General features: G+C 30.0%; 58 protein-coding genes (2 of these 58 cut by a window edge). 27 read left to right on the top strand and 31 right to left on the bottom strand.

Annotation, left to right across the window (positions count from 1 at the left end; genetic code table 11):
- The 14 genes from BM072_RS11575 to BM072_RS11510 all read right to left on the bottom strand — a co-directional run.
- A protein-coding gene (locus BM072_RS11575; protein ID WP_092908832.1) for a nucleotide sugar dehydrogenase crosses the window boundary here: on the bottom strand, nucleotides 1–81 show its start. Its footprint begins 1,209 nt before the window's first position; 81 of the gene's 1,290 nt are visible here — the first part of the coding sequence; the start codon lies at nucleotides 79–81; the stop codon falls past the left edge of the window.
- 29 nt (nucleotides 82–110) lie between these two features.
- Nucleotides 111–1,079 carry an SDR family oxidoreductase gene (locus BM072_RS11570; RefSeq protein ID WP_092908831.1) on the bottom strand — a complete coding sequence of 323 codons (969 nt, stop codon included), beginning with the start codon at nucleotides 1,077–1,079 and terminating at the stop codon, nucleotides 111–113.
- Between the two features lie 11 nt (nucleotides 1,080–1,090).
- Nucleotides 1,091–1,951 carry a glucose-1-phosphate thymidylyltransferase RfbA gene (gene rfbA, locus BM072_RS11565; RefSeq protein WP_092908830.1) on the bottom strand — a complete coding sequence of 287 codons (861 nt, stop codon included), beginning with the start codon at nucleotides 1,949–1,951 and terminating at the stop codon, nucleotides 1,091–1,093.
- Between the two features lie 21 nt (nucleotides 1,952–1,972).
- Nucleotides 1,973–2,521, bottom strand: a complete 549-nt coding sequence (gene rfbC / locus BM072_RS11560; protein ID WP_092908829.1) for a dTDP-4-dehydrorhamnose 3,5-epimerase — start codon at nucleotides 2,519–2,521, stop codon at nucleotides 1,973–1,975.
- A gap of 2 nt (nucleotides 2,522–2,523) precedes the next feature.
- Nucleotides 2,524–3,573, bottom strand: coding sequence for a dTDP-glucose 4,6-dehydratase (gene rfbB / locus BM072_RS11555; RefSeq protein WP_092908828.1), 1,050 nt, complete (start codon nucleotides 3,571–3,573; stop codon nucleotides 2,524–2,526).
- 18 nt (nucleotides 3,574–3,591) lie between these two features.
- Nucleotides 3,592–4,887: a nucleotide sugar dehydrogenase gene (locus tag BM072_RS11550; RefSeq protein ID WP_092908827.1), complete on the bottom strand. Its 1,296-nt coding sequence runs from the start codon at nucleotides 4,885–4,887 to the stop codon at nucleotides 3,592–3,594.
- Entirely contained in the window at nucleotides 4,884–5,918 is a 1,035-nt protein-coding gene (locus BM072_RS11545; protein WP_245752156.1) for an NAD-dependent epimerase/dehydratase family protein, read from the bottom strand. Before BM072_RS11545 ends, BM072_RS11550 begins: the two co-directional genes overlap by 4 nt.
- Nucleotides 5,919–5,921: 3 nt before the next feature.
- Entirely contained in the window at nucleotides 5,922–6,341 is a 420-nt protein-coding gene (locus BM072_RS11540) for an adenylyltransferase/cytidyltransferase family protein (protein WP_092908826.1), read from the bottom strand.
- Nucleotides 6,342–6,441: 100 nt separating this feature from the next.
- The gene (locus BM072_RS11535) at nucleotides 6,442–7,434 is read right to left on the bottom strand and encodes a mannose-1-phosphate guanylyltransferase (RefSeq protein WP_092908825.1); all 993 of its coding nucleotides are present in this window, start codon (nucleotides 7,432–7,434) and stop codon (nucleotides 6,442–6,444) included.
- A gap of 134 nt (nucleotides 7,435–7,568) precedes the next feature.
- On the bottom strand, nucleotides 7,569–9,011 hold the full coding sequence (pyk, locus tag BM072_RS11530) for a pyruvate kinase (protein WP_092908824.1): 1,443 nt from the start codon (nucleotides 9,009–9,011) through the stop codon (nucleotides 7,569–7,571).
- A 34-nt stretch (nucleotides 9,012–9,045) separates the two neighbouring features.
- Nucleotides 9,046–9,504, bottom strand: a complete 459-nt coding sequence (locus BM072_RS11525; protein WP_092908823.1) for an IPExxxVDY family protein — start codon at nucleotides 9,502–9,504, stop codon at nucleotides 9,046–9,048.
- Nucleotides 9,505–9,508: 4 nt separating this feature from the next.
- Nucleotides 9,509–10,261 (bottom strand): ribonuclease III, encoded by a 753-nt coding sequence (gene rnc / locus BM072_RS11520; RefSeq protein ID WP_092908822.1) that lies wholly within the window; start codon nucleotides 10,259–10,261, stop codon nucleotides 9,509–9,511.
- A complete protein-coding gene (fabF, locus tag BM072_RS11515; RefSeq protein ID WP_092908821.1) occupies nucleotides 10,261–11,514 on the bottom strand; it encodes a beta-ketoacyl-ACP synthase II in 1,254 nt (417 codons plus the stop codon). The genes rnc and fabF overlap by 1 nt, the downstream gene beginning before the upstream one ends.
- Before the next feature lie 18 nt (nucleotides 11,515–11,532).
- A complete protein-coding gene (locus tag BM072_RS11510) occupies nucleotides 11,533–11,769 on the bottom strand; it encodes an acyl carrier protein (protein ID WP_019975541.1) in 237 nt (78 codons plus the stop codon).
- A 228-nt stretch (nucleotides 11,770–11,997) separates the two neighbouring features.
- Between BM072_RS11510 and pckA the strand changes: the two genes are divergently transcribed.
- On the top strand, nucleotides 11,998–13,569 hold the full coding sequence (gene pckA / locus BM072_RS11505; RefSeq protein WP_092908820.1) for a phosphoenolpyruvate carboxykinase (ATP): 1,572 nt from the start codon (nucleotides 11,998–12,000) through the stop codon (nucleotides 13,567–13,569).
- Nucleotides 13,570–13,621: 52 nt separating this feature from the next.
- Here the strand turns inward: pckA and BM072_RS11500 are convergent, their stop codons facing one another.
- The 7 genes from BM072_RS11500 to BM072_RS11470 form a co-directional block, all read right to left on the bottom strand.
- Nucleotides 13,622–14,626, bottom strand: coding sequence for a class I SAM-dependent methyltransferase (locus tag BM072_RS11500; protein ID WP_092908819.1), 1,005 nt, complete (start codon nucleotides 14,624–14,626; stop codon nucleotides 13,622–13,624).
- On the bottom strand, nucleotides 14,626–15,333 hold the full coding sequence (locus tag BM072_RS11495) for a tRNA1(Val) (adenine(37)-N6)-methyltransferase (protein WP_092908818.1): 708 nt from the start codon (nucleotides 15,331–15,333) through the stop codon (nucleotides 14,626–14,628). The genes BM072_RS11500 and BM072_RS11495 overlap by 1 nt, the downstream gene beginning before the upstream one ends.
- The gene (locus BM072_RS11490) at nucleotides 15,326–16,774 is read right to left on the bottom strand and encodes a sensor histidine kinase (RefSeq protein WP_245752154.1); all 1,449 of its coding nucleotides are present in this window, start codon (nucleotides 16,772–16,774) and stop codon (nucleotides 15,326–15,328) included. Before BM072_RS11490 ends, BM072_RS11495 begins: the two co-directional genes overlap by 8 nt.
- Nucleotides 16,774–17,361 (bottom strand): riboflavin synthase, encoded by a 588-nt coding sequence (locus BM072_RS11485; protein ID WP_092908817.1) that lies wholly within the window; start codon nucleotides 17,359–17,361, stop codon nucleotides 16,774–16,776. The genes BM072_RS11490 and BM072_RS11485 overlap by 1 nt, the downstream gene beginning before the upstream one ends.
- Nucleotides 17,362–17,463: 102 nt before the next feature.
- A complete protein-coding gene (gene glmS, locus BM072_RS11480; protein ID WP_092908816.1) occupies nucleotides 17,464–19,311 on the bottom strand; it encodes a glutamine--fructose-6-phosphate transaminase (isomerizing) in 1,848 nt (615 codons plus the stop codon).
- A 24-nt stretch (nucleotides 19,312–19,335) separates the two neighbouring features.
- Nucleotides 19,336–20,955 (bottom strand): DUF4270 family protein, encoded by a 1,620-nt coding sequence (locus tag BM072_RS11475; protein WP_092908815.1) that lies wholly within the window; start codon nucleotides 20,953–20,955, stop codon nucleotides 19,336–19,338.
- Between the two features lie 15 nt (nucleotides 20,956–20,970).
- Nucleotides 20,971–21,783, bottom strand: coding sequence for a glycogen/starch synthase (locus BM072_RS11470; RefSeq protein ID WP_092908814.1), 813 nt, complete (start codon nucleotides 21,781–21,783; stop codon nucleotides 20,971–20,973).
- Between the two features lie 119 nt (nucleotides 21,784–21,902).
- On the opposite strand from BM072_RS11470, the gene panC reads away from it, so the two are divergent.
- From panC to BM072_RS11450, 4 genes are all read left to right on the top strand, one after another.
- Nucleotides 21,903–22,745 carry a pantoate--beta-alanine ligase gene (panC, locus tag BM072_RS11465; protein WP_092908813.1) on the top strand — a complete coding sequence of 281 codons (843 nt, stop codon included), beginning with the start codon at nucleotides 21,903–21,905 and terminating at the stop codon, nucleotides 22,743–22,745.
- Between the two features lie 89 nt (nucleotides 22,746–22,834).
- Entirely contained in the window at nucleotides 22,835–23,182 is a 348-nt protein-coding gene (gene panD / locus BM072_RS11460) for an aspartate 1-decarboxylase (RefSeq protein ID WP_092908812.1), read from the top strand.
- A gap of 30 nt (nucleotides 23,183–23,212) precedes the next feature.
- Entirely contained in the window at nucleotides 23,213–23,863 is a 651-nt protein-coding gene (locus tag BM072_RS11455) for a hypothetical protein (RefSeq protein ID WP_092908811.1), read from the top strand.
- A complete protein-coding gene (locus tag BM072_RS11450) occupies nucleotides 23,860–24,888 on the top strand; it encodes a lysylphosphatidylglycerol synthase transmembrane domain-containing protein (protein WP_092908810.1) in 1,029 nt (342 codons plus the stop codon). Before BM072_RS11455 ends, BM072_RS11450 begins: the two co-directional genes overlap by 4 nt.
- Here the strand turns inward: BM072_RS11450 and BM072_RS11445 are convergent.
- From BM072_RS11445 to BM072_RS11430, 4 genes are read right to left on the bottom strand one after another with little or no spacing between them, the layout of a single operon-like run.
- Nucleotides 24,881–25,657, bottom strand: coding sequence for a hypothetical protein (locus BM072_RS11445; RefSeq protein WP_092908809.1), 777 nt, complete (start codon nucleotides 25,655–25,657; stop codon nucleotides 24,881–24,883). The genes BM072_RS11450 and BM072_RS11445 overlap by 8 nt on opposite strands.
- A complete protein-coding gene (locus BM072_RS11440) occupies nucleotides 25,650–26,432 on the bottom strand; it encodes a hypothetical protein (protein WP_092908808.1) in 783 nt (260 codons plus the stop codon). Before BM072_RS11440 ends, BM072_RS11445 begins: the two co-directional genes overlap by 8 nt.
- Nucleotides 26,425–27,225 (bottom strand): hypothetical protein, encoded by an 801-nt coding sequence (locus tag BM072_RS11435; RefSeq protein ID WP_092908807.1) that lies wholly within the window; start codon nucleotides 27,223–27,225, stop codon nucleotides 26,425–26,427. Before BM072_RS11435 ends, BM072_RS11440 begins: the two co-directional genes overlap by 8 nt.
- A complete protein-coding gene (locus tag BM072_RS11430) occupies nucleotides 27,218–28,018 on the bottom strand; it encodes a hypothetical protein (RefSeq protein ID WP_143080488.1) in 801 nt (266 codons plus the stop codon). Before BM072_RS11430 ends, BM072_RS11435 begins: the two co-directional genes overlap by 8 nt.
- A gap of 199 nt (nucleotides 28,019–28,217) precedes the next feature.
- Between BM072_RS11430 and radA the strand changes: the two genes are divergently transcribed.
- The 3 genes from radA to BM072_RS11415 all read left to right on the top strand — a co-directional run bounded on the left by radA (nucleotide 28,218) and on the right by BM072_RS11415 (nucleotide 30,476).
- A complete protein-coding gene (gene radA, locus BM072_RS11425) occupies nucleotides 28,218–29,582 on the top strand; it encodes a DNA repair protein RadA (RefSeq protein WP_092908805.1) in 1,365 nt (454 codons plus the stop codon).
- Nucleotides 29,583–29,674: 92 nt separating this feature from the next.
- The gene (locus BM072_RS11420; RefSeq protein ID WP_092908804.1) at nucleotides 29,675–30,058 is read left to right on the top strand and encodes a CD225/dispanin family protein; all 384 of its coding nucleotides are present in this window, start codon (nucleotides 29,675–29,677) and stop codon (nucleotides 30,056–30,058) included.
- Nucleotide 30,059: 1 nt separating this feature from the next.
- Nucleotides 30,060–30,476: a DUF2752 domain-containing protein gene (locus BM072_RS11415; RefSeq protein WP_177190314.1), complete on the top strand. Its 417-nt coding sequence runs from the start codon at nucleotides 30,060–30,062 to the stop codon at nucleotides 30,474–30,476.
- Nucleotides 30,477–30,494: 18 nt separating this feature from the next.
- Here the strand turns inward: BM072_RS11415 and BM072_RS11410 are convergent, their stop codons facing one another.
- Together BM072_RS11410 and BM072_RS11405 are read right to left on the bottom strand one after the other, a co-directional pair.
- Nucleotides 30,495–32,255, bottom strand: coding sequence for an Ig-like domain-containing domain (locus tag BM072_RS11410; RefSeq protein WP_092908802.1), 1,761 nt, complete (start codon nucleotides 32,253–32,255; stop codon nucleotides 30,495–30,497).
- Between the two features lie 27 nt (nucleotides 32,256–32,282).
- On the bottom strand, nucleotides 32,283–32,948 hold the full coding sequence (locus BM072_RS11405) for a ComF family protein (protein ID WP_092908801.1): 666 nt from the start codon (nucleotides 32,946–32,948) through the stop codon (nucleotides 32,283–32,285).
- Between the two features lie 40 nt (nucleotides 32,949–32,988).
- Between BM072_RS11405 and queD the strand changes: the two genes are divergently transcribed.
- Both queD and BM072_RS11395 read left to right on the top strand, forming a co-directional pair.
- Nucleotides 32,989–33,435, top strand: coding sequence for a 6-carboxytetrahydropterin synthase QueD (queD, locus tag BM072_RS11400; RefSeq protein ID WP_092908863.1), 447 nt, complete (start codon nucleotides 32,989–32,991; stop codon nucleotides 33,433–33,435).
- On the top strand, nucleotides 33,411–34,238 hold the full coding sequence (locus BM072_RS11395) for a UDP-2,3-diacylglucosamine diphosphatase (protein ID WP_092908800.1): 828 nt from the start codon (nucleotides 33,411–33,413) through the stop codon (nucleotides 34,236–34,238). The genes queD and BM072_RS11395 overlap by 25 nt, the downstream gene beginning before the upstream one ends.
- Here the strand turns inward: BM072_RS11395 and BM072_RS11390 are convergent.
- Nucleotides 34,173–35,117, bottom strand: coding sequence for a DUF6427 family protein (locus tag BM072_RS11390; protein WP_092908799.1), 945 nt, complete (start codon nucleotides 35,115–35,117; stop codon nucleotides 34,173–34,175). The genes BM072_RS11395 and BM072_RS11390 overlap by 66 nt on opposite strands.
- 39 nt (nucleotides 35,118–35,156) lie before the next feature.
- Here BM072_RS11390 and BM072_RS11385 point away from each other — a divergent pair, with 39 nt between their 5' ends.
- The 8 genes from BM072_RS11385 to BM072_RS11350 all read left to right on the top strand — a co-directional run bounded on the left by BM072_RS11385 (nucleotide 35,157) and on the right by BM072_RS11350 (nucleotide 42,729).
- A complete protein-coding gene (locus tag BM072_RS11385; protein ID WP_092908798.1) occupies nucleotides 35,157–35,348 on the top strand; it encodes a hypothetical protein in 192 nt (63 codons plus the stop codon).
- 153 nt (nucleotides 35,349–35,501) lie between these two features.
- Nucleotides 35,502–36,401, top strand: coding sequence for a hypothetical protein (locus BM072_RS11380; protein WP_092908797.1), 900 nt, complete (start codon nucleotides 35,502–35,504; stop codon nucleotides 36,399–36,401).
- Nucleotides 36,398–36,970 (top strand): hypothetical protein, encoded by a 573-nt coding sequence (locus tag BM072_RS11375; RefSeq protein WP_092908796.1) that lies wholly within the window; start codon nucleotides 36,398–36,400, stop codon nucleotides 36,968–36,970. The genes BM072_RS11380 and BM072_RS11375 overlap by 4 nt, the downstream gene beginning before the upstream one ends.
- Nucleotides 36,971–37,015: 45 nt before the next feature.
- The gene (locus BM072_RS11370) at nucleotides 37,016–38,281 is read left to right on the top strand and encodes an oligosaccharide flippase family protein (protein WP_092908795.1); all 1,266 of its coding nucleotides are present in this window, start codon (nucleotides 37,016–37,018) and stop codon (nucleotides 38,279–38,281) included.
- Nucleotides 38,268–39,368: a glycosyltransferase family 2 protein gene (locus BM072_RS11365; protein WP_177190313.1), complete on the top strand. Its 1,101-nt coding sequence runs from the start codon at nucleotides 38,268–38,270 to the stop codon at nucleotides 39,366–39,368. The genes BM072_RS11370 and BM072_RS11365 overlap by 14 nt, the downstream gene beginning before the upstream one ends.
- Nucleotides 39,358–40,755 carry an O-antigen ligase family protein gene (locus BM072_RS11360; protein ID WP_092908793.1) on the top strand — a complete coding sequence of 466 codons (1,398 nt, stop codon included), beginning with the start codon at nucleotides 39,358–39,360 and terminating at the stop codon, nucleotides 40,753–40,755. Before BM072_RS11365 ends, BM072_RS11360 begins: the two co-directional genes overlap by 11 nt.
- Complete coding sequence (locus tag BM072_RS11355) at nucleotides 40,748–41,545, top strand: glycosyltransferase (RefSeq protein ID WP_092908792.1); 798 nt, start codon at nucleotides 40,748–40,750, stop codon at nucleotides 41,543–41,545. Before BM072_RS11360 ends, BM072_RS11355 begins: the two co-directional genes overlap by 8 nt.
- Nucleotides 41,542–42,729 (top strand): O-antigen ligase family protein, encoded by a 1,188-nt coding sequence (locus tag BM072_RS11350; protein ID WP_092908791.1) that lies wholly within the window; start codon nucleotides 41,542–41,544, stop codon nucleotides 42,727–42,729. The genes BM072_RS11355 and BM072_RS11350 overlap by 4 nt, the downstream gene beginning before the upstream one ends.
- Here BM072_RS11350 and BM072_RS11345 read toward each other — a convergent pair.
- Nucleotides 42,726–43,718 (bottom strand): NAD-dependent epimerase/dehydratase family protein, encoded by a 993-nt coding sequence (locus BM072_RS11345; protein ID WP_092908790.1) that lies wholly within the window; start codon nucleotides 43,716–43,718, stop codon nucleotides 42,726–42,728. The two genes, BM072_RS11350 and BM072_RS11345, sit on opposite strands and share 4 nt — an antisense overlap.
- 39 nt (nucleotides 43,719–43,757) lie before the next feature.
- On the opposite strand from BM072_RS11345, the gene BM072_RS11340 reads away from it, so the two are divergent.
- A complete protein-coding gene (locus BM072_RS11340; protein WP_092908789.1) occupies nucleotides 43,758–44,834 on the top strand; it encodes a glycosyltransferase in 1,077 nt (358 codons plus the stop codon).
- On the opposite strand, the gene BM072_RS11335 is transcribed toward BM072_RS11340, so the two are convergent.
- Nucleotides 44,831–46,255 (bottom strand): exopolysaccharide biosynthesis polyprenyl glycosylphosphotransferase, encoded by a 1,425-nt coding sequence (locus tag BM072_RS11335; protein WP_092908788.1) that lies wholly within the window; start codon nucleotides 46,253–46,255, stop codon nucleotides 44,831–44,833. The two genes, BM072_RS11340 and BM072_RS11335, sit on opposite strands and share 4 nt — an antisense overlap.
- A gap of 239 nt (nucleotides 46,256–46,494) precedes the next feature.
- Here BM072_RS11335 and BM072_RS11330 point away from each other — a divergent pair, with 239 nt between their 5' ends.
- From BM072_RS11330 to BM072_RS11295, 8 genes are all read left to right on the top strand, one after another.
- Nucleotides 46,495–47,091 carry a thymidine kinase gene (locus BM072_RS11330; RefSeq protein WP_092908787.1) on the top strand — a complete coding sequence of 199 codons (597 nt, stop codon included), beginning with the start codon at nucleotides 46,495–46,497 and terminating at the stop codon, nucleotides 47,089–47,091.
- Entirely contained in the window at nucleotides 47,078–49,543 is a 2,466-nt protein-coding gene (locus tag BM072_RS11325) for a bifunctional UDP-N-acetylmuramoyl-tripeptide:D-alanyl-D-alanine ligase/alanine racemase (protein ID WP_092908786.1), read from the top strand. Before BM072_RS11330 ends, BM072_RS11325 begins: the two co-directional genes overlap by 14 nt.
- Nucleotides 49,544–49,849: 306 nt before the next feature.
- Nucleotides 49,850–52,057 (top strand): patatin-like phospholipase family protein, encoded by a 2,208-nt coding sequence (locus tag BM072_RS11320; protein WP_092908785.1) that lies wholly within the window; start codon nucleotides 49,850–49,852, stop codon nucleotides 52,055–52,057.
- Nucleotides 52,058–52,061: 4 nt separating this feature from the next.
- Nucleotides 52,062–52,484 carry an rRNA maturation RNase YbeY gene (ybeY, locus tag BM072_RS11315; RefSeq protein ID WP_092908784.1) on the top strand — a complete coding sequence of 141 codons (423 nt, stop codon included), beginning with the start codon at nucleotides 52,062–52,064 and terminating at the stop codon, nucleotides 52,482–52,484.
- Between the two features lie 55 nt (nucleotides 52,485–52,539).
- Nucleotides 52,540–54,408 (top strand): tRNA uridine-5-carboxymethylaminomethyl(34) synthesis enzyme MnmG, encoded by a 1,869-nt coding sequence (gene mnmG, locus BM072_RS11310; protein WP_092908862.1) that lies wholly within the window; start codon nucleotides 52,540–52,542, stop codon nucleotides 54,406–54,408.
- A gap of 1 nt (nucleotide 54,409) precedes the next feature.
- Nucleotides 54,410–55,303 carry a class I SAM-dependent methyltransferase gene (locus BM072_RS11305; RefSeq protein ID WP_092908783.1) on the top strand — a complete coding sequence of 298 codons (894 nt, stop codon included), beginning with the start codon at nucleotides 54,410–54,412 and terminating at the stop codon, nucleotides 55,301–55,303.
- Nucleotides 55,304–55,433: 130 nt separating this feature from the next.
- Entirely contained in the window at nucleotides 55,434–55,949 is a 516-nt protein-coding gene (locus BM072_RS11300; protein WP_092908782.1) for a hypothetical protein, read from the top strand.
- A 27-nt stretch (nucleotides 55,950–55,976) separates the two neighbouring features.
- Entirely contained in the window at nucleotides 55,977–56,675 is a 699-nt protein-coding gene (locus BM072_RS11295) for a YiaD family glycine zipper/OmpA-like lipoprotein (RefSeq protein ID WP_092908781.1), read from the top strand.
- 75 nt (nucleotides 56,676–56,750) lie between these two features.
- Here BM072_RS11295 and BM072_RS11290 read toward each other — a convergent pair whose 3' ends face one another.
- On the bottom strand, nucleotides 56,751–57,671 hold the 3' portion of the coding sequence (locus BM072_RS11290) for a DUF6694 family lipoprotein (protein WP_092908780.1). The gene runs 174 nt beyond the window's last position; the window shows 921 of its 1,095 coding nt (coding positions 175–1,095); its start codon lies beyond the right edge, outside the window — the gene reads right to left on this strand; it ends in the stop codon at nucleotides 56,751–56,753.

Here is a 57,671-nt window from a genome sequence, read left to right as displayed (position 1 = left end):
ATATTTAGTTGCAAATAACCGTGCTAAAGGCAATCCTACATACCCTAAGCCTATAATTGCTATTTTATGCGATGTACTCATTGAGTTTTATTTGTTAGTTTATTTTTTAATTATTTTAAGTTTTCCCAATACCATTTTACCGCTTCTTTCAACCCTTTATCAATCGTATGAGTAGGTTCATAACCTAATAATGTTTTTGCTTTTTCTATAGATGCTAGCGAGTGTGGAATGTCTCCTACACGATTTGGTCCATGAATTGCTTCTACATTTGCAATTTCAGGATCATATTCGCTTAAATATTCACGTAAATAGTTTACTAAATCATTTAAAGTTGTACGATCTCCAACAGCTGTATTATAAACTGTATTAACCGCATTTTCATCTTCTGTGAGCATCGCGCGTTCGTTCATCTGAATCACATTATCAATGTAGGTAAAATCACGTGAGTAATCTCCTGTTCCGTTAATCTTTGGAGATTCGTGATTCATAAATTGTTTTACAAACAATGGAATAACTGCTGCGTACGCTCCATTTGGATCTTGACGACGACCGAACACATTAAAATAACGTAAGCCTATACAAGACAAACCATATGTTTTACTGAAAATATCTGCATATAATTCATTCACATATTTTGTAATTGCATAAGGAGAAAGTGGTTTCCCGATAATATCTTCTACTTTCGGTAAGTTTTCTGAATCTCCATACGTTGATGAAGAGGCTGCATAAACAAAGCGTTTAACACCTGTATCACGAGCAGCAACTAACATATTCAAAAAACCTGAAACGTTCACTTCATTAGAAGTAATTGGATCATTAATAGAACGAGGTACTGATCCTAAAGCTGCCTGATGCAACACATAATCTACATCTTTTACTGCCTTGTGGCAAGTTTCTAAATCACGTATATCACCTTCTATTAATTTATAATTCTGATTTGCAAAAAAAGGTTCTACATTATGACGATGCCCAGTTGCAAAGTTATCTAAACAAGTCACTTTATAGTCTTTACCTAAAAAGTATTCAGTTAAATTAGATCCGATGAACCCTGCACCTCCTGTGATTAATATGTGCTTCATTATGATTTTTTTTATTTTATAATTTTCATCAAATATTCGCCATAGCCACTTTTTTTCAAGGGTTCTGCAATTTTGATTAGTTGTTCTTTATTAATATAGCCCATGCGGTAAGCAACTTCTTCAATTGCTCCAATTTTCATTCCTTGGCGTTCTTCAATTACCTGTACAAACTGACCTGCTTGCATCAACGAATTAATAGTTCCTGTATCTAACCAAGCTGTTCCACGGTTAAAAACACCTACTTTTAATTTACCTTTTTTTAGGTATTCAGCATTAATATCTGTAATTTCTAATTCTCCTCGTGGTGATGGTTTTATATTTTTTGCAATTTCTACCACATCATTATCATAGAAATAAAGACCTGGAACTGCAAAATTTGATTTTGGATTAGTTGGTTTTTCTTCGATAGAAACCACTTCGTTCTTCTCATTAAATTCAACCACACCGTATCGTTCTGGATCATTCACTTGGTAAGCAAAAACTATGCCACCATTTGGATCTGAAGAATCTTGCAACAATTTAGACATACCACTTGCGTAGAAAATATTATCTCCTAAAATTAAGGCAACTTTATCATTACCAATAAATTCTTCCCCTAAAATAAATGCTTGCGCTAAACCGTCTGGGCTTGGTTGTTCTTTATAAGAAAATTTACATCCAATAGTTGAACCATCTCCTAATAATTTTTCGAAATGAGGCAAATCATGTGGAGTAGATATAATCAAAATTTCATTAATCCCTGCTAACATCAATGTCGACAATGGATAATAAATCATTGGTTTATCATACACTGGCATTAACTGTTTGCTAACGGCTAAAGTCAATGGATGCAATCTAGTTCCTGATCCTCCTGCTAATATTATTCCTTTCATTTTTATAGTTTATAGGTGAGATTATTTATTTTTAAATATTTCAAATGATTGTGCTTCTTGATCTTTCTCTGAGATAATCATTTTATCTACAGGAATTCCCCAATCAATATTTAATTCTTTATCCAATGGATTTATACCATCTTCTGAAGCTTTGTTATAGCCATTATCACACTTATAAAAAAACGTTGCTTTTTCTGAAATAACAGAAAATCCATGTAAAAATCCACGAGGAATAAACAATTGTCTTTTATTATCAGCTGATAATTCTACCGCTACAGATTGTCCAAAAGTAGGCGAATCTACACGTGCATCAACAGCAACATCTATAACAGCACCTTCTACAACACGAACTAATTTGGCTTGTGAATGTTCACCAGCTTGCATGTGCAAACCTCTAATTACACCATAAGATGAATTAGATTGATTGTCCTGAACAAAGTTTGGTTTGTATCCTAAAATACCTTCCATTTTGTTTTCGTTATAAGATTCGAAAAAGTAACCTCTTTCATCTTCAAAAACAGTTGGTTCAAGAATAAAACATCCTTTTAATTTTGTTTCTATTGCTTTCATTTTTAGTCGTTATATTGTGTATTGTAGTATTTTTGATAATCACCAGACGTTACATTATCCAACCATTCTTGGTTTTCTAAAAACCAATCGATGGTTTTTGATAAACCTTGTTCAAAAGTTACAGATGGTTTCCAACCTAATTCGTGGTTAATTTTTGTTGCATCAATGGCGTAACGTAAATCATGACCTGGACGATCTTTTACAAAAGTGATTAATTGCTCAGAAGTTCCTACTTCTTTACCCAATTTTTCGTCCATTTGTTTGCATAATTCTTTAACCAAATCAATATTTTTCCATTCGTTGAAGCCTCCTACATTGTAAGATTCTCCATTTTTACCTTCATGAAAAACTAAATCAATCGCTTTCGCATGATCAATTACAAACAACCAATCGCGCGTATATTTTCCATCTCCATAAATCGGAAGTGGATTATTGTTTAAGATATTATGAATACATAACGGAATCAATTTCTCTGGAAAATGATTTGGTCCATAATTATTTGAACAGTTTGTCAAAACAATCGGTAAGCCGTATGTATCGTGGTATGCGCGCACAAAATGATCCGAAGATGCTTTGGATGCCGAATAAGGTGAATGTGGATCGTAAGAAGTTTCTTCAGTAAAAAACCCTTCGTCGCCTAATGCACCAAAAACCTCATCTGTAGAAACATGATGAAAACGTTTTCCTTCGAAATTATCTTTCCAGATTTCTTTCGCAGCATTCAAAAGATTAACCGTTCCGATTACATTTGTCATTACAAATTCTAATGGATTTGTAATCGATCGATCCACGTGAGATTCGGCTGCTAAATGAATAACACCATCTGGTTGATGCTTCTCAAAAACATCAAGTATATGTTTTGCATCAGTAATATCTGCTTTTACAAACTCGTAATTAGAATGACCTTCGATATCTTTTAGGTTTTCTAAATTACCAGCATACGTTAAGGCATCTAAATTGATGATTTTTATTGCAGGGTAGTTGAGCACAAATTCTCTTACAACGTGCGAACCAATAAAACCGGCTCCTCCAGTAATTAAGATTGTTTTCATATTTTTTTAAGTCTCTTTTTATAATCTTTTATTCACAATTTCTTTAGGCAAAACACCTTTTACATCATAAATAACGCCATTCTCTTTCAAAAATTTAGAAAAATTTAAATCTAAAAATTCAGTATGAGAAACGGTTAATACAATAGCATCATATTTTTCGTTCGGAATTTCATTTACAATTGATATATTATACTCATGTTGTACTTCTGATAAATTAGCCCAAGGATCATAAGTTGTCACCTCTAAACCATATTCTTCTAAACCTAGAATAACATCAATCGTTTTTGAGTTTCTTATATCTGGACAATTTTCTTTGAAAGTGATACCCAAATTAAGAACTTTTGCTCCTTTTATTTTGATGTCTTTTTTTATCATCAATTTAATGACTTGTGAAGCAACAAATGCGCCCATCGAGTCATTTAAACGTCTTGCAGCTAAAATCAATTCAGAATAATAACCAATTTCTTGTGCTTTTTGGGCCAAATAAAAAGGATTTACTCCTATGCAATGTCCACCAACTAAACCTGGTTTGAAAGGTAAGAAATTCCACTTTGTACCTGCAGCTTCTAAAACATCATTTGTATCAATATCCATCAGCGAAAAAATCTTTGACAACTCATTAATAAAAGCAATATTAATATCACGTTGAGAATTTTCAATCACTTTAGATGCTTCAGCTACTTTTATACTTGGCGCTAAATGCGTTCCTGCCGTAATTACAGATTTATATAAATCATTAACCAACTCTCCAATTTCTGGCGTAGAACCCGAAGTTACCTTTAATATTTTTTCTACTGTATGCTCCTTATCTCCTGGATTAATACGCTCTGGCGAATATCCTGCAAAAAAATCTACATTAAATTTTAACCCAGATACTTTTTCTAAAACAGGAATACATTCCTCTTCTGTTACTCCTGGATATACTGTAGATTCGTAAATTACAATATCTCCTTTAGACAAAACTTTACCTACCGTTTCTGAAGATTTTCTCAAAGGAGTTAAATCTGGTCTATTATTTTTATCAACCGGCGTTGGTACAGTAACTATATAAATATTAGCTTCTTTTAAATCTTCTAAATTAGATGAACAAAAAAGCGCATTTTCAGAAGTTAAAAGTGGATTTGTGTTAGTTAATACTTCTTTCAAAACCTCATCTTCTACTTCCAAAGTACTATCATTACCTTGATTTAATTCATCAATTCTTATTTGATTGATATCAAAACCAAGTACGGGATATTTTGTTGCAAATAATCGGGCTAAAGGCAAACCTACGTAACCTAATCCTATTATTGTTATTTTTAATTGTTGATTCATTTTTGATAATATTCTTTATACCATTTTACAAAATTAGCAACACCTATTTCTACCGGATAATTTGGTTGATAATCAAATTTATCTTTCAAATCATCAACATTTGCCCAAGTTTGGTTTACATCGCCAGCTTGCATCGGCATCATTTCTAATTGTGCAGTTAAACCAGTCGATTTTTCAATTTCATTGATAAATTTCATCAGTTGTACAGGTTCACTATTTCCTATATTGTATAATTGGTATATTCCTTTTTGGTTTTGATTTTCTATGATTCGCTCTATTCCTTGAATTATATCGTCAATGTACGTAAAATCGCGCGACAAATCGCCGTTATTAAACACTTTTAATGGTTGATTATTCAAGATTGCATCTGTAAACAAAAACATTGCCATATCTGGTCTTCCCCAAGGTCCGTAAACTGTAAAAAAGCGTAAACCGATGGTTTGTATTTGATACAAATGACTGTAAGCATGCGCCATTAATTCGTTTGCTTTTTTGGTTGCTGCATACAAACTAATTGGATTATCTACATTTTGAATTGTTGAAAATGGAACATCAGACGAATTTCCGTAAACACTAGAGCTACTCGCGTATAATAAACGATTAACTTTGGTGTGACGGCAACATTCAAGCAAATTAAGGAATCCCATTAAATTACTTTGTCCGTAAGCCATCGGATTTTCGATACTATAACGCACACCAGCTTGCGCAGCTAAATTAACAACTGTCGAAAATGAATATTGATTGAATAATTGAGGCAATTGTTCTTGATCTTCTAAATTCATGCGATAAAAAATCATTTTATCTTGATGAATCTTCGAGTCTACTTTTTGATTAAACTGTTCGGCATCTTCACGATTAATTCCTAACTCATTTAATCGACCATATTTTAGATCAACCGCATAATAATCATTGATATTGTCTATTCCAACTACACAATATCCTTTTTTTATTAAGCTTTCTGCGAGATGATAACCTATAAAACCCGCTACACCAGTTATAAGTATCTTTTCTATTTGATTAGATTGTGGCAATTTCTATTTATCGTTTTCAGAAGTTGCAACTACTTTTCTTAATCCAGAACTCGAAAAACGATGTGTTCGCTTATTGTAGTAAATCTGGATGTTATTATCCAGACAATATTGCTTCCCATTAAAGTTTTTGTCGCGGTATTCTTCTCCAATTATCCTTACATTAACGGGTAATGCACTCAACAAATCAAACAAATCTTGTTCTGTTTCGTACGGAATAATTTCGTCTACATAACGACAACCTTCTAGTTGTATATAACGCTCGACGATGGATTGAGTTGGATGATTTTTACTTGGATCGACCAATGTAGGGTCGGTATTTAGACCTACGATTAAGTAATCGCATTGTCTTTTTGCTTCTTCAAGCATCATAATATGACCTGCATGCAGCAAATCAAATATACCAAAAGTAATACCTGTAGTCATTTTTATAATTGTAGTTGGAATTGCAAATTTAAGGAATAATATCTTATCAACTCGTGAATATCAAATAAAAAAAGCACTCAAAATATTTGAGTGCTTTTCGTTATATTAATTCTGAGTTTCTTTTTTCTAAATGAGTATAAACGTTTTTTACCTCTTGCGAATATTCTTTTTGCAAAATTAAATTTGCTGTTGGCGTATTTACAAAAATGGTATTTTGTAAACCGACAAAAGATGTATAAATATCTGTCCCAATTACCATGTTTCCATTTCTATCCACATAATGTCCATTCATTACGAAATAATCATACAAAGACTCGAAAGAACCCAAATCATTCCAAACAAATTTTGCAGGAACAACTTTTATCTTTTTACTACGCTCCATTACCGCATAATCAATACTGTTTGAAGGAATTTCTAATGAAAGTGCTTCATCTAATTCTCCATTATTTGAAACTTCCCAAGCAATTTTTGATTGCTCATAAATCTCTTTCTCAAACTTCTTCAACTCTTTCAGTAAAACCTTTGCTTTAAAACAAAACATTCCACTATTCCATAAAAAATTTCCTTGTTCGATAAAGTCTTGAGCAGTGATATGATTAGGTTTTTCGCGAAACGAAAGTACTTTATCTCCTTTATGTTCGATGTATCCATAACCCGTTTCTGGGCGCGTTGGATGAATACCAAATGTTACAATAAAATCATTCTGAGCCAAATCAATTGCATTTTTCATTGCAATTTGATAAGCTTCCATATCTTCAATCAAATGATCTGATGGTGTAACAATTAAAATATCATCATCATCAACAGCTAAGGCAGCAAATGCAATTGCAGCAGCGGTATTTCTTGGTACTGCCTCTACAATTTTCAGATATTCTACATCCAATTTATCTAAAACCTCTTGACTTAAATGATCGTTATCTCTATTTCCAATCACCATTAATTTATCAGCAATTGGGCGATTACGTTGAATTGTTAATTCAAATAAAGATTTATTATCAAACAATGGTAGATATTGTTTTGGATGACTTTTGCGTGACAAAGGCCATAAACGACTTCCTACTCCTCCTGATAATATCACGTTATATATACTCATAAATACTGTAATTCGAACTTGTAAAGTTATTAATTCTATTTTTAATAGCTAACGCTAAAGTTATATTTTTATTTAAGCATAAAAAAATCCCTTCAATTACTTGAAGGGATTTGATTTATTTTATTTTTATGATCTTAAATCATCGAAATACGTAATGTATTTGTAATACCTTTTTCAAAAGCTGGCATTGCATTTAAATTGATGATATAATCACCATAATCTACATAACCTGCATTCTTAGCTAAAATATTAACCTCTGTAACAGTTTGATCTGTAGACGTATCGCGAGGATCATAATTAATCGCTTTTACTCCCCATAATAAATTCACCATACGGTTAATTCGTTTGCTTGGATTGAAAACCAAAATAAATGAATTTGGACGATGAGATGAAATTTGGAACGCTGTATAACCAGAATATGTAAGTGTAGCAATTGCTTGTGCACCTGTGTCTTCTGCCATTTTAGCTGCATTATAACAAACCATATCTGTAACAAAACGTTCGTTTTTTACTTGTGGTTTGTGTTCTGGTACATGTACGTGCTCGTCATCTTCTACAGTTTGAAGAATTTTAGTCATTTTCTCAATAACCTGAATTGGGTACATACCTACAGAAGTTTCTCCAGATAACATTACCGCATCAGCACCATCAAAAACTGCATTCGCAACATCAGAAACCTCTGCACGAGTTGGTGTTAAACTCGAAATCATTGTTTCCATCATTTGTGTTGCAACAATAACTGGTTTACGTGCTAATTTAGCTTTATCAATTAATTGTTTTTGAGCTTTTGGTACGATTTCAAACGGAACCTCAACTCCTAAATCTCCACGAGCAACCATTAATCCGTCAGAAAATTCTAAAATATCATCAATATTTTCTAATGCTTCTGGTTTCTCTATTTTAGAAATAATTGGAATTTTTAATGTTCCATGTTCTTTAATAAATTCTGCTAAATCTCTCACATCTTGTCCAGAACGTACAAAAGATAAAGCAAACCAATCTACTCTATTTTCGATTGCAAAAATTGCATCTTCTTTGTCTTTTTCTGTTAATGCTGGTAAAGAAATATTTGTATTTGGTAAGTTTACTCCTTTTTTAGAACGCAATGGTCCACCTTGTATTGTTTCTGCTTTTACAGTATCAGTACCATTTGTTTCGATAACTTTGAAAATTAATTTTCCGTCATCAATCAAAATGTTTTCGCCAACTTGCACATCTTGCGCAAATCTTTTGTACGTCATAAATACTTTTTCTTTTGTACCTACAACGTCTTCGTTTGTAAAAGTTAAAATATCGCCTTGGTTAATCACGAAATCTTCGTGCTCCATTTTACCAATACGCAATTTTGGTCCTTGTAAATCTGCTAAAATCGCAGTATTGTAACCGTGATCGTTATTTAATTGATGAATTGTATCAATCTTACGTTTCACATCCGGATAATCGGCGTGCGAAAAGTTGATACGGAACACATCGGTTCCTTTTTGCATCATTTCTAATAAAATCTCAGGACTATCAGTTGCAGGTCCTAATGTCGCTACAATCTTTGTCTTTTTAAGATATTGTTTATCGTAAATCATAATTTTTTCCCTTTTTTTTATGCACAATATTTTGTTAGAATACTAATCTATCAGCGGTACTGATTAGGTCAATATCTATTTTTTTTATCACTTTTATAAATTCATTTTCAACAAATGGAAGTTGAAGATTGTGAATATCATCTTCCCAACCTGCTACTTTTACAATGTAATTGCAGTCTTTGTAATTAGGCACAAGTAGTATACTTTCCTTGAAAAGATTTGATAAATCTACTTCATTTTTTTCAGAATCAGATTGATTTGGAGTATTTTTAATGATATGATAATCTAATTTATTCGCTTCATCTATCCATTCGTAAGTTTCGAAATAGTAGGTATGATCGTCTAACCAGATATCCAAATCTTTGATTCGTGTAAAATGAGTAGCATTGGTAGAATTGAGGTGGAAAACAAATTGTGTAGAAGTATCAAAGCTAGAATTTACGCCTATTAGATGAAAATCTATCCAATCTTCGAATAATAGTAATTCTGCCATGTAATTATACTTTTTCTATTTTCTTTTGTAAGGAATAATAAGCGCGTTTAGCGGCGCTTTCTTCTGCTTTCTTTTTAGAAGTTCCTCTTCCTTTGGAAATTACTTTGTCGTTAAGACGAATAACGGATACAAAAACTTGTAAATCTTCAGCATTCTGCTCTTCAAAAGTATTGAATCTTATCGTATTTCTCGATTTTTGACTCCATTCTAATATCAACGATTTGTGACTAGTAATGGTGTGCTCCAAACGATCTAAATCCGCGTAAGGGTCAATAATTTTATCTTGAATAAATTTTTCTACCGCTTTTATTCCTCCATCTACATAAATAGCTCCAACCAAAGCTTCTAACATATCACCATTTACATCTTCGCCCAGATTAGCGTGATTGTTTAATGGCTCTAAATAATCTAAAAGACCAAGTTGTTTTGACACAGCATTTAGCTGCTTGCGTGAGACGATTTTTGATCGCATTTTAGTTAAATAACCTTCTTGCTGATCTGGTGCTTTATAATACAAATGCGTTGCAGCAGAAGCACCAAGTAATGCATCTCCTAAAAACTCTAATCTTTCAAAATTGATACTATTTCCGTTTTCATCTTTTTTTTGGGCCGATCGATGGGTAAATGCTTCTTTAAACACCTCAATATTTCGAGGGTTATAACCCAAAATCGGCTTTAAAAATTTTAAAAACGGATCAGACGATTTTGAATCATCGTTTTGATTTTTAAAAGAAAATAATTTTTTTAAGAAAGACATTACTTATACTTCTTAAATATCACACAAGCATTGTGACCACCAAAACCAAATGTGTTGCTTAATGCATATTCTACATTACGCTCTTTTGGTTTATTAAATGTATAATCAATTTTTGGATCTAGATTTTCATCATCCGTGAAATGATTAATTGTTGGCGGAACAATACTGTTATTCATCGCTCCAATAGTCGAAATTGCTTCAATAATACCCGCAGATCCTAATAAATGACCTGTCATAGATTTTGTTGAATTAATTTGAATATTGTAGGCGTGTTCTCCAAATAATTTTTGAATCGCTTTTGATTCTGCAATATCTCCTAATCCTGTCGAAGTACCGTGCATATTAATATGATCGATATCTTTGATAGTGATATTTGCATCTTCTAAAGCATTTCTCATCACATTAAATGCGCCTAATCCTTCTGGATGTGGTGCCGTTAAATGATGTGCGTCTGCGGACATACCAGTACCTACAAGCTCTCCATAAATGTTAGCTCCTCTTGCAATTGCATGTTCGTATTCTTCAAGAATCATACATCCTCCACCTTCTCCCATTACAAAACCGTCGCGGTCTTTGTCAAATGGTCGAGATGCTGTTTTTGGATCATCGTTTCTTGTAGAAAGTGCATGCATTGAATTGAAACCTCCAATACTTGAAGCTGTAACTGCGGCTTCTGAACCTCCAGCAACAATTGCATCTGCTTTGCCAAGTCTTAACAACATATACGCGTCAATTAACGCATTAGTTGATGAAGCACATGCCGAAACAGTTGTATAATTAGGTCCCATAAGACCAAATTCCATCGAAATATGACCAGGTGTGATATCTGCTATCATCTTAGGGATAAAGAATGGATTGAAACGTGGTATTCCATTTCCTGTAGCAAAATTAGAAACTTCTTCTTCAAAAGTTTTAATTCCACCAATACCAGATCCCCATATAACACCGATACGCTCCTTGTTTACATTTGCATCTTCTAAGATTCCACTGTGTTTAATTGCTTCTCTTGCAGCAATAATTCCCAATTGGGCACAACGGTCAATTTTTCTTGCTTCTTTACGATCAAAGTGGTCTTCAATATTGAAGTTCTTAATCTCACAAGCAAATTGTGTCTTAAAAAGAGTTGCGTCAAAAAGCGTAATAGGCGCAGCGCCACTTACACCATTCATTAATCCGTCCCAAAATTCTTGGTAAGTATTTCCGATTGGTGTTAGCGCGCCTAAACCTGTTACTACTACTCTTTTTAATTCCATATTAATTATAAGGAACTATTACTTGTTTAAGTCTTCGATGTATTTAACAGCTTGACCTACTGTAGAAATTTTCTCAGCTTGATCGTCTGGAATTTGAATATCAAATTCTTTTTCGAATTCCATGATTAATTCTACTGTGTCTAATGAATCAGCTCCTAAATCGTTAGTGAAGCTTGCTTCTAGAGTTACTTCACTCTCATCAACTCCTAATTTATCTACGATAATTGCTTTCACTCTTGATGTAATGTCAGACATAATTTTCTAATTTTAATTGTTGTAAACTAGTGCAAAAATATAAAACTTATATGAAATACAAGCTTTTTTTTATATGCTTGCATAGCAATGGCTAAATATGAGGGTGTTATTTGTTCACGAAAACGTTTAAGTTAATGATATAAGTCAAATTTTTAGCAAATGTTTTTATTGTAATTTTGTGCAAAATTTTTACCTTTAATATTTCATATTTACTATAAAATCACAAAAATGAGTATAGAATTGGCATCTTACGGAATAAAAAATTCCAAAATTAACTATCAATTATCTTCGGAAGAGTTAACCCAAAAGATGGTTGAACTTGGACAAGGAGAAATTACTTCTTCGGGCGCAGTTAACATGTTAACTGGAGAGTTTACAGGTCGTTCGCCTCAAGATCGTTTCATTGTTATGGACGAAATCACTGAAAACAACGTTTGGTGGGACGGAAAAACGAATATTCCTTTCGATTCTGACAAATTTGACGCTTTATACGATAAAGTAGTAGAGCATTTAAGCAACCGCGAAATTTATGTTCGTGATGCTTTTGCTTGTGCTGATGAAGCATACAAAACAAAAATTAGAGCAATTACAGAAACACCTGCTGCTAATTTATTTATTTACAATATGTTTATTCGTCCAACAGAAGAAGAAATTAAAAACTTCGGAGATTCTGAATGGACAATTATAAATGCACCAACTTTTACTGCCGATGCAGATTTAGATGGTACAAGACAACATAATTTCTCAATCTTAAACTTTAAACGTAAAATCGTTTTAAACGGAGGAACTGGTTATACAGGAGAAATGAAAAAAGGTATTTTTTCGGCATTAAACTTTATTATGCCAGTCTTTAAAAATACTTTACCAATGCATTGTTCTGCAAATTCTGGAGAAAACGGAGATACAGCAATGTTTTTCGGATTATCTGGAACAGGTAAAACAACATTATCTGCTGATAAAAACAGACGTTTAATTGGTGATGATGAGCATGGTTGGACTGCAGATGATACTGTTTTTAATTTTGAAGGTGGTTGTTATGCAAAAGTAATTAACTTATCTGCAGAAGGAGAACCAGAAATTTTCGCAGCAATCAAAGATGGTGCGTTATTAGAAAACTGTACTTTAAAACCAGGTACAAACGAAGTTGATTACACTGACGGATCTATAACAGAAAACACACGTGTTTCTTATCCGATTGATTATATCGAAAATATCGCTGTGCCATCTGTAGGAAAAAATCCTAAAAACATTTTCTTCTTATCATTTGATGCGTATGGTGTTTTTCCTCCAATCGCAAAATTAAACCCAGACCAAGCTGCGTATTTATTTATTTCTGGATATACATCAAAAGTTGCTGGTACAGAAGCTGGTGTTACAGAACCACAAACAACATTTTCTACATGTTTCGGTGCGCCATTTATGCCGTTACATCCAACAAAATATGCTGAAATGTTAAGCGAAAAAGTTGAAAAAACTGGTGTTAACGTTTGGTTGATTAATACAGGATGGAATGGTCAGAAAAAACGTATGTCTTTAAAAGATACTCGTGCCGTTATTAATGCTGCATTAAACGGAGATTTAAATAATGTAGAATTCAGAAAAGACCCATTTTTTGGATTCGAAGTTCCGGTTGCAATCGAAAGTGTTGAAACAGACAAATTAAATCCTGCAACTTCTTTTGCTTCACAAGAAGCTTACGAAGAAAATGCAAATGTATTGGCTATAAAATTTAAAGAAAACTTTAAAAAATTCGAAGAATTTGCAACTGCTGATTTATTAGCTGGAGGACCAACTATCTAATTTTTATTAGATTTATAGATACAAAAAACGTCGAACATTGTTCGACGTTTTTTTATTTTGAATATTTTAAAGTAATAAATGGTGCTAAATAAATTCCGAAAGTTTTATTACATACCATAAAATTATTTATCTGTTCAACAAGTATTTTTTTTACAGATTTCTTATCCAAGGAATTAAAAAATCCATTTTTAATTTCTAAGTTATAATCATATTTTTTTCCTAAATCTATATAATCTTCTAAAGGTAGAATTCTTTCCATCCATGACCCAAATTCGGGTTCACAACAGTTATAGGCATCAATTTCTATTTTTTTGAAAGATCTATTTTCTTCATAAAATTTCACATATTCAGGAAGGTCAACATATCTTAATCCTCTCGAATTATTTGCTAAATCATTTAACTCTTCGTCTGTTAAATCATGGTATATTTCAGCTAAATATTTTCTTCTATTTGGTATATTTTCTTCAATTTCATCTTTATTCATCAATTTTCGCAACTGTTTTGCTTTGATAAAATTTTTAGGATTTGATGCTGTTGTAAAAAGCATATTCAAAGAAGAATTTATTAAATGAAAATTGTAAAACATTTCTTCCAGATCAAAAATATGTTCTATTGTATCTGTAGAAATTAGATAATCTATATTCAGATCTTTTTCTTTTATAAATGCTAAAACATCACTAGACGAGCCATGTACATAATAATCAGGTCCAAAACCAATATGTTCTGCAATTTTTTTAATTGTTTGAACTGAATTAATATTGAAATCACAATAAATAACTCGAAATCCTTTCAATTTCAAAAATAAACTTAAAAAACCATGTCCACCTCCAAAATCAATAATCCATTTATTATCAATATCATCATCTTTGATTAAAGTATTGATAGCATAATCAAACATTTGGATATAATAAAAAAAGTTAGGCTTCATCTTCTCGATATAATCTAAATTATGCTCTTCCAAATTCAATGATTTAAAATCTATCGAATCTAGTATTCCAACTAATTGATGAGAAGTTTCTGATGTAAATGTTTGTTTATAAAAAGTGTGCGAATTCATTACATTTTTAGATAAAAATCTTTTGTCAAATTGACATAATCATTTGTATAACGATGACGTTCGATTTCTATTGTAAGTGTATTTTCTTCGATTTCTTTTTGCTCGAGGCTAAATTCTAGCAAAACTCTTTTGATTGGCGAAGTTTCATTCCCCTTAATTAATGTTGTTTTTGATACTTTTAAAGCGTTTTCAGCTGCTATTGCACAAAACTCTAACATTCGATCGTGCGGAATAATAAAACTCGCTAAACCGTCTTTGTTCAATAATTGAGCAGTTTTCTCTAATAAATCAGAAAATGTAAGTGTTTCTTCTTGTCTTGCTTGCTTACGCGCGTCAAATTCATTCAAATCATTTACCGTAAAAAATGGTGGATTACTTACAATCAAATCATATTTTTTATCGGTTTTATAGTCTTGTAAAGAAGTTAAATAAATGGATAAACGATTGTAAAATGGTGTATTTTCGAAATTTTCTTTGGCTTGATAATATGCATTTTCATCAATTTCGATTGCATCGATTTGTGATTCAGGAAATCGTTGCGCCAACATCATTGATATTAATCCAGTTCCAGTTCCAATATCTAAAATCGTATTACCCGAATTGTTAGTTGTCCAAGCGCCAAGTAGAACACCGTCGGTACCAACTTTCATGGCTGTTTTATCTTGAAAAATGGAGAATTGTTTAAACTTAAAAGGTTTTCTATTCATGATATGGAATCAAGATATAAAATGTTGTTCCTACACCAACCTTAGATTCAAAGCGGATTGTACCGTCATAATCATCAATAATTTTTTTGACCATTGGTAAGCCAATTCCCATTCCGCTATTTTTGGTTGTAAATTTTGGAACAAAAATAGAATCTTGCGCCTCTACTGGAATTCCAGAACCGTTATCATTTATTGTGATATGTAGAAAACCATCTGTCAAAACAACATCTACTTTAACTTTTGCAGCATGATCTTTTGGAATAGATTGAAATGCATTTTTGGTAATATTTGTGATAACTCTGTTTAGATATTGTTTATCAAAATGCATTAAAATTACTTCGGGCGAATAATTAAATTCGATATATTCCATCGGGAAAACGTAAAGTGCATTTTTAACAACTTCTATAATATCTACTTTTTCATCATTACGAGTAGGCATTTTTGCAAAGTCAGAAAAAGCCTCGGCAATTGCAGCAATCGTTTCAATTTGTTGCAACAAAATATTTCCGGTACGCATTGTTTTTTCCGTTAAATGCTCGTCATTTGGATCAAACTTTCGCATGTAATTCTGAATCATTAACTTCATTGGTGTTAATGGATTTTTTACTTCGTGCGCTACTTGTCTAGCAAAATCTCGCCAAGCTTCTTCTCTTTCTTGCTTCACAATTAACTCAGATTGTTTTTTTAATTTGAAAAGCATATCGTTATAAGAATCAACTAAAACCTTAATTTCATCGTTTCCATCATAACGAATAGGCATATTGTTTACGATAACTTCGGTTTCGCGAATGCGATCTGCAAACGACCAAATCTGGTTAAGCGTTCGCTTTGTTACAAAATAAACAGCCAACGTTCCAAACAATAAAATAACGCCAAATGCAAGTCCGTAACTACCGATAAGCGTAAACATATCTTCTTGCATAAAATCATCATTAGATTGATATGGAAGGCAGATTACAGCTACGTTTTCGTTATAATAATTTTTGATATAACTGTACGAAGAATACATGGTTCCTTGGTCGCCATTTTCTTTGTGCGTGATGACCAATTCATTAGATGTTCGCAATTTATTTAGAATATCTTGCGGCAAAACATTAAACGTTGATGTTTTAGCTTCGGTTGTTAAAATTTTATTTCCACGCAAATCGTACACCACAATATTAAGCTTGTTGATGTCTGCAATTTGCATTATTTTATCTTCTAATATTATGTGTATATTATCCTTTGTTGCAATACCAGGATAATTATCCATTTCATAATCAATTGCGCTAAGAACAGATTTTTCTTTGCGACGAAGAATATCTTCGTGGTATCGTTTTGTTTGATTATTGAAATGACTTGCAGTAATAACCAATATCGAACCTACCGTAAACAGAAGAATCGTTACCATATAAATGATAATACGAACTGGAAGCGATAAGTTATTTTTTCTTCTAATCATTATTTTTGAAATAATCTTTTGACGTATTTCCCGATTATATCAAATTCAAGGTTCATGGTATCGCCAACTTTTACGCGACTAAGATTTGTAAATTCCCATGTATACGGAATAATTGCGACAGAAAATTGTCCTACTTTACTGTCTACAACTGTTAAACTAATTCCATTTAAACAAATAGAACCTTTTTCTACAGTTACATTTCCTGTCGAAGCTTCGTCATAAGCAACTGTTACTAAAAAACTACCATCTTGGTTATCTATAGAAACTACTTTTCCGGTTTGATCCACGTGTCCTTGAACGATATGACCGTCAATACGACCATTCATAATCAAACATCGTTCTAAATTGATTAAATCATCTTCTTTTAAAGTGTTAAAGTTTGTTTTCAACAAGGTTTCGTCTATTGCAGTAACTTTGTAAAGATCATCTTTAAAATCGACCACAGTTAAGCAAACACCATTGTGCGCCACGCTTTGATCTACTCTTAATTCGTTTACAAAATCAGCTTCAATCCATAAATTTAAGTTAGATTGATCTTTCTCTAACTTAATAATTTTTCCTACCCCTTCTACTATTCCTGTAAACATGATGATATTTTTTGTGAAATTAATGATAAAATTATTTTTATAAAAACGAAAAAGGGATGATTTTGAAATCATCCCTTAAAAAACTCGTTTATAGAGCAAATATTATTCTACTGTAACCGACTTAGCCAAGTTACGTGGTTGATCTACATTTTTATTTAATTTAACAGCCACCCAATACGAGAATAATTGTAATGGAATTGCCGCTAAAATTGGAGAAAATTCTTCTGCCGTTTCTGGAATTACAACAAAATCATCTGCCAAAGCAGTAACTTGCTCATCACCTTCGTTTACAATTGCAATAACTTTGGCACTACGCGATTTAATTTCTTGTACATTAGAAACTACTTTTTCGTAATAACCTTTTTTAGTTGCAATAACGATAACTGGCATATTTTCGTCTAACAATGCAATTGGTCCGTGCTTCATTTCTGCTGCTGGATACCCTTCTGCATGGATATAAGAAATTTCTTTCAATTTTAATGCGCCTTCTAAAGCAGATGGATAATTGTATCCACGTCCTAAATAAATTGCATTTTTATTGTCTTTATATTTTTCTGCAATACGATCAATTACACCTTCACAGTTTTGTAAGATTTTCTCTACTAATTCTGGAATATGGTCTAATTCTCTTGTTAAGTAATGGAATTTTTCTGTTGATAATTCTCCATTATGTTTTCCTAACTTCATTGCAATTAAAGCCAAAATTGTTAATTGAGCTGTAAAAGCTTTAGTTGAAGCAACACCAATTTCTGGACCTGCGTGTGTATAAGCACCAGCATCAGTCATACGTGCGATAGACGAACCTACAACGTTATTAATTCCGAAAATAAATGCTCCTTTTTCTTTTGCTAATTTAAGCGCTGCTAAAGTATCTGCTGTTTCTCCTGATTGAGAAATTGCAATTACAACATCACCTTTTTTGATAATTGGATTACGGTAACGGAACTCAGATGCATACTCAACTTCAACAGGAATACGTGCAAAATCCTCAATCATATATTCTCCAACTAAACCTGCATGGTAAGATGTACCACACGCAACGATAATGATACGTTTAGCGTTTAAGAATTTTTCTTGATGATCCCAAATACCAGCCATTTTGATAACGCCTTCTTCTACTAAAAGACGACCACGCATAGTATCACGAATTGATCTTGGTTGTTCGTTGATTTCTTTTAACATGAAATGCTCGTAACCACCTTTTTCAATCGCTTCGATATTTAATTGTAACTCTTGAATGTCTGGAATTACAGATACATTATCTTGAATTTTACGAACATCAACTTCTTTTCCTAAAGAAATAGTTGCCATTTCGCCATCATCTAAATAAACTGCATCTTTTGTAAACTCAATGAATGGTGAAGCATCAGAAGCAATAAAAAATTCGTTATCACCGATACCAATTGCTAATGGGCTACCTAAGCGACCTACAACAATATGATCTGGATCTTTTTTATCTAAAACTGCGATTGCATAAGCACCGATAACTTCGTTTAAAGCAACACGAACAGCATCCGTTAAGCTTAAATTATTTTCAGATTGAATATACTGTATAAAATTTACTAAAACTTCTGTATCTGTATCACTATAAAATACAAATCCTTTTCCGATTAATAATTGTTTGATAGATTCATAATTTTCGATAATTCCATTATGAACTAAAACAATTTCGTTATTGTTTGACATATGTGGATGCGAATTTACATCGTTTGGCACACCATGTGTTGCCCAACGCGTATGTCCAATTCCAATATGTGGTGTTTTATCTAATGATGCAGATTTTTCTTCTAAATCTGAAACTTTTCCTTTTGTTTTTACTAATTCAAATTCAGAACCAGTTGATAGGACTAAACCAGCACTATCATATCCACGATATTCTAGTCTTTTAAGTCCATTTATAATAATTGGATACGCTTCGCGTGGCCCAATATATCCTACAATTCCACACATATATTTATAGTAATTAAGTTTATTTTATTTTACAGAGTAATATACTAAAAGTTTTAATTTTTTAGCATCAACTTCCGATTTATTTCCGTGTAAAACAATTCGGTAAGGATTATATGCTCTATTATTTTGATATGGATTTGTGCTATTAATTGTTGTAGCGTCAGAAACAGATGTAATAAAATTACCCATTGTAATAATCATCGATTGATTTTCGAATGTATTTCCTTTTTCTACCATACTTTTTAAATGCTTTGTAACATCAATTGTATAAAAATCTGTATCGCCTTTTACCATTGGATTAAAGTGAACAGAATTTGGATAAGCATTATAAAATTCTAATACATCAGAGTATAATTCATTAATAACTTTATTATCTTTCGTATAATTATTCCAAGCAACTATATAAGGTGGTTTCGGAAATTTATGAACATCATTATCAAGGAAAAACTTCAGTTTAGCTCCAATAATAACCATTCCTTTATTTTTTACATCGTTTTTAATTGAATCTAATTGGGCCTGATTAAATTTTAAATTAACCTGACTTCCACTCATTCCGTTTAGGTATAAACGAGCATCACCTTCTATTTTATTAGGACTAGCAACAGCATTACCAAAAGGAGTACCAGCAAAATCATTTTTGATTTGATTAACCAAAGTATTTGAACTATTCACAGCTCCCGTACTCCATTGATTTGTAAAATCAAAGCCATAAGTTGCACTTAAACGTTCTTTATAATCTTTTTCTCCATCTTTTTTATCAGTCGGATTCTTATATGAATAATACATATTAAGACTGATATTACTTGGTTTAAAGTTTACGATAAATCCATTATCTTCATCAACAGAAAATTCAAAACCTTTGATGTTTTCACGAATAAAAGTTGCATAATCTCCTAATAAGCCTGTTTTAGCATTCTTGATTATCTTCTCATTAAAATAATCTTTATCCAATAAAACTTTGTAACCAACAGTTTCTGTATAAATTGAAGTCGTTGCACTTTTAACTTTAACAACTTTGTTCTCTACAGTTGAACCAATTGTAACTGTTCCAATTACAGCTGAATTAGTTGTGATTGGTGACTGTGAACCATCTAATTTTGAAAAATATTTTGTATCTCTAAATAAAGGTGTATTAATATCACGAACTTTAAGTGTCATTTTAAGATCTTTATTACCATATAAAGAATCTACAGCATATTTTGTAGTGATTAAGATTGTATCTTTTTCTTCTGATTTTTTTCCTGGATTACTAAGGTTAATTGTATCTCTAGAAAGCGGATCTTTTGTTGTATTATAAAAAACTGGAACAACTAAATTTACAGAATCAATTTTTGTCTCTTTACCAAAATCTTGGTCACCAATAGAACTTGGTCTAAATTGTGCATAAAATTTAGATGATGTTGAGCCAAATACATTTTCTTTATAAACACCAAATGTACCATTTTGCAAAACAAATCGATCAGATCTAATTGTATCTACAGTGTCATTATAAGCAATTACGTCTAATGATTTTACATTACCATCAGCTTCTCCACCAATTACATTATTACCTAATCCTAAAGCTTCATCTTCACACGAAACAACTGCTCCCATTGCAATTACCATTGCAATAGATACAGACAGAACATTCAAAAAATTTTTCATTAATCTCAACAGATTTTAATTAGAGTTCATTACTTCCTCTAGATAAAAGTTATTGTAAACTTCTTTTGCTTCTTCTTTAGAGCAATAATCTAACAAAGGAATATTTTGTTGGTTGATATAGTTTTTAACATCTTCAGGAATAATATCTTCTCCTTTTGCTACTGCATCTGCATATTGCAAAGAAGCTTGTATCATACCTAAATGTGTTGGGTTTTCTAAAAATTGTTTTACATCAGCTTCAATATTATCAAAAGCCAATTTATTTACTAATTCTGTATCTAATTCTCCTTCAAAAGCATTGTCAAATAAAGACACGACAACTTTTGCATCTTGAAAAAATGGATCATCAGAATAGTATTTTTTTAGATACAATGGCACTAAACTAGACATCCAGCCCATAACGTGAACGACGTCTGGTTTCCAATTTAATTTTTTAACTGTTTCTAAAACACCTTTCGCGAAAAAGATTGAACGTTCGTCATTATCAGAGAATTGTTTATTGTCTTCTCCGTAAACTTCTTTACGTTTAAAATACTCTTCGTTATCAATAAAATACACTTGTAATCTTTCCCCTGGAACAGACGCCACTTTAATGATTAAGGGTTGATCCAAATCATTAATTATCATGTTCATACCTGAAAGTCTTATTACTTCATGTAATTGGTGTCTTCTTTCGTTGATTGCCCCAAAACGCGGCATAAAGATGCGAACATCCGCACCATTGCTCTGCATAAGTTTAGGCAAATCTAATGCTTGAGAAGACATCGGATTTTCAGGAAAGTAAGGTACCATTTCTGTTGTTACATACAATATGCGCTTTCCTTCCATAATTTTATACTCTATTTTCCTAAATAATAATAAGGCACAAAATTACAAAAAAATGTTGATATATTGTTTGCTTATAGTAGCTTTGCGCCTATATTAGTTTTTTTTTAACAATCAGCGTTATGGTTATATTTAACGAAAAGGAAAAATTAACTCCCGCAATCGTCGAGTTAAAAAACCAAAACAAAACCATTGGCTTTATCCCTACAATGGGCGCTTTACACGAAGGTCACATGTCTTTGGTTAAAGCTTCTAAAGCTCAAAATGACTACACAATTGTGAGCATTTTTGTCAATCCGACACAATTTAATAACCCCGAAGATTTAGAAAAATATCCGCGTACAGAAGAAAAAGATATCGAATTGTTAACAAAAAATGGTTGCGATTTTGTCTATTTACCTACTGTAAACGATCTTTATGCAACAAATGAAGTTGCAAAAAAGTATGATTTTGGCACAATAGACAAGGTAATGGAAGGTGCTTCTCGCCCCGGACATTTTGACGGTGTTGCAACAATTGTATCTAAGTTATTTAGAGCGGTCAAGCCGACAAGGGCTTATTTTGGCGAAAAGGATTTTCAGCAAATTCGTATCATTCAAGAAATGGTTAAACAAGAAGGCTTAGACGTCTTAATTATGCCGATGCCAATTTATCGTGCAGAAACAGGTTTAGCATTCAGTTCAAGAAATGCACGTTTATCGACACAACAAACGGATGATGCACCTCAAATTTATTCAATTTTATCAAAAGCAGTAGCGCTTAAAAATGATGGAAAAGATGTGGCTGAAATCACGAAATTTGTCGAAAATGAATTTGCAAATTCTCCATTTAAGTTAGAATATTTCGAAATAACAGATGAAAATTCTTTAGAAACAATTCAACATTTTTCGGATGCAAAAAATATTCGTGGCTTTGTAGTGGCTTATGCAGGCGAAGTTCGGTTAATAGATAATATAAAATTTTAAACATTAAAACTTAACAAAACCTTGAAATCCTTTTAAAATAATTGGAACAGGTTTTGAAATTATTAAGTTCAGCGTAACTTTGTAAAATTATGATGATAGAAGTATTTCACTCTAAAATACATAGAGTTAAGGTAACAGACGCAAAATTAAACTATATTGGTAGTATTACTATTGATGAAGATTTGATAGATGCAGCAAATATGGTTGTTGGTCAAAAGGTGCAAATCGTGGTTCAAGAAAATGGAGAACGTTTTGAGACATATATCATTAAAGGAAAACGTGGTAGTGGCGAAATTTGTTTAAATGGACCCGCAGCACGTAAAGTACAAGTTGGTGATACCGTAATTTTGATTACGTATGCAATGATGGATTTTGAAGAAGCAAAAACATACGAACCTACTATTGTATTTCCTAACGACAACAATCGTTTAGATTAATAAATTGCTTTAAAATATTACAGTTATTTTATGAAAACATATATAGCGGAAATAATTCCAAAAATTCAAAAGTTTTCACAAAAACTTGATAATTTATCTATGTTAACTAACCAACATTGGGTAGTACTAGATGAATTAACACAAGTAAAAACTGTTTATATTTTTAGAGATAATGGAGAACTCTTAATTGCAGTTAATGGAAAAGTAGATAAAGCTAAATGGGAATATTTAGGAAATAGTTCTATATTGATTGATTTAAAAGAAAATTCATACCTATTTAGACATGGCTTTTTTGATGAAAATATTTTAGCCCTTAAAATAGATAATAAAAATGAATATGCAATCTTGATAAATGAAAGTAAATATCAGAAAGAATTAAACTCTATCTCTGCTATAATTCGTTTTTTAAGTCAGAATTATATAGAAAATCCTTTAATAATTAATAAACAAGGTTTAGGAAAACAAGACATATTTATTACTAATATAGTCTTTAAAAGAAATGGTTATACCTTCAAGATGGGTTCGTATAAAGAATTCAGTGCTAAACTTTCTAATGGGAAATTCATTGATTTTTATCAAAAAAAATCTAATGAAAAATATTTTATTTATAATAAAAATGAAATAATTATATTCCCTGACAAAGATACTTGTGTTAAATTTATTGAAGAGAAAAACTTATGAAGAGTCAGATTAAACAATCACTCTTCTTAATCATTGCTTCATTGTTAGCACTATTTTTTGTTGTAATAACAGTGAAGCAAATTGATTTTGAACGAGTTGCAAACACCTTAAAAGAAACCAATTACTTTTGGATTTTTGCATCTATGGCAATCAGTATTTTAACCTACTGGATTCGTGCCGCTCGTTGGAATCTTTTACTACATCCGATGGGATATCAAACCAAAACATCCTCTGGATTTTGGGCAATTTCTTTCGCATATTTTATGAATCTTACCATTCCGAGAAGTGGCGAAGTTGCACGCGCAACAAGTTTGTATAAAATGGAAAAAGTACCGTTTGAAAAATCATTCGGAACAATTGTTTTAGAACGTGTAATTGATCTTTTATTTTTGGGATTATTTTTCGGTTTAACACTTATTTTCAATTATGATACATTGATGCGTTTTATTGAATTAGGAAACAAAGAAAAAACACATCAAACCGCTTCAGAATCACCTTTTCTAAACTATTACATTGCACTTGCAGTCATCACTTTAGGTATTGTTATAGTTGGTATTTTCTGGAAAAAAATCACACAATCTAAGTTAATAGAGAAACTAAAAACATTTCTTTTAGGAATTTTGGAAGGAATAAAATCCATCTCTAAATTACAAAAAAGAGGATTATTTGTGTTCTACTCTTTTGCTTTGTGGATTTGTTATTTTTTGATGACTTACCTTGTTTTTTTCGCCTTTCCTGATACCGAAAACTTTGGTATTCCCGAAGGTTTATTTTTATTAATTGCAGGTTCTTTGGGCATGATTTTACCCGTTTCGGGTGGTTTAGCTTATCCGTATATTATGTCAATCGCATTTTCTGCCGTTTACTTAGCAAAAGGCGGTAATCAAGGTGAAGGTCGAGCAATTGGCGATTATTTTGGATTAATTCTTTATATAGCTCAAGTTATTTCAATGATATTATTTGGTTTAATTGCGATTTATAAAATTGCTAGAATTAGACGAGATTCAACTAAAAAAATTAATTAACTTTAGTTATCATTTTAATATATTTCGGAGCTTCGTTCTCAAAAATTTCAGTGATTTTATCGTATTTATTTTGTTTAACTAATTTCTCAATCTCAAAATTACTGTAACAATAATTTACAAAATCATTTACTTTATTTTCAGGAATGTTTAAACTTTCAATAAAGTAATTGGTTGTAAAATAATTTTCTACATCTTTTATTTTATCAACTTTCTTAAAATATTGATCTTGTCTTTTTGCCTTTTTCTTTTGTCCAGAAATTGAAGAAATCCATTGCGATGGATCTAAAATACCATTACCATTTAACACAGACGACGCATTTGGATTTACTTTGTAATACTGCATATTTGGGTCTAAACCCAAACTATTGTACATTTTTGTTTGACTAGTTTCTTCTATTTTAATATTCTGTTTCCAATCTTTATTCAATGTATTTATCTTTGCCTCAGACAACTCGATAACATCAATATTTAAATGAATTGTAACAAAACCTTTGGCTAGCATTTCATCGGAAATTTTGATATTACGTTCTTTATAAAAATCGTGTCGAAAACTTAATTCGTCGCCCGCAGAAACTTTTATAGAGAACATTCCGTTATCATTTGTAAAGGTTTTTGCATTTGTATTAAGGTTTAAAACATACACATTATTTACCACATCTTGCCCAAAAACACCATCATCAATTACAATTTTACCCGTAATTAAAGTAGTTTGAGCAAATGTAAAAATGCTAATACAACTAAGTAATAATGTAAATATAAACTTATTCATTGGATGTTATTTTTGAGAGATAAATTGGTGCTTCGTTCTCTAAAATTTCAGTGATTTTATCGTATTTATTTTGTTTGACTAATTTCTCAATTTCGAAATTACTATAACAATAACTCACAAAATCATTTATTTTATTTTCTGGAATATTTAAACTTTCAACAAAATAAATGGTTGTAAAATAGTTTTCTATATATTTTATTTTATCTGTTTTTTTGAAATATTCTTGTTGTTTTTTTTCCTTTTTCTTTTGGCCAGATATTACCGAAATCCAAGCCGCAGGATTTAAAATACCCACACTACCCATCATCGAAGATGCGTATGGATCAATTTTTCTGAAACGTAAATTAGGATCTATTCCTAAATTTAAATTCTTATACAATTCATCAACATTATCATATTTGAGTTTAATATTGCGTTTATAATCCTTGTTCAACGTATTTATTTTTGCTTCGGACAACTCGATAACATCAATATTTAAGTGAATTGTAACAAAACCTTTGGCTAGCATTTCATCGGAAATTTTGATATTACGTTCTTTATAAAAATCGTGTCGAAAACTTAATTCATCACCCGCAGAAACTTTTATAGAGAACATTCCGTTATCATTTGTAAAGGTTTTTGCATTTGTATTAAGGTTTAAAACATACACATTATTTACCACATCTTGCCCAAAAACACCATCATCAATTATAATTTTACCCGTAATTAAAGTAGTTTGTGCAAATGTAAAAATGCTGATACAACTAAGCAATAATGTAAATAAAAATTTATTCATTGGATGTTATTTTTGAGAGATAAATTGGTGCTTGTTCGTTCAATGTATACAGAATTTCTTCTGTATTATTGTTTTTCAACAATTGTTTGAAATTGAAATTCATATAACAATAATCTAAAAATTCTAAAATTCTTCCTTCGGGAATTTTTAAATCATTTACAAAATAATAGGTTGTAAAAAAGTCTTTTAAAAATTCAATTTGTACATATTTCTCTTTCGATTTTTCTTTATAATTATTCTTATGATTTGTTGCATCATTTGTAAATTGATCAAGTAATCCGATAATATTTTCATAACGAACACTTCCTACTCCTCCATATTTTTTTAAATAAGCGGATGCATAAAAAGCTTTAATTACATCAAGTTTAAATTCCTCATTTATACCTAAACTTTTATTTATTTTTTCAGAATCCGATTCATCTTTTTTTATATTATCTTTTAAATTCTTTTTGAGCGGATTTATTGTTGCTTCGGCTAACTCAATTACTTCAACATTAAGATGAACAGTTACAAAACCTTTCGAAATCATATTTTCCGAAATTTTTAACACTCTTTCTTCAATACCTTCATTTTTAAACAATAATTCATCGTTCAAATTTATTTTTATAGAAAATATTCCGTCCGAATTCGCCGTTGTTTTTGCATTGGTATTCAAATTAATTATTGAAAATTTATCTAAATCTACATGATAATCAATATCATCAATCACCACTTTTCCTGAGATTAATGTAGATTGAGCCGTTGTATTTTGCAATGCAAAAAAGCTTAATAAAAGAAATAAAAATTTATTCATTTGAAGAAGAAATTGAGTTAGATCTTAATTGATTATATTCTTCAACCTTTGATTTTAAAATTGTTTTGATTTTTTCAAATTGTTTTCTCTTAATCAATTTTTTAAAATTATTTGATTCATAATATTTTCCCATAAAATCAATAATTTCTTCTCTAGGAATTTTTAACTCTTGAATAAAAAAAGTTTCGCCAATTATGCTTTTCAATTGATTTAATTGTTCAAAAACAGAGATTTTATTCGAATTAAGTAATCCACTTTCTTTTCCTTTTTTAAACAATGTAAAGATTTCAAGAATATTACCTTCGTATGGATTTTTTTTTCGCAATATTTTCGCATTATCATACCTTTCTTGTAAAAGCTTTTGAAACTCGGGAGAATTAAACCCCATCTCATCATTCAACTTTTCTCCAAAAGATTTATTTTTACCCAAGTTTTTCAATTTATCCTGACTTAAACTCAAAATACTTGCTTCTTCCAATTCAATCACCATCTCATTAAGATGAACAGTTATAAAACCTTTCGAAATGATATTTTCCGAAATTTTTAACACTCTTTCTTCAATACCTTCATTTTTAAACAATAATTCGTCGTTCAAATTTACTTTTATAGAAAATATTCCGTCTGAATTCGCCGTTGTTTTTGCATTGGTATTCAAATTAATTATTGAAAAATTATCTAAATCTACATGATAATCAATATCATCAATCACCACTTTTCCTGAGATTAATGTAGATTGAGCCACTGTATTTTGCAATGCAAAAAAGCTTAAAAAAAGAAATAGAATTTTATTCATTCGCTTTTATTATTTCGTTTAAAAATAGATTAGAAATGAATTGAAATTCAATATTTAACTCAACTTTATCGTTCAGGTTTTATTTGTTAAAATGTAAATTAATTTATTAACTTTTTAAGGTTATTGCTTAAAATATTTCACATTTACAACACCACATTTTGTCGCTTTAAAACCTTATTTTTGTTTCAAATTTCAAACTATGGCTAAAACAAAAACATCTTATTTCTGTCAAAATTGCGGCACACAAACCGCACAATGGATGGGACAATGCAAAAGTTGTGGTGAATGGAATACCATTGCAGAAGAAATTATAGACAAAGGCGACGATAAAAAAACGTGGAAAGACAAATCGGATAAAAACGAAAAAACGTTTGCTTTAAATATTCGAGAAATCAATCCACTTGGAGAAACGCGTATTTCTACAAAAAACCAAGAATTAGACCGTGTTTTGGGTGGCGGAATTGTACCTGGTTCAGTTATTTTAGTTGGTGGAGAACCTGGTGTCGGGAAATCTACATTGATGCTTCAAGTTGCATTACGATTAGATAATATCAAAATTTTATATGTTTCGGGCGAAGAATCTGTTTCGCAAGTAAAATTACGTGCCGAACGAATTGGAATTGAATCTGATCAATGTTTTGTTTTACCAGAAACCAATACACAGAAAATTTTTGCGCATGCAAAAGAAATTCATCCTCAATTAATTGTTGTCGATTCAGTTCAAACGCTTCAAACCTCGTATGTAGAATCTTCTCCAGGAAGTATTGCGCAAATTAGAGAAACTACTTTTGAGCTAATTCAGTATGCGAAAGAAACCAATACACCGATTATTTTAATTGGTCATATTACCAAAGAAGGCGTAATTGCTGGACCTAAAATTTTGGAACACATGGTTGATGTCGTACTTCAATTTGAGGGCGATCGTAATCATGTTTATCGAATTTTACGCGCCAATAAAAACCGCTTTGGATCGACTGCCGAAATCGGAATTTATGAAATGCAAGGTGCAGGTTTACGAGAAGTAACAAATCCATCCGAAGTATTAATTACAAAGAAAGATGAATTGTTAAGCGGAAATGCAATTGCGGCAACTTTAGAGGGCGTTCGTCCGATGTTAATCGAAATACAAGCCTTGGTTTCTACCGCTGTTTATGGTACGCCACAACGTACTGCAACTGGTTTTGATGCGAAACGACTTAACATGCTTTTAGCTGTTTTAGAAAAACGTGCAGGCTTTAGATTGAACATGAAAGATGTTTTTTTAAACGTTACGGGCGGAATCCGAGTAGATGATCCTGCAATTGATTTAGCTGTAATTGCGGCAATATTATCTTCGAGCGAAGATTCTGCTGTTCCAGATAATTGTTGTTTTTCTGGCGAAGTTGGTTTAAGTGGAGAAATACGTGCGGTAAATAGAATTGAACAACGTATTACAGAAGCCGAAAAATTAGGTTTTGATGCGATATTTGTCTCAAAATACAACAAAATAAAAGACACTGATTTTGGAATTAAAATTGTTCGAATTTCAAAAGTAGAAGATTTATATCGTATGTTATTTCAGTAAGTTGATTTAATTTTATCCGCTAAAATCAACAAAAAAAATAGTGTGAATTTTAAATAATTCTTTATTTTTAAGCATTAAAAAAAACACACTTTATGGATTCACTAAACCAACCAATTCAAGAATTTAATCAAAGTACAGATTCAACTTTCGATAATATTCCGCAAAAACCAGAGAATAATTTAGTCATCGCAATTGTTAGTACAGTTTTAGGACTGTGTTCACCTTGTTGTATTGGACTTATTTTGGGTGTTATTGCAATAGTTTTTGCCAATCAAGTTAATTCTAAATTTAATTTAGGTGACTATTCTGGCGCTTTACAAGCTGCTAAAAATTCTAAATTATTAAGTTATATCGCCTTAGGAATTACGGCTTTATATTTAGTTTATATTGTTTTTATAGTTGTTACTCAAGGTACAGACGCATTTTTAGAACAATATCAAGGTATTTTAGACAATTCAGGGAATCTTGATGACTAAAATGCTTTTAAAACGAATTTTGGTTTACGGAATTGCTTTAATAATTCCCATTGTTGTAATTGTATATTTTTATAGTTTTTACCAAAACCAAAATTCGTTTTCTATCAAATGTTTTTTTCATACAACAACCGGCTTGTGGTGTCCAGGTTGTGGTGGTCAAAGAGCTTTTAATTTTTTATTGCATGGTCATTTTCTAAAATCTTTACGATACAACATCATATTACCGTTTGCACTTTTTATAGTTGGATATTTATATTATATTGTAATTGAAGGATGGATTTTAGGTAATAAAACTGCAAATTCTAAACTTCATCTTCCAGCAAGTTTTGCAATAAATTTCTTGATTTTTTTAGTAGTTTATACGGTCATTAGAAATATACCTTCTCCGCCTTTTATTTATTTAGCACCTATAAATTAACATAAAAAAAGTAGAAGATTATTCTCCTACTTTTTTATTATTTCCTTTTTCAGAAGACGATCGCGTCTCGCCTTCTTTCAATTGTCCTTTTCGTATTCTATTTTTATCCGAATCTGCATTATCATTAGGCAAAGCAACGGGTTGATTGGCTTCTCCTAAAACCCATGTTTCAGCAGCTTCCCACATTGCCCTCACTTTTATTGGCTCTGGATACAAATAAATTGGTTCTGGCTGTACTCCTGTTAAGAAATCGCCCGTGTCCCATTTTCCGTTCTGGTTTTCATCAACCAATAATCTAAAAAGATATTCGCCTGGCTCTATAAAATTAAATTCGAAATAGTTTTTTCCTGCCTGATTATAAGTTTCATCAAGAATCGTAAAATCTTTATCTGCTTTCAAAAATTGCAAGATAAATGGTTTTGTTGGCGTATTTTGAAGTGTTAATTTTAAGTGTCCAAAATCTCCTCGCGTTCCCATTTTTATTGGATAAGCCAATGTATCATTTTTCTCGCCCAACACATCTGTCAAAGCTTTTGGATAGATATTAACTTCAAAATTTTGATCCAATGCTTTCTCAAAAGTAAACAATACATTTTGACGATTAAGTGTATCAATAGAAGCTTTGAATGGAATTTCTATCGAATCTTTAAAAACGTGAATTTTTGTTGGATCTATTGCAACAATTGGCGCAGTTCCTTGAATTTTAAACAATTGATTTGGCGCTAATTTTTTATCATTCAAAGGTTTAAACTCTAATTTATATTCTTCTGCTGACTTTGTGTATAAAGCAGTTATAGTATCTTTTTTGTCTTTGTGCTGAACAAGAAAATTAAGACGCGCAGATTTGGCTGCAATTGTATCTACTTTTGGATTAAACCAAAAATTGATTGAATCTTTCCTTGGAAATTTCTCAATTGTTGACGTTTTAAAATCTTTAGAAAGTGATGTAATTGTGATATCATCTGTTGCGCCAGTTGTTTTAAAAACAATCAATCCATTTCCTTTAAAACTTGCTTCGGGCTTGCGATACGCAGGTTTTTGATTAAATAAATTTAAATTTTCTTGTTGATTTTCTTTCAACTCAATTGGATCATTTTTAAATGCAAAACGTTCTTTTCCAAAATCAAATTGTACGTTTTCTACTTTATCTTCAAATGCAATCAATTTATATTTACCAGCTGCTAAATAATTTAATTGATACTCGCCTTTTGCATTAACACGCGCTATGTAATACGGTTTTTTTTGTAAAACAAGACTGTCTTTATATTCTTCATTTACTTTGTATAAACCGACTAAAACCTTTTCGGGCAGATTAAAATCGTACGATGAATTTACTCGTCCAGAAATTTTTAATGAATCAATAAAAGTTCCTGTCGAAAAAACATATTGAAAGTTTGATAATTTATTATTTTCATTAAAATCTTGTACCGCATCACCAAAATTGAAACTATAGGTTGTATTTGGCAACAATTCTTCTTGAAATTTTATCGAAATAAATTTCTTTGCCATAGCCTGCGGCGTAACAATTGGCGGTATTTGAAATGATGGCGAAACAACTACATTTTTACTGTATTCTTTTAGCACCACATATTCATCAAAATTGATAATCGCTTCTTTTATATTAACATCAACATTGGTTGCCAATGTATCTGGATCTGCATTTATAAAAACCGGAGGCGTTTCATCTTTTGGTCCACCAGTTGGCGAACCTTGTCTGGCACAAGATAAAACCGTAATTAAGGTTATCATTAAAAGCGAAAAACGTGTCGTCTTATTCATGTGTGCAAGTTAATAAAAAGCTTGTTATTAAGCACAAGCAATGGTGATTACACTTATCTTAAAATTTGAATTTTTATTAAACTGATGTACAGCCGAAGCAATTGTAGCACCAGTTGTTAAAACATCATCAACCAAAATATAATGTCCAGCTTTTAGATTTGGATTGATTTCGAAAGTATTTTTTAGGTTTTCTAAACGATGCGCTTTGTCTTCGCGAACTTGAGACGAATGATATTTTATTCGGCTTAAACCATCTCCAAAATAATTAATTTGATTGATTCCTGCGAGCGTTCGTGCAAAATCTTCAACTTGGTTATATCCTCTTATTTTTAATCGTTTTGGATGCAATGGTATGCTTATTATTCCATCATAATCACTTAAATCTAATTGAATTAAATACGCTAAATCAATTCCAATTTCTGGTCGATTTTTATATTTCATTTCATGCAAAATAGTTTGCGTAACATTATGATGTTTAAAATGCAACAACGAAAATGCATTTTCTATCTCGCATAAATTTCTTAATTGAGAAAAAGCAAGATTGTTTTGGTCAAATTTCCAATGTGTTAGAGGCAATTGAGTAGAACACGAAACACAAAGGTTTTGCGAAGGTTGTATAACATCTTGACAGCTTATACAACGCATCGGGAAAAATAAATCAACCAAAGAATTTACGATTGTTTTGATTTCCATTACCTTTGCAAATTAAAGTTTATTTATAAATTTAATGAAAATCATACGACTTACAAAAGCTTTTACGTTTGAAACTGCACACGCATTGCATGGTTACGACGGAAAATGTAAAAACATACATGGACACTCTTACAAATTATTTGTAACAGTAAAAGGTAAACCATCTGAAGATTTAGATGATGTGAAATTGGGAATGGTAATGGATTTTGGTGATTTAAAGAAAATAGTGAACAAAGAAATTGTCCACATTTTTGATCATGCCATTTTATTGAACGAAAACTCACCTCATAAAATATTAGGCGAAAAATTATTGGCAGAAGGACATACTGTTGTTTTTACAGATTATCAGCCATCTGCAGAAAATATGATTTTGTGGATTGTAGAAAAAATTAAACCTTTATTACCAGAAAATATCGAATTAGTTGCGCTTAAATTGCACGAAACAGAAAACTCTTATGCAGAATGGTTAGCGGAGGACAACCAATAACAATTGAATTAGCTGAAGGAAAAAAAGCCTATTTTTCGTCGGATCATCATTTTGGTGCTCCGAACGAAAAAGATAGTCTTGTACGCGAAAAATTATTTGTAAAATGGTTGGACGAAGTAAAAGACGATTGTGGCGTTTTATTTTTGATTGGCGATTTATTTGATTTTTGGTTTGAATATAAACATGTTGTTCCCAAAGGTTTTGTTCGTGTTTTAGGAAAATTAGCTGAAATATCTGATCGTGGAATTCCGATTTATTTTTTTGTCGGTAATCATGATTTATGGATGAAAGATTATTTGGAAGAGCAAATCAACGCGATTGTTTTTCGAGATAAGCAAGATTTTATCATCAATGGTAAAGAGTTTTTCATTGTTCATGGCGATGGAAAAGGACCTGGAGATGATGGCTACAAACGCATGAAAAAGGTATTTACAAACAAATTTTGTCAATTCTTATTCTATCTTCTTCATCCAGATTTTGCAATGTGGCTTGGCATTACAGCTTCGCGCAAAAATAAAATGATTTCGGGCGACGAAGATGTTCACTTTCTTGGTGTAGAAAATGAATGGTTAATTACTTATAGTAAAAAACAATTGGCTCGTAAACAATACGATTATTTGGTTTATGGACATCGCCATTTACCAATGGAAATTTCCATTGATAAAGCGCGTCATATAAACTTAGGTGATTGGATTAATTATTTTACCTACGGTATTTTTGATGGTGAAAATTTCGAATTAAAAACTTACCTCCGTAATCAAGGAGAAGAATCGAGGGATTCTATCATAAAAATTATAAAATAACAAGCAAATCAAATATATCCAAAGAATGGCTTCTTTTACCCATTCTATTTTTGGTTTGCTTTCGCTTAAATATCTTGACATCATAATCATGATACTAAAGCCTAAAAAGGCAAGATAAGTATCGTTATTTCCCCCAAACAAGACATTTGTTACAACCATTGCATAAAACATGAAATGCACCAAAAGAAAAACTCTCTTTTTTTGCGCTGTAAGCTTATTTACATTTTTGATATGACTAATTACCGATAAGATTAAAATAACTACAATCGGAATTAAAAACAGTTGTTTCCATTCAAAATGCACCATTGTTAACATTAATTGTTCGCGGTAAAAATCTAATAGAAAATGATAATCTAACAAGAAACTTATCTGAGCGACAATTAATATTGGTACGAGAAATCCTAAGATTCCTAAAATCGGAATTTTTGGTTCTACAGAACGTAAGGTTAGAAAATAGAAAAATACAACTCCAGCCAAAATAATTAATGGTGGACTTAATAATACTGCAAAACTTAGAAAAAGTCCGATGTCAAAAGCATTATAAACATCATTTTTTTCGGATTCGAAATACAAAAGTTGTGCTGTTATATAGGTTATTAACAACAAACTACCTGCAATACGATAGTCTGATAGCCCAGCAATAAAGGGCATTATCCATAAAATATAGAAAAAAGTTGGGTAGGACGTTGTACTTATCAAATCGTTTGAACGATCAATATAACCTACAAAACTAATTGTAAGCAGAGTAAGAAATACGCCTATTTTTTCTAAATCACTCAGATTTATACTGTTAAAATTTGTTGCTCCAAGCGCAAAAAATAGTACAATGATAAAAATCTGTATAAAAAAATTTCGTTTGTCAAGTAGATTAACCAACATTTTATTAACTTTGATGCAAATTAAGCAATAAACTAGGATATGGGAATTATAACTGATTTATTTTTTGCAATTGGTGATATTTGTAAATGGACTTTTGAACATTTATTATCTCCTCTTGGTGTAATATTCGGATGGACATTTACATTCATCGGAATTGGATTATTAGGATGGTGGCTAAAAAATTTAGCTAGCTTTGGTAATGATAATGAGAAAAAATATGATGGAATTTAATTCCTGATTAAATAAAATATATTTTCGAATTATTTTTCGGAAAACCCTAAACTATGTTGTTTGGGGTTTTTTTTGTGGTTAAATGAAATAAAAACAGCAAAACAACGTTTGGTTATCATAAATATAATTTGTTTTTTGATTAAATTTTAACATATGAATTCTCAATCCTCTGAAATTGAAATAGGAACCATTTTTAAAAATACTTTAATGAAATTAAATTTTTTTTTTAAAAAAAATTTTTCCATTCTTTTAATACTAATCATATTAGGAATTGGTGTTGGCTACTCACTAAATCCTTTATTTAAAAGTTATGAGAGTAAGGTTATTATTGCTCCTAATTATAGTAGTGTAGATTACATTTATAATGAAATTGACCTAATAAATTCAAGAATTGCTGATCGTGATAGCATCTTTTTAAATAAAATTGGAATTACAAAGGATATAAAAAAGATAGAAATAAAACCAATTAATAATATTTATCAATTTGTACAAGAAAGTGATAGTAATTTCGAATTATTAAAATTATTTGCAGAAGATGGAGATATAAATAAAGTTGCAGAAGATGAAACTACTAGTAAAAATTATAAAACACATCAAATAATATTAAGTACAAATCTCCCTAGATTAAACTCTAATGATATTAATAAGTTGTTAGCTTACCTTAATAATAACAACTATTATAAAAAGATAAAAGATATATCTATCAAAAATGAAAAAGTACGATTAAATTTAAATGAAAAAACGATAGATCAGATTAATTCTGTTTTTTCAAAATTTGATGCCCCTGAAAAAGAATCTAATAAAAATTTAGTTTATGTAAATGAAAATAATCAAATTAATGATTTATTAGTTACAAAACGAGATTTAATGAAAGAAAATGAATACATAAAATTAAATGAAGTTTTAACAACTAATATTGTCACAGATATTAGTCAATCACTTAATATTCAAACAAAATCAAAAAACTCTTTCCTAGCAATCCTATTTCCTATTTTATTTATTGGAATATTTTTAAGTTATAAATTATTATTTACTAAACAAAAAAACTCATGAAAAATTTAATTTTATTATTAGCTACTTTTATTACACTTCAAAGTTGTGGGGAAGACAAGAAAGTAAGAACAAAAGATAGTTCTGAAGAAAGTACGACTACTGATAATGTGCAAAATACAAATAGTACAAGTAATGAATTAATCATTACTCTAAATGCTGATTTTAATAAAAATGATGAATTGATTATTTTTTGGAAAGATAAGAACATTGGATGGTTTACAGATGAAAAAACAATTTATGGAGGAGCTTCAGATATTGATGGTCACCAAACTATTGTTTTTAAATTTCCAAATGGAGCAATTCCAAATGATTTACGATTTGATATTAGTAACAATAAGGAACAAAAAGAGATAAAAGTCAACTTTATAAAGCTACAACAAGGCCCACGAGAATTTTACATATTTGGTGATGAATTAACAAAATACTTTAAACCAAATGAGTTTATTTCTTATAATGCAGAAAAGCATAAATTAATATTGAGTGAAAATAAAAGTCAATATGACCCTTATTTAAACACAACTCATGATTTTATATTAGAATTACAAAAAGTTTTAAACACAACTTTTTAATTTAAAAAATAATAGTTTTAAAACTATTATACTACATTTTTAAAAGTGCTAAAAATTATTCAAAAATATAAACAATACGATAAATTATTATATAATTTTTTATTTCTTTCTATTATTCAAATAGTAGAGATGTTTGTCCCTTTGATTATTTTTAGAATATTGATTGATGTAGTTGGTGTTGAAAAATTTGGATTATTAAATCTTGTAATTGCATTTGTTGTTTATTTTCAAATATTAATCGATTACGGATTTAATAATTCTGCAACAAGACAAATCTCCCTCAATAAAGGTAGAGAAGTAAGATTAAATATTATAATAAACAAAGTAATATCAGCTAAAATTTATTTACTTATTTTTAGTTTTATTATTTTCTCATTAATAGTCTTCTCACTACCAAGTTTTAAAGAAAATTGGGGTATATATTTTTTATATTTTGGTGTTACAATTGGTTATACGTTCTCACCATCTTGGTACTATCAAGGTATCCAAAATATGAAAAGCTATATGTTTACTAATATCATTGTAAAAATTTCTTCTTTAGTTATTATTATTTTAATAATAAAAGAAGAAAATGATTTTTGGTTAGTCCCTTTAGTACTAAGCTTAAGTCAAATCATTATTGCTATTGTAACATTTTCTTTATTATTTTTAAATACCTCGTACCGATTTAAATTATTATCTCCTAATAAAATATATAAAGAACTGAATGAAGGTAAATATTTTTTTTTATCTGAATTACAAGCTACTTTATTTACAAATACTAATATTTTAATTCTAGGCTTTTTCTCATCACTAACAAATGTTGCCTATTTTACTTCCGCAGATAAACTATCGCGTTGTATTAGGAACATACAGATACCTTTATCAAATGCTTTGTATCCACATCTATCTATCGAAATTAATAAAGATCCTATAAAAGGATTAAAACAAATTAATAAAATAACATTAGTTGGTCTTAGTATATTAATATCATCTTCTATAATTATAGGATATTTTGGAGAAAAAATAATTATTTTAATTTTTAGCAAAGATATGATTGAGGCAACAAGAGTCTTTCAAATTTTATTATTAATTCCAATATTTTCATTTGTAGATAGTATGTATGGTAAACAGATTTTATTGAACTTAAAAAAAGATAAAATATTCTTTAATATATTTTTATTCAGTTCAATATTTTGTCTTTTATTAAGCTGTATTTTATCTTATAAATATAATATAATAGGAACAGCAATAGCAGTAGTTATCGGACAAGGTATTTTAGCTATTCTAATGTTTTTTTATGCTCAAAAAATTGTATATGGAAAAAGTTAAAGTTAGCATTATAATTCCTGTTTATAAACCTGGGAATTTAATTCATGATTGTATTAAATCATTAATTAATCAGAGTTTTAAATCAGCTGAATTCATTTTTGTTAATGATGGATCTCCTGATAATGTTCAAGAGATTTTAAATGAATATCAAAAAAAAGATGAAAGAATAAAACTATTAGAACAAAAAAATCAAGGAATTAGTATAGCTAGAAATCAAGGCATAAAAATGGCTAAAGGTGACTATATTGGTTTTCTAGATAATGACGATTATTATAAAGTTAACTTTATAGAAGAGTTATATTCAAAAGCATTAAAACACAATCTTGATATTATAATTTCACGAACTATTGAAAGTAGGGACAATAAAAAAATTGTTAAAGCGCCTATCTTTCAGATTAATAAAATTTATAATCAAGATTTTTCAAGTGATAAAATTATAAAAAATTTATTAATTGAAGAATCACTTTTTCCTGTTTGGAATAAGCTTTATAAGAAAGAATTAATAAATAAATATGATATTCTATTTCCTTCAAATAGAGAGATAGAAGAAGACTGTATGTTTAATTTACAAGCTTTTAAAAATGCTGAAAAAATAATGTTTATTGACTATTTTGGCTATTACTATCGTGACGTTTCTACAAGTGAATCAAGAAGATTTATTGAAAGAGATTTATTTGCAAAAGCTATAGAAAAATATAAGTTTGATTACAATTCTGCTTATAATTTGGACCTTGATAAAAAGGAAATAGAACGCTTAAAAAGTATTAGATTAATTAATAGAGCAACATATTTAAGCTTTATTTGCTCTAAGGATAATAATAATTTTAATATTAATTATTCCTATGTAAAATCTATTATCTCTAATCCTATTTTAATTGAAATTTTAAACAAATATAAAAACGATCCATTATTGAGAGTAGGTAAATATGATCGAATATTACAAAATATTATTTTGAAGCAAAATTATTTTAAATTAAAAATAATATGCTTTTCTATTTATAAATTATATACACAATCGGTTTCAGAGTTTTTAAGAAATTTAAATGGAACCAATAAAAATATTGATCTGATTTTAGATGAAAATTAATTATAAAGATATTTTAAACTACTTATTTATAATAGGCCTATTCTTTTTCTCATTTAATCATGTAGAAGTAATGCCCTTTATGGGAGAATATATAAAAGAATCTGGTGCTATATTTTTCTTTTTAGGTTTTTTTTTACTTTGTATTGAAGTTATAAAAACAGGAAAAATATACCTCCCTATTCATAACAAATTATATATCTTACTTGTTTTATTTTATGCATTATGCATAATTTGTACTTTGATGAATTATAGCTCTGTCTCCGAGAACTATTTTAAAAGAACAAGTGGTATCTCTCGTTTTATTAGACAAATGATTTCTTTATCAATACCAATTTTTATATTTATTCCTTTTTTTTGGAAAATATTAAAAGACCTATCTGCAGAAGAGATTTTTAATAAAATAAGAACAATTTTATTATACACTTTATATTTTGCCTCTTTTTATGGTTTTTTTGAAATATTATACTCGTATTTTGGTATATATCCTGCACGATATATAACTGACTTTATAGGAGAAATTGTTCCTTTTATTAAGCCAATCTATCATCATGGAGGAAGAATATCGGCTTTTGCTTATGAACCTCCTTTTTTCGCAATCTTTTTAATCACAATATCTGGTTGGATGTTTAGTTATATTATTACTGGAAAAAACTTAATTACAAAATTAAGTCCTACAATACTAATATTAATATTAACTTTTTTTTCTGGTTCTAGAACAGGTTTATTAGTCGTATTTTTTACTTTAATACTATTTACGTTATACTTATATAAAAAAAATATATACCGCAAACAGCTAAATTTTTTATTTATAGGATTAATAATTACATCATTTTCAATAGTAACAATAAGTGCTGAAAAATTTAAAAACTCTATTGAAGAAAAAATAGAAAGTTTAAATTTTACAGGAAATCTAAAAACAAGTATTTCCAACAAATCAAGATTTGGAATGCAGTTCGCTTCTATAGAAGTTTTTAAAGAAAATCCTATTTTTGGAGTTGGCTATGGCCAACAAACATATCAGGCACAATACCATTATCCTAGATGGGCTACAAAAGATAATTATGAATTTGATTTATTCTATAAAAATAAAAAAGAACTCTCTTTTCCTCCTGGATATAATATTTATACAAGAATTTTAGCAGAATTAGGAATTGTTGGATTTATCTCTTGGCTTTCTATATTAATCTATAGTTTATATTTATGTTATAAATTTTTATATTCATCAGATTATTATATCCGAATACTAACATTATCAATAACAATTTCTTTAATAGGACTTTACATAAACTGGTTGCAAATTGATACTTTCAGAATGTATGGTGTTTGGATTAACTTTGTTATTTTAATGCGTTTAAGCTATTTAATAAAATCAGTTAAGAATGAATAAAAATTTATTAATAATTCCACATTACAACAATCCTACTGGTTTAATTAATTCAATTTCATCAATTGGAGAAAATGAAAAATTAGATGTAATCATAATTGATGATGGTAGTATTATTCATAAAATAAATGAAGGAGATATTCTAGATAATAAAGTATTTGAAGGAGATATAATTTTTAAATACTGCAAAGTAAATAGAGGGATTGAATTTGTTTTAAATGAAGCATTAGATTATGGTTTGAATAGGGAATATGTTTATTTTTCCCGATTAGACTGTGGCGATATATGTCATAATAATAGGTTCGAAATACAAGAACTTTTTTTTGAACAAAATCAAGATATTTATTTATTAGGAAGTAATGTAGATGCTATAAATGAAAACGGTAAATTTCTATACTCTATAAAAGTTCCTTCAATTGATAAAGATATTAGAAAAGGGATGCTATTAAACTGTATGTTTATACATCCTAGTGTAATGTTTAGATCGGAAGTAGTTAAACAGCTTGGTAAATATCCTACGAATTATAAAGCTGCTGAAGATTTTGCTTTTTTTACAAATATATTAAAACAATATAAAGGTGCTAACATTAACAAATCATTAGTTACAATAGAGTTAAATACAAAAGGTATTAGCGCTACAAATAGAAAAAAACAAGCAAAAAGTAGAATTAATATTCTTAAAAAAAATTACAAATTTGGAATTACCTCTAGTTATGGTCTTATCAGGAGTTATGCTCTATATTATGCTCCATATTCATTAATCCAAAATTTAAAAAAAAATATTTATAAATGAAGTATTCAATAAACATATTTAGAGATATTTTTTTAGTACTTTTTATATTAATATTACCATTTTCTGTTGCTATTAGCAATATCTTTTTCGGTATTTATTCTGCCATTATATTAATAGATTATTTTTATTACAAAGAAAAGATAGACGTAAATAGATTGACAATTTATTTTATTATAATTTTATGTTACCTTTCCATAAATGGTCTTTTTCAAGGATCATATAATGCAAATAAAACGTTATGGAAATTTATTCCTATCTTATTATTTGGTAGTTTACTTATGTATTCTACTAAAAAATTACCCTTAGCTATTATAAAAAAGGCATCAGTGTTTACGTGTCTTATTTTAGTGATTAGTTGTTTAATAAGAACTGTTATTTTTTATTCAGAAAATCATTTTATCCCTTTTGCAAATGATGCTGAGATGGTAAATATTCTAAAGATTCACCGTCCTTATCTAGGCTTTTATATTCTAATAAATAGTATTTTTTCATTTGATCTTTTTATCAAATCAAGTCAAAAAATATACAAATATCTTTACAGTTTTATTTTTATTATTTTCTTTGCATTTATTGTTCTAATAGCTGCAAGATTATCTATTATTAGCTTTATAGTTATCGCATTAATTTACATTTTATTCTATTTAAATTATAGTTTAATAAAAAAAATTATTTTGGGTGTTTCCTTACTTGTCTTAAGTGGCTTTATATATTCAAATCCTAAAATACAAGAAAGAGTCAATCACAATAACATAGATATGATGATTGACCATGAGCCTAGATTTGTTATTTGGGAAAGTGTAAATAACATCAAGAATAATGATGATTTTAATTCTTTAATAGGTTATGGTAATTATCAATTAATTGAAGATTATTTAATTATTAATTATGAAAAAATAATTAACAAAAAAGAGAAAAGAGATTATTTTGTTAAAGAACAGTTTAACACACACTCGCAATTCTTTGATTATTTATTATTTGGTGGTTATATAGCTTTTACTTTATTTATTTCTTTTTGTCTATTCTCTTTATGGTATACAAAACAGAATTTTACATCTTTTGCTATAATAAGTGCATTTATTCTCTTTTTTTTAGTAGAAAATGTATTTCATAGACAACTTGGTTGCTATTTATTTATTTTATATTATATGTTAGCATTACGTAATACTAAATTACCAGAAGATTAATCAAAATCTTCTGATGCTATATTTTTCCAATGGCGAAGAGATTCTTCTAATCCATAATTAAAAACAAATCCTTTTTCAATCAAATAATTAGGTTTTATATTCGTTGGAAATGCTGCTTTTCTTACCCTCACTGGGTGAATATCAGATTTTTTACCAATTAGCTTAAATCCTACTTGCAGAATACCCGCAACAATTACTAAAAAATTAACAGGAACATTAAAAGTAGGTTTACTAAAATTAAATTCTTTTTTTATTACATGTGTCATTTCTTTCAAATTAAGAATAGGATTCTCAGCATAATTATATATTATTAGTTTATCGCTCTGCTCCATCGTAAACAACATACTTTCTATTAATCCAAAAACATAACCATAGGCTTTAACAATATTACCTCCATTAGGCAACATAAACACACCTTTTTTTAGAGCTTTTATAGTTCTGTAAATATTTCCTGGATCATGAGGACCATAAATTACACTTGGACGAACAATTACTAACCTCCTATCTTTTGATTTAGATAACCAAATTTGGTGTATTTTTTCTGCTAATCCTTTAGAAATACCATAAGGTGTTTCTGCATAAATCATTGATTTTTCTGTACATTCATCTTTTGATTTTCCGTATGGAGCAATACTACTTGTAAAAAATATATTTTTAATACCTATTTTCTCTGCATATTCATTTATATTTTCAGCACCATTTAAATTTGTATCAAAATATTCTTTTTTTTCATGCCCTGGCTCTCTATGAATTGCTGCAAAATTATATAACCAAGATTCCTCTAAATTTAACTCAAAGTCAAATAGATAATCTATTTGATTTCTTACATCACAAAAAACATATTCTATATGTGATGGTAAATTTTTAAAATATTTAGGCTTTCGAATATCAAGTAAAATAATTTTATCAAATTTCTCTTCTTCAATTAATTTATTAACTAAAAAATAGGCTATATAACCTGATCCTCCAAATATAAAAGCTGTTTTCATTTATTAAGTTTATTGTCAAAATTACTATATATTTGTCTTATGGAAAAAATTAAATTGGTACATATTTCTGAAACATTTGTAAGTGGAGTTTATACTTATATAAAACAAATATGCAACTATTTAGATAATGATGATCGTTTTGAAGTTCATGTAATATATAGCGGAAATCGAGAAGAAACAAAATTTGATCATTTTTCTCAAGATTTTTCTCCTAAAACTTATCTTCATCAAATTTCTATGAAAAGAGAAATTTCTCCTAAAAAGGACTTAATGTCTATAATTGAAATCAGAAAGAAGATAAAAGACATAAATCCTAATTTGATTCATTTACACTCTTCTAAGGCAGGTATTTTAGGTAGAGTTGCTTCTTTTGGTCTTAATACAAAGGTTTTCTACACACCACATGGATACTCATTTTTACGAGAAGATATTTCTAATTTTAAACAAAAAATTTTCTTTGAAATTGAAAAATATGCTCAAGTATTTTTTCCTATTCAAACAATCGCATCGGGTGATGCCGAAAATAGACTAGCCTTAAAAATCGATAAAAAGACGATTATGGTTAGAAATGGAATAAATATTGAAAAAATTAAATCCTTTAATATCCCGTACAATAATACAAAAACTGTAATAGGTACATCTGGCCGTATTTCTGCTCAAAAAAACCCTAAATTATTTAATGAAATAGCTGATAGACATCCAAATATTGATTTTATTTGGATAGGTGATGGAGAATTAATAGATGAATTAAAATCTCAAAATATAAAGATTCTCAAATGGTTGCAATATGATGAATATTTAAATGCCACAAACTCTTTTGATATCTTTTTATCTACTTCTTTATGGGAAGGTTTACCTTTTAATATACTTGAAGCAATGGGTTTAAAAAAACCAATTATTACAAATAATATTGAAAGTAATCTAATTACTGTCGATCAAGGGGTCAATGGATTTGTTTGTTCTACTATTGAAGATTTTGACAATGCCATTTTAAAAACTATTCAAAATAAAAAAGCTATGGGCGAGGCATCTTACCTAAGAATTCTTAATTTATTTAGCCAAGAAAAAAACTTAAAAAGATTAATTGAAGTCTATATAGATAAAGTTAATGATTAAATTGCATTATCATCTCCTTTAATCATTAATAGAAATGTTTGTAAAATAATTTTTATATCAAGAGCTATAGACCAATTTCGAACATAGAAAACATCTGCTGAAATTCTCTTTTCCATATCTTCATTAGAATCGATAGCTCCTCGATAGCCTCTGACTTGTGCCAATCCAGTTATTCCTGGTTTTACATAATGTCTTAAATAATATTTCTCTATTACTTCTTTATAATAAATGTCCTGAACAATCATATGCGGTCTAGGTCCAACTACAGACATTTCTCCTTTTAAAACATTTATAAATTGAGGTATTTCATCTAAACTTGTTTTTCTAAGAAATTTACCAATTTTAGTTACACGACTGTCATTACGTTTTGTTTCAATAATAGAATTGGTAGAAGAAGTATTCATGGTTCTAAATTTATAACAATCAAACTCTTTTCCATTTAAACCGTTCCGTTTCTGTTTAAATATAACAGAACCTCTCGAATCTATCAAAATAAGAAAGCTTATGATTGGAAATAACCAACTTAAAAAAAACAAACAAAACAAGAACGAAAATATTTTATCCAAAATGTTTTTCATGAATTGACTATTTGATAAATCTAACGGAAACATACGAATCTTAAGTATTGGAAAAGTATCTAAGTATTGTATTTCTAATTTTGTTACATCTCCATATTTTGAATTCGGTATTAAAAAAAATTCAATATGCTTTTTTTGGCAAAATATAACAAGTTGCTCAATCATTTTGTCACCCAAATCGGACATTTGAGAAAGATAAATTTTATCGATCTTATTTTTTTTTATGAAATCATTTAAATCAATTGAATTTATTTGGAAAACTGGATACAAATTTTTTAATGAAATATCTTTGGCTATTAGTCCTTTAAAATTATTTCCCAAAACACATTTAGAATTCAACGTATTTATAATGGTTTCTGTATTTTTATTAATCCCTATAACACAAACATTAGAAGTTGCATAGCCACTTTTTAAGAGATAATTATAAAAATATAAAGCAAACAATCTAATAAAAAATGAACAGCAAAAGAAAGACAGTAAAAATTTTAACGTAATATCATTAGAAAATAATGGTTCTTCTTTTATTCCCGAGATTGCATACACTGCAATAGAAAAATATAGGACTTGATTGATATATCTTTTTATTTTTCCAAAATTTTTGTATACTAATACATTATAGTATTTATTCTTACTAGATATAAGAGTCCAAATCAATAAAATTAAGATAAATACTTTATAGTGTGTATAAATTAAATCTTCAAATTTCCATGTTTCTATTTTTAATGTAACATTATCTAAATACCTATACTTTATTCTTAAAAAGAAGAAGAAAAAGAAGCTTATAAACAAATAATCAATAATGTTTAATAGTTTATAAATTTTTTTTAATAGCATATTTTTCATAATAAAAAGATAGAGGATACTCTAGAAACAAATTCAATATTTATAGCCGTAAAAATAGGACTTATTTATATAATCTTTTAATTTCTTTAACAAAATCAGCGAAATATAAATTATTTTACTATTTACCATTATATAATAAATAAAGATTTTCTTATAAAAACATCTTAACATATTTTATCTTGCTCAACTAATTTATTCCTTAAATTTGCTTTTATATTTTAAACTAAATTATTTGAATTATGTTCCTCGAAAATACCTTTAATCAACATCAAAAAAGTGGATGGATAGAAGTCATCTGTGGCTCTATGTTTTCTGGTAAAACTGAAGAACTTATACGCCGCCTAAAACGTGCCGAATTTGCAAAACAACGCGTCGAAATCTTCAAACCAACTGTAGATACACGCTATGCAGAACGCGAAGTAGTTTCGCATAATCAAAACTCAATCAGCTCTACACCTGTCGAATATTCTTCTGCAATACTATTATTGGCAGATGATTGCGATGTTGTCGGAATAGACGAAGCGCAATTTTTTGATGATGGTATTGTAGATGTTGCAAATGCCTTGGCAAATCAAGGAAAACGGGTAATTGTTGCTGGTTTAGATATGGATTTTAAAGGTCGCCCATTCGGACCAATGCCAAATCTATTAGCAACCGCAGAATACATCACAAAAGTACATGCAATTTGTGTTCGTACAGGAAATTTAGCCAATTATTCACACCGAAAAATTGACAGCGAACGCCTTGTCGAACTTGGAGAAACTTCAGAATACGAACCATTAAGCCGATCTGCTTTCTGGGAAGAATATAATAAACAAAAAGTTGAAAAGTTATAATCTAAATCAATTAGCTCGTATCATAAATGGTACATTAATTGGCAAAGGAGACGAAATTATCAATCAAATTTTCTTTGATTCGAGAATGATTATCAACCCAATTCATGGTATTTTTTTTGCTTTTCATGGCAATCAAAAAGATGGTCATCATTATTTGCAAGATGCCTATCAAAAAGGAATTCGAAATTTTGTAGTCGAAAAAGCACCAACTAATTTTGTTGATGCAAATTTTATCGAAGTCAAAAATCCATTGAATGCCTTGCAAGTTTGGGCAAAATATCACCGCAAACAATTTACTTTTCCCGTTATTGGAATTACAGGTTCTAACGGAAAAACAATTGTAAAAGAATGGTTGAATCAATTGTTATGGAAAAAATTCTCGATTGTTCGTAGTCCAAAAAGTTATAATTCTCAATTTGGCGCTGCGCTTTCTATTTTACAAATGGAAGACAAAAATGATTTAGGAATTTTTGAAGCAGGAATTTCGATGCCAAACGAAATGCAAAATCTCGAAGAAATTATACAACCAACTATTGGTGTGTTGACAAAAATTGGAGAAGCGCATTTAGAGAATTTCGAAAATCAAGAAGAAATAATTTTTGAAAAACTAAAATTATTTACGCATGTTGATAAACTTGTTTACAACATCGAGAATGAGAAATTACATCAAATAATTCTTGAAGACGAACATTTGTCTAAAATTGATAAAATTACTTATGGATATACAGATTTTGCCACAGTAAAAATCAATCAGATTCTAAGTAATCAAACAAATACGCAGATTTCTATTTTACATAATCAAGAAGAATTCACTTATACAATTCCATTTATAGATGATGCTTCTATCAAAAATAGCTTAATTTGCTTAACGACATTAATCAGTTTAAATATTGATTATAAACTATTTAAAGAAGAATTTAATCAGCTTTTACCAATCGAAATGCGATTGGAAATAAAAGAAGCGATTAACAATTCAATTTTAATTAACGATACATTCAATTCTGACCTAAATTCATTAAAAATTGGGCTGAATGTTCTAAATCAACAACCAAAAGAAAAAAAATCATTGGTTTTGACCGATATTCTACAAAGTAATTTATCGGATGAAGAATTGTATCAACAAACTGCCGATTTGGTAAATCCGTATCATTTTGATGAAATAGTTTTGATTGGAGAAAAAATTTCTCAATTCAAACATTTATTTCAATCTTATGTGCGTTCGTATAATTCGACCGAAGAATTTTTAGAGCAATTTAAACATCAAAATGTAGACAACGAAGCTATTTTATTAAAAGGTTCTCGTCCATTTAAATTAGAAAAAATTTCGAACGAATTAGAAACGCGTTCCAATGATTCTGTTCTCGAAATTAATTTACAATATCTCATCGAAAATATAAACGTTTATCGCTCGTTGCTAAAACCTACCACAAAATTAATGTGTATGGTAAAAGCAAATAGTTACGGAACGGGAAGTTTTGAAGTGGCAAATATGTTGCAAAATAACGGTATTGATTTTTTAGGTGTTGCAATTGCAGATGAGGGAAAAGAGTTGCGCGAAGCTGGAATAACAGTTCCGATTATTGTAATGAATCCTGAACAAAGTAGTTATTCGACTTTAATCGATTATCAATTAGAACCCGAAATTTATAGTTTGCGTGTGCTGAAATTATTTATTCAGAAACTACAAGAAAAACAAATTTCGACGGCTTATCCAATTCATTTGAAAATGGAAACTGGTATGAATCGTTTAGGTTTTCATGAAGATGATTTTGATGAATTAATTGCTATTCTAAAAAATAATTCGCAAGTAGAAGTTCGTTCAATTTTCACTCATTTAGCAACTGCAGATATGCCCGAAGAAGCAGATTACGTCAATTATCAGTTAAATCGTTTTGACAAAAGTTACGCAACTATTTCGGAAGCTTTGGATATAAAGCCAATCAAACATGCCTTAAATTCTCCTGGAATTGTTGCTTATTCGGATCGTCAATACGATATGGTTCGCTTAGGAATTGGGATGTATGGTTATTCTGAATATACCGATTTTATGCAAAAATACTTGAAACCAGTAGTTCGTTTTAAGACCGTAATTTCACAAATTTCTGAAATTGAAATTGGCGAAACTGTAAGTTATGGACGTCGTTTTACAGCAGAAAAACATACAAAAATTGCAACTTTACCCGTTGGTTATGCAGATGGTATTAGACGATCTTTGGGTTACGGAAAAGGAAAAGTAGGTATTAATGGACAATTAGCAACCATAACCGGAACTATTTGTATGGATATGATGATGGTTGATGTAACCGATATTCCATGTAAGGAAGGTGATGAAGTAACTATTTTTGGAGATTCGCCTACAATTGCAGATGTTACAAAATGGTTAGAAACTATTCCGTACGAAGTTTTAACTTCGGTCTCACATCGAATAAAAAGAGTTTATTACAAAGAATAATAAGATAAGAAAGCTACTCAACAGTAGCTTTTTTTGTATCTTGTATGTATGAAAAGTCTGCTAACATTATTTCTTTTTATCTCATTAATACCTGTAATATTTTTAGGTATTGTGTATGCAATGGCTTTCATTTCTTCTACTTTTTCAACAGACTCAACAACTAGTTTTATAATTTTGTTCATCATAATTTTAATTCTAGCCGCAAACTATTTACTTAAACCTCTAAAAAAATAAAAGCTTAACGTAAATTCAAATTAGTACTACCAAGTAAAATCCTTATCTTTATTCCTCACTAGATTAAAGATTATGCGCACGTTTTTTGCTTTTATCGTTTTACTTTCAACGATTACATTCGCTCAAGAAAAAAAACAAGATTCAACTCGATTAAAAGTTGGTGTTGTTTTGAGTGGTGGTGGCGCAAAAGGCTACGCACATGTTGGTGCTTTAAAAAGAATTGAAGAAGCTGGAATCAAAATTGATTATATCGGTGGTACAAGTATGGGCGCAATAATTGGTGGTTTATATGCGGCTGGATATACGCCCGATGAGCTCGAAAAAATAATGCATCAATTGGATATTTCGTCTTTAATTACCCAGAATAAAGATCGTGCGGAAATTCCATTTTTTGAGAAAGCTTACAAGGAAAAATATATCTTAGAATTACCTTTTAATAACTTTAAATTATCCATTCCAAATGCAATTTCGAAAGGTCAAGGACCATTAGATTTGTTAACTTATTTATTTCGTCCGGTACATGATATCGATGATTTTAATAAATTACCGACACCTTTTGTTTGTATCGGAACTGATATAGAAACTGGTGAAGAAAAAGTGTTTCGTTCGGGTTTTTTACCTCGTGTTGTGTTGGCTTCGGGCGCTTATCCAACCATGCTAGATCCTGTTACAATAGACGGCCGCATGTATGTAGATGGTGGTGTTGTAAATAATTTTCCGGTAAAAGAGGTAAAAGATATGGGCGCTGATATTATTATTGGTGTTGAGTTGGGCGATGGTTTACAAAAAAGAGACGAACTAAATTCTGCTATTGATATTTTGAGTCAAATTATGACAATGAGTATTGTTAAAAAGACAGATGAACAAAAAAAATTAGTTGATTTATTAATTAAACCAGAGCTAAAACAATATGCTGTTACAAGCTTTGACGAAGTTGATGCCATATACAAAAAAGGACTTGAAGCTGCGGATAAAGTAGATGCTCAATTAAAAGAAATTGCGAAGAAACAAAATGCTTCGAACACTACTCGAAACGAGATAAAATTGGATGATTATGTTTTGGTAAAAGACATAAAAGTTGAAGGATTGAAGAGTTTTAATGAAAATTATATCGAAGGTCAACTTGGTATTCGTACGCCAGAATTAATCAAATATGATGATTTAAAATCCGGAATTTCTAAATTATATGCCTCGGGAAACTTTAATAATATCACGTATAAAATTTCTGAATTAGACGAAAACGAGAATCTTTTAACCCTAAATGTACAAGAAAATAAGACCAAACAATCCATTCGATTTGGTTTGCATTATGATGATTTATTTAAGACAGGATTACTTTTAAACTTTACTTCAAAAAGTCTTTTTATTAAAAACTCCATCATTTCTGCCGACGTTGTTGTTGGTGATTATGCGCGTTACAATGTCAATTTTTTTATTGATAATGGGTATTATCCAAGCATTGGTTTCAACTCATTTTCGCATTATTTTGACAAAGAAATTGATCTTCGAAACATTTATAATGAAGATATGATTTACAAGAAAGTAAATTTTAACTTTCGCGAATACATCAATCAATTGTATTTTCAATCTACACTTAAAGAGAAATATGCCATTGGTATTGGTTTAGAACATCAATACACAAAAATATTTACCAATAATTTTATTGACGATAACAACACAAATTTTCCTTCTAAAACCGAAGGTTTTTATTGGAAAGGTTATGGATATGTAAAAGCCGATAATCGTAACAATGCCAATTACGCGAGAAGTGGTGTAAAATTTGATGCTAGTTTTAAGTATCTTTTTGATTCGAATGTAGATGGATTTGAAAATAACTACTTATTAGAAGGAAGTTTAGAGGCAAATTTTCCGTTAAATAATTTCCTAAGTTACAGATTTACTGCTAACTTTGGAACCTTTTTTAACGATAACGTAACCATGCCTCAGAAATTTTATTTAGGAGGATATGTTGAACAAGATTTTTTCAATTATACAAAGTTTTATGGCTTACCATTTGGTACAGCAATTGGCGATAATCAATTGGTTTTTGGTTCGTATTTACAAGCAAAAATATTGAAAAACCACTATGCAAGTTTGTTTATGAACATTGCAAATTTAGAAAACAGATTTGAGCAATTGAGTTTAACAGATTACAAATATCTTGGATACGGTATGACATACGGATATGATAGTCCTTTGGGACCAATAAATTTTATCTGGAGTTATTCGCCATACACAAAAAAAGGATTATTTAATTTAAGTTTAGGTTACTGGTTTTAGAACAATGATAGAGTTATTTTACGAAACAGAATTTGAGATAAAAGATGCTCAAATTTGGATAGATTGGATCGTAGAAAGTATGAAGAATGAAGGGAAAACAATAGAAGAATTAAACTATATTTTCTGTGATGATGAATACTTACTTCAAATTAATCGTCAATATTTAGATCACGATTATTATACAGATGTTATCGGTTTTGATAATTCTGAAGATGATCAATTAATGGGCGATATTTTTATTAGCGTCGAAAGAATTAAAGATAATTCAACTCAAAATAATGTTTCTTTTGAAAACGAATTAGCGCGTGTTATCATTCATGGTACTTTACATTTCGCTGGTTATTTAGATAAAGAACCCGAAGAGAAAGAATTAATGACTTCGAAAGAAGATTACTATTTAGGAACATTTAGTTTACTAAATTCATAATGTTCCACGTGGAACATTTATTATTTTAAATCAAATATAAGTTTAAAATCAAATGATATTTCAATCAGAATATGATGTAATTGTAGTTGGTGGCGGACATGCTGGTGCAGAAGCAACAGCCGCAGCAGCCAATTTAGGAGCAAAAACGCTTCTTGTTACAATGAACTTACAAAGCATCGGACAAATGTCTTGTAATCCTGCCATGGGTGGAATTGCAAAAGGACAAATTGTTCGAGAAATAGATGCATTAGGTGGATACTCAGGTATCATCACAGATAAAACAATGATTCAATTTAAGATGTTGAATCAATCAAAAGGTCCTGCAATGTGGTCGCCACGTGCACAATCAGACCGCATGCGTTTTGCAGAAGAATGGCGTTTATCATTAGAAAGAACAGAGAATGTTGATTTCTTTCAAGACATGGTAAAAAGCTTAATCATCGAAAACGGGAAAGCGTGTGGAGTTGTTACAGCAATGGGAATGAGAATTCGTTCTAAAGCTGTTATCTTAACAAATGGTACTTTTCTGAATGGTTTAATCCATATCGGAGAAAAACAATTTGGTGGTGGACGTATGGGCGAAGGTGCTGCATTTGGAATAACGGAACAATTAGTTGATTTAGGTTTTGAAGCAGGACGAATGAAAACTGGAACGCCTCCACGAGTTGATGGAAGATCTATCGATTATTCGAAAATGATTGAACAACCAGGAGATGAAAATCCATCAAAATTCTCGTATACAAATACGCCAAAATTAACAAAACAACGCTCTTGTTGGATTACTTATACTAACCAAGAAGTACACGATTTGTTACGCGAAGGTTTTGATCGTTCGCCAATGTTTAATGGAACAATTCAATCAACTGGTCCAAGATATTGTCCTTCTATCGAAGATAAAATTAATCGTTTTGCAGACAAAGAACGTCACCAAATTTTTGCTGAACCCGAAGGTTGGGATACTGTAGAATATTACATTAATGGTTTCTCTACATCTTTGCCAGATGATGTTCAAGCAAAAGCTTTACGCTCAATTCCTGGATTTGAACATGCTAAAATATTCCGTCCTGGATATGCCATCGAATATGATTATTTTCCACCAACACAATTAAAACATACGTTGGAAACTAAAATGGTTGAAAACTTATATTGTGCAGGACAAATTAATGGAACAACAGGTTATGAAGAAGCTGCTTCGCAAGGATTAATGGCAGGTATAAATGCTGCCTTAAAAATTCAAGAAAAAGAACCTTTAATCTTAAATCGTAACGAAGCATACATTGGTGTTTTAATTGATGATTTAATTACAAAAGGAACCGAAGAACCTTATCGTATGTTTACGTCTCGCGCAGAATACCGTATCTTATTAAGACAAGATAATGCGGACGAACGATTAACAAGAAAAGGATTTGATATCGGTTTAGCTTCGGAAGAGCGTTTGAGAAGAATGGAAGAAAAATTTGATAAAGCTGAAAAACTTGTCAATTATTTTGAAGAAAATTCTGTTCAACCAAAAGAGATAAATGAGATAATTGAAGCACGTGAAGGTACACCGCTAAAGCAAGCCAATAAAATGATTTCTGTTATTACTCGACCTGAATTAAAATTAGCTGATTTCACAAAAATAGATCGTGTAAACGAATTTATTACGGAGAACAATTATGACGTTGAGGAATTAGAGCAAACAGAAATTCAAATAAAATATAAAGGATACATCAAGAAAGAACAGCAAAACGCAGACAAATTACATCGATTAGAAAACTTAAAAATACCAACAAATATTGATTTCAATTTGTTAGTTTCTATGTCGATTGAAGCACGTCAAAAAATGACAAAATTAAGACCTGCTACTGTTGCGCAAGCTTCAAGAATTAGTGGTGTATCTCCAGCAGATATTAGTGTATTATTAATTTACATGGGAAGATAAAATGGAAAATGTTCCACGTGAAACATTATTAGAAAATCCTTCAATTGAAGGATTTTCTGGTATAAAGAAATTAGAGTTAAAAGATTATTTTTTAACGGGAGAAAAATTTGAATTATACGAAGATTCTAAAACCAAGGTTTTGTATACTCTCCCCCAGCCTATCCAAAATTTAGGAAAGTATTACGAAAGCAAAAATTACATTTCGCACACAGATGGTAAAAAATCTCTTTTTGAGCGTTTTTATCAAATAGCGAAACACATCAATTTAAATGAAAAATTAAAGTTGATGAATAAAATTGCTTCGGGAAAAACAATTTTAGATTACGGTTGTGGTGTTGGAGATTATTTAGAGTTTATGCAAAAAAACGGTTACAACGTTTTGGGTATGGAACCAAATGAATCTGCTCGTAAAATTGCACAATCAAAAATTGGAGAACAAAAAGTTGTTTCGACAGAATTAAATGAAATCAACCAAAAATTTGATGTCATTACTCTTTGGCATGTTTTAGAACATATTCCAAATCTGAATGAAATAATAGAACAGTTAAAAAATCATTTGACAGAAAATGGAACATTAGTTATTGCGGTTCCAAATCACAAATCTTATGATGCCGAATATTACGGACAATATTGGGCGGCTTATGATGTGCCACGTCATCTTTGGCATTTTTCTGCAGATAGTATGCACAAGCTTTTTAACAACTTTGGTATGAAAATTGAAACTATCAACCCGATGAAATTGGATTCGTTTTATGTGAGTCTACTTTCAGAGAAATACAAGGGTAATAAATTAGGTTTTTTAAACGCCATACGAGTTGGAATACAATCAAACGTGAAAGCGAAAAAAACAGGAGAATATTCTTCGTTAATTTACACAATCAAGGTCAAAAAGTAATATAAAGCGTTTTAAGCTTATATATAAAACATAAATAAGCTTTGCTATTGATTTTTTGAGATTATTGCTTAAAATTAATTTATGAAACCCAATTTTTAAACTAAAAATGTAATAAATAAGATAGAAAGCTATGAAAAAAAGTATTTTATTATTTGGTATTTGCGCAACTGCTTTATTAAGTTCTTGTGCATCGACAACAGTTGCGAAACAAGAAATTAATACAGGAAAAGAAGTTCGTGGTGCATGGACTTTAACTAATGTAGATTATCAAGGTTTAGCAAATAATCAAGTTGAAGGAAATGTTCGTGTAAACGAAAAAGTAGCGCGTGTATTTGATATGGCTTCTCCAGAATGTTATGAAGGTTCTTCTTGGAACTTAGTTCAGAACAACAAAAAGGGAACGTATACTTTTAACAGTGCTGGTGCAGATTGTCCACAAGGTACTGCAAATATTATCTGGAATTTAACACAAGAAGGTTCGGATACATATTTTACATTTAAAGATGTAACAGGTATCAAAGCAAAACAAAATACGGCTGGATACAAATTAAGAGTAGATCAAGTTGATGCAAGTTCTATGCGTTTGGTACAAGATGTAAATGCAAATGGTAAAATCATTCAAGTTGTTTATTCTTTTCAACGTTAATCAAATTAAACTATAAACTCAGAAATTATGAAAAAAATAAATACTAAAGTCGCTGCAATTATCTTAGGAGGTTCATTTATTATGTCTTCTTGTACTGCAGTTCAAAACGCAAATAATACACAAAAAGGTGCTGGTCTTGGTGCTGTTGCTGGTGGTGTTATTGGTGGTATCTTAGGAAACAATATCGGTAAAGGTGGTAATACTGCTTTAGGTGCTGTTATTGGTGCTGCTGTTGGTGGTGCTGCTGGTGGAGTTATTGGAAATAAAATGGACAAACAAGCTCAAAAAATCGAGCAAGTTTTACCAGGTGCAGAAGTTGTTCGTACAGAAGAAGGTATTAACTTAATTTTAGATGAAAACTCTCGTGTAACTTTTGAATACAACAAAGCAAGTTTAACAGCTACTGCAAAAACTAACTTAGACAAATTAGTAGAAGTTTTTAACGAATACCCAGATACTAACTTATTAATTGTTGGTCATACAGATAACAAAGGTTCGCAAGCATATAACTTACCGTTATCTCAAAAACGTGCACAATCTGTAAAAGACTATTTAGTTTCTAAAGGTATTTCAGCTTCTCGTTTAACATCAGAAGGAAGAGGTTTAGAAGAACCAATTGCTGACAATACAACTGAAGCAGGACGTGCTCAAAACCGTCGTGTAGAGATTGCAATTACTGCAAACGAAAAAATGAAAGCAGACGCAGCAAAAGAAGCTGGTCAATAATCATTTTACTAGATAAATACAAAAAGGAGTTCTAAAATTTAGAACTCCTTTTTTATTATATGAATTTTATAAAACTTATTTAAAATTAACGACAAACCATTTATTATTAATTTTTTCTAAAGTTACTTGATATGATTTAGAAGATTGATCTTTCAAACTAACATTTACTTCAACCAAAGCAACTTTTTCATCTGCATCTAAAACTTTAGAATCATTGATTGACGCTTGTTCTAAAACTTTGATTGCATCATCTCCAGAAAATTTTTGATACGTTGACCATTCTCCACTTCGCGTTAAAGCAAAAGCTCCCGAATAATTTTTCTTCGAAATATTTGTCAAAAAACGATTAGATAAAGACTTAACCATTCCCGCTTCTTTACTTACAATTGCAGGCGTAGCAACCGCTGTAGAATCTGCAACTTCAGAAGCTCCACCAATCAATTCAACCGGAACTTTAATTGCTTTTCTGTTGGTTAAATAACGTTCAGAATTCGGAATACGTATCAAAACATCTAATCGATCATTCTTAATTTTAGAAGCATCTAACGAAGAATATTTAAAATTAATTGAATTTTTACGGTACAAATCATCCATCGAATTTGGATCGATTGTAGAACGAAAACTGTACACAATATTACCCGAATTAAAAACTTCAATAGTTGCAGTAACCGGTTCTTCTAACTGAATTTCTTGACCTTGTGCATTGTAAAAAAACGGAGAAATCGCAACGCCAGTTTCGTCTTGTTTTATACTAAAATCAAAACGTTGCACATTAGTTGTTGGCTCTAAAGGTGTTTCTTCAACAGGTGCAATAGAACCCACTTTTGGAATTCCATTTGCCAAAGGAACTTGATTTCTGTTCCATGTAAATTTACTTTCTAAAGCAACTTTTTCAGCTAAATCAAATATTTCTCCAACGTTTTTACCATCTAACATTGTACGAACTGCAGCCCAACGCGAATCGTTATCACTTGTTTGACTTGTTTTGTATTCGTA

This window comes from Algoriella xinjiangensis, from assembly GCF_900115015.1.
In the GTDB taxonomy this organism is placed as follows: domain Bacteria; phylum Bacteroidota; class Bacteroidia; order Flavobacteriales; family Weeksellaceae; genus Empedobacter; species Empedobacter xinjiangensis.
This window is presented reverse-complemented; position numbering and strand designations above follow the sequence as displayed.

What these genes read in the sequence shown, in the direction of transcription:
- BM072_RS11320 (WP_092908785.1), top strand. Translation starts at nt 49,850, where the DNA reads ATGCGCACGTTTTTTGCTTTTATCGTTTTACTTTCAACGATTACATTC.
- BM072_RS11410 (WP_092908802.1), bottom strand. Translation starts at nt 32,255, where the DNA reads ATGAATAAGACGACACGTTTTTCGCTTTTAATGATAACCTTAATTACG.
- BM072_RS11485 (WP_092908817.1), bottom strand. Translation starts at nt 17,361, where the DNA reads ATGTTTACAGGAATAGTAGAAGGGGTAGGAAAAATTATTAAGTTAGAG.
- BM072_RS11475 (WP_092908815.1), bottom strand. Translation starts at nt 20,955, where the DNA reads ATGAAAAATTTTTTGAATGTTCTGTCTGTATCTATTGCAATGGTAATT.
- rfbC (WP_092908829.1), bottom strand. Translation starts at nt 2,521, where the DNA reads ATGAAAGCAATAGAAACAAAATTAAAAGGATGTTTTATTCTTGAACCA.
- rfbA (WP_092908830.1), bottom strand. Translation starts at nt 1,951, where the DNA reads ATGAAAGGAATAATATTAGCAGGAGGATCAGGAACTAGATTGCATCCA.
- BM072_RS11375 (WP_092908796.1), top strand. Translation starts at nt 36,398, where the DNA reads ATGAAAAATTTAATTTTATTATTAGCTACTTTTATTACACTTCAAAGT.
- pckA (WP_092908820.1), top strand. Translation starts at nt 11,998, where the DNA reads ATGAGTATAGAATTGGCATCTTACGGAATAAAAAATTCCAAAATTAAC.
- BM072_RS11535 (WP_092908825.1), bottom strand. Translation starts at nt 7,434, where the DNA reads ATGAGTATATATAACGTGATATTATCAGGAGGAGTAGGAAGTCGTTTA.
- BM072_RS11455 (WP_092908811.1), top strand. Translation starts at nt 23,213, where the DNA reads ATGAAAACATATATAGCGGAAATAATTCCAAAAATTCAAAAGTTTTCA.
- BM072_RS11350 (WP_092908791.1), top strand. Translation starts at nt 41,542, where the DNA reads ATGAAGTATTCAATAAACATATTTAGAGATATTTTTTTAGTACTTTTT.
- BM072_RS11360 (WP_092908793.1), top strand. Translation starts at nt 39,358, where the DNA reads ATGAAAATTAATTATAAAGATATTTTAAACTACTTATTTATAATAGGC.
- BM072_RS11445 (WP_092908809.1), bottom strand. Translation starts at nt 25,657, where the DNA reads ATGAATAAGTTTATATTTACATTATTACTTAGTTGTATTAGCATTTTT.
- glmS (WP_092908816.1), bottom strand. Translation starts at nt 19,311, where the DNA reads ATGTGTGGAATTGTAGGATATATTGGGCCACGCGAAGCGTATCCAATT.
- BM072_RS11510 (WP_019975541.1), bottom strand. Translation starts at nt 11,769, where the DNA reads ATGTCTGACATTACATCAAGAGTGAAAGCAATTATCGTAGATAAATTA.
- BM072_RS11405 (WP_092908801.1), bottom strand. Translation starts at nt 32,948, where the DNA reads ATGGAAATCAAAACAATCGTAAATTCTTTGGTTGATTTATTTTTCCCG.
- BM072_RS11570 (WP_092908831.1), bottom strand. Translation starts at nt 1,079, where the DNA reads ATGAAGCACATATTAATCACAGGAGGTGCAGGGTTCATCGGATCTAAT.
- BM072_RS11435 (WP_092908807.1), bottom strand. Translation starts at nt 27,225, where the DNA reads ATGAATAAATTTTTATTTCTTTTATTAAGCTTTTTTGCATTGCAAAAT.
- BM072_RS11450 (WP_092908810.1), top strand. Translation starts at nt 23,860, where the DNA reads ATGAAGAGTCAGATTAAACAATCACTCTTCTTAATCATTGCTTCATTG.
- BM072_RS11540 (WP_092908826.1), bottom strand. Translation starts at nt 6,341, where the DNA reads ATGACTACAGGTATTACTTTTGGTATATTTGATTTGCTGCATGCAGGT.
- BM072_RS11430 (WP_143080488.1), bottom strand. Translation starts at nt 28,018, where the DNA reads ATGAATAAAATTCTATTTCTTTTTTTAAGCTTTTTTGCATTGCAAAAT.
- BM072_RS11495 (WP_092908818.1), bottom strand. Translation starts at nt 15,333, where the DNA reads ATGAATAGAAAACCTTTTAAGTTTAAACAATTCTCCATTTTTCAAGAT.
- BM072_RS11490 (WP_245752154.1), bottom strand. Translation starts at nt 16,774, where the DNA reads ATGATTAGAAGAAAAAATAACTTATCGCTTCCAGTTCGTATTATCATT.
- ybeY (WP_092908784.1), top strand. Translation starts at nt 52,062, where the DNA reads ATGATAGAGTTATTTTACGAAACAGAATTTGAGATAAAAGATGCTCAA.
- BM072_RS11380 (WP_092908797.1), top strand. Translation starts at nt 35,502, where the DNA reads ATGAATTCTCAATCCTCTGAAATTGAAATAGGAACCATTTTTAAAAAT.
- BM072_RS11345 (WP_092908790.1), bottom strand. Translation starts at nt 43,718, where the DNA reads ATGAAAACAGCTTTTATATTTGGAGGATCAGGTTATATAGCCTATTTT.
- radA (WP_092908805.1), top strand. Translation starts at nt 28,218, where the DNA reads ATGGCTAAAACAAAAACATCTTATTTCTGTCAAAATTGCGGCACACAA.
- panC (WP_092908813.1), top strand. Translation starts at nt 21,903, where the DNA reads ATGGTTATATTTAACGAAAAGGAAAAATTAACTCCCGCAATCGTCGAG.
- BM072_RS11440 (WP_092908808.1), bottom strand. Translation starts at nt 26,432, where the DNA reads ATGAATAAATTTTTATTTACATTATTGCTTAGTTGTATCAGCATTTTT.
- rnc (WP_092908822.1), bottom strand. Translation starts at nt 10,261, where the DNA reads ATGTCTTTCTTAAAAAAATTATTTTCTTTTAAAAATCAAAACGATGAT.
- BM072_RS11500 (WP_092908819.1), bottom strand. Translation starts at nt 14,626, where the DNA reads ATGAATTCGCACACTTTTTATAAACAAACATTTACATCAGAAACTTCT.
- panD (WP_092908812.1), top strand. Translation starts at nt 22,835, where the DNA reads ATGATGATAGAAGTATTTCACTCTAAAATACATAGAGTTAAGGTAACA.
- BM072_RS11365 (WP_177190313.1), top strand. Translation starts at nt 38,268, where the DNA reads ATGGAAAAAGTTAAAGTTAGCATTATAATTCCTGTTTATAAACCTGGG.
- BM072_RS11340 (WP_092908789.1), top strand. Translation starts at nt 43,758, where the DNA reads ATGGAAAAAATTAAATTGGTACATATTTCTGAAACATTTGTAAGTGGA.
- BM072_RS11305 (WP_092908783.1), top strand. Translation starts at nt 54,410, where the DNA reads ATGGAAAATGTTCCACGTGAAACATTATTAGAAAATCCTTCAATTGAA.
- rfbB (WP_092908828.1), bottom strand. Translation starts at nt 3,573, where the DNA reads ATGAAAACAATCTTAATTACTGGAGGAGCCGGTTTTATTGGTTCGCAC.
- BM072_RS11355 (WP_092908792.1), top strand. Translation starts at nt 40,748, where the DNA reads ATGAATAAAAATTTATTAATAATTCCACATTACAACAATCCTACTGGT.
- BM072_RS11550 (WP_092908827.1), bottom strand. Translation starts at nt 4,887, where the DNA reads ATGAATCAACAATTAAAAATAACAATAATAGGATTAGGTTACGTAGGT.
- BM072_RS11420 (WP_092908804.1), top strand. Translation starts at nt 29,675, where the DNA reads ATGGATTCACTAAACCAACCAATTCAAGAATTTAATCAAAGTACAGAT.
- BM072_RS11330 (WP_092908787.1), top strand. Translation starts at nt 46,495, where the DNA reads ATGTTCCTCGAAAATACCTTTAATCAACATCAAAAAAGTGGATGGATA.
- BM072_RS11395 (WP_092908800.1), top strand. Translation starts at nt 33,411, where the DNA reads ATGGTTAGCGGAGGACAACCAATAACAATTGAATTAGCTGAAGGAAAA.
- BM072_RS11385 (WP_092908798.1), top strand. Translation starts at nt 35,157, where the DNA reads ATGGGAATTATAACTGATTTATTTTTTGCAATTGGTGATATTTGTAAA.
- BM072_RS11390 (WP_092908799.1), bottom strand. Translation starts at nt 35,117, where the DNA reads ATGTTGGTTAATCTACTTGACAAACGAAATTTTTTTATACAGATTTTT.
- BM072_RS11295 (WP_092908781.1), top strand. Translation starts at nt 55,977, where the DNA reads ATGAAAAAAATAAATACTAAAGTCGCTGCAATTATCTTAGGAGGTTCA.
- BM072_RS11415 (WP_177190314.1), top strand. Translation starts at nt 30,060, where the DNA reads ATGCTTTTAAAACGAATTTTGGTTTACGGAATTGCTTTAATAATTCCC.
- fabF (WP_092908821.1), bottom strand. Translation starts at nt 11,514, where the DNA reads ATGGAATTAAAAAGAGTAGTAGTAACAGGTTTAGGCGCGCTAACACCA.
- BM072_RS11335 (WP_092908788.1), bottom strand. Translation starts at nt 46,255, where the DNA reads ATGAAAAATATGCTATTAAAAAAAATTTATAAACTATTAAACATTATT.
- pyk (WP_092908824.1), bottom strand. Translation starts at nt 9,011, where the DNA reads ATGATTTACGATAAACAATATCTTAAAAAGACAAAGATTGTAGCGACA.
- BM072_RS11470 (WP_092908814.1), bottom strand. Translation starts at nt 21,783, where the DNA reads ATGGAAGGAAAGCGCATATTGTATGTAACAACAGAAATGGTACCTTAC.
- BM072_RS11525 (WP_092908823.1), bottom strand. Translation starts at nt 9,504, where the DNA reads ATGGCAGAATTACTATTATTCGAAGATTGGATAGATTTTCATCTAATA.
- BM072_RS11300 (WP_092908782.1), top strand. Translation starts at nt 55,434, where the DNA reads ATGAAAAAAAGTATTTTATTATTTGGTATTTGCGCAACTGCTTTATTA.